Genomic DNA, 54,537 nt, shown 5'->3' on the forward strand with positions numbered 1-54,537 from the left:
CCGCCGACTGGGTCCGCGTCCCGTACGAGACGCTCGAGGCGATCTCTACCCGCATCACCAACGAGGTCGCAGAGATCAACCGCGTTGTGCTGGACGTGACGTCCAAGCCGCCGGGGACCATCGAGTGGGAGTAAGTCTGCGTGTGTAGGCGCACGCCTGACGCGACAACCGCCGTCTTGCAGTCCATGCAAGACGGCGGTTGTCGCGTTCTCTGTGTACGAGGAATGTAGGGGGTCCAACTAATGGGGTTTAGGCGCCGGCACGCCAGTGTCTAGGGCGCATCTGCGCCACGCTCGTCCTTGTCTGGAGTTGGCAAGAAGGCAGTCGCACTCGTGCCTAAGAAGACGAGGACAAAGAGCACCCATAGCCCTGGGGGAAGGTAAGGCAGCAGCGCCCCCGGGTACGCCGAGACTGCGACATGGACGGCGACCGTGTACCAGATGCCCACTAGGAGCGCTGTCAGCATGGCAACACAGTACGGAAAGAGGATTGCCCAGAACTCTGCTCGCTGGATCGCGCCTTGGGTACGGCCCAGAAGACGCAGTGGTGAGAAGAACGCATGCAAATTGGCCCGCTTGCCCATCACAGAGACCGCGAGGACCAGGCAGATCGCCAGCAGAGTGTAGGCCGCGATGGGTACGAAGCCGGCGGTTCCGTCGCCGTGGGGCCCGTACATGATCTGGCTATCCATATCCACATGCCGTACCCAATCCTGCGCGGACTCCACTCGGAGATGATCCGGTGCGCTAGCCGATTCTGCGACCACGGGAAGCCCCCATTCCGGTTTGACCGGAGACTCGCTAGAAATACCGGAGAACGGCACCATGAAGTCTGGGTAGAAGGGGCTGTGAGCTTTCACCGGCGCCGCGGGCGAGAGTAGCTGCCCTATCACGTGGTCATTCGATCCGGCCAGAGAATAGTCATTCGCCTTCTCCATCGGTACGGAGGTCTCCCCCGCGGATTCGAAGTCCGAAGGCTGCCAGTAGACGACCCCACGGCAGTCGTCGCCGATCTCCTCACATACACCGTCTGCTTCCTGCGCTTCCAGTAGGCGAAAATCTTGGCCAACGACGACAGGGACCGTTTGGAAATTCTGGGAGCCTACGTAATTTGCCGCCCATAACGAGGTCTGTGCACCTGTGAAGCCTGCCAGCGGAATGGCTACGAGCGCGGTAGCAAGCCCCACCCTCGAGGTCGTCCCGACGGTTTCGGAGGAGCGGATGCCTAGCGCGGGTGCCGACCATCCGCTCACCTTTTTGATCGCTGCGGCTGCCCAACGAGCTAGCGCCCGGGCGAAGGTGCCGGCAAGTGTGACAGCGAGGAACGGCAAGGTGAAGACGAATATCAACACGACAGGCCCTGGCGGAGTCGTCACCATACACCAGATACCCGCGGCAATATTGACCACTGCGAGCACTAGGCCAACCAGCCCCACCAAGGATTTGGACTTACCTACTGTCGCCGCTCCCCGATCCCCGGTTTTGGCCAGCACCTTGTCGACGTTGAGAATCCCCACGCCGAGGAGGTACAGGGGGACTAAGACCAGCAGTGACGACCAGGCAACGTCAATGGGCGAGCCCCAGTGATCTGGCAGTTGCTTGTTGAGCCCTAGCAGAATCACCTTGAAAAGCGGCGTCGCTAACAACCGTCCCAACACGACCGCGGAAGCGCTTGCCAGAAGCGCCAGGCACGCCCCTTGCAGGAGCAGGCGCCTGGTGAAAAACGCCCTGCCTATGCCGAGAATCCGCAGCGCTTGCAAGGTATTTCGGTGGTCAGCGATAAAATTCTGATGCGCCAACCGGATCCCGGCGAATGCCGGGATGATCGCAATCAGGCTCATATTCGTCACGCCGGCCTTGAAGTCGCTGCTTCCGCCAGTCGAGAATGCGACGTAAAGGATGGTGCCGACGAGCGTGCCTATTACTACCGCAGCCAGTACGATTCCCCCGATGAAGGGGCGCGCCGTCACCGACAGCTCTCTCCGGTAGGCGGCGGTGGGAGTCATGGTCTTCATGAGCTATGCCCCATCTGCAGCAGCGTTTTTGCCTGCCCGTCGAAAAGCTCACGGTGGGAGCAATAGACCACTATCGCTCCCCGCTTCGCCGACTGGAGCAACAAGTCCTCGACCACGGTGACATTCGCTCCATCAAGCGCGCTGACGGGCTCATCCATGAGCACCAAGTCCGGTTGGGAAGCTAGTGCCTGGGCCACCGCAACGCGCTGGCGTTGACCCCCGGATAGCTCCCCCGGCAGGGCCTCTGTGAAAGGCTGCATGCCCAACGTGCCAAGCAGCTCATCCCTGCCCTGGGCGTCGAGGCCCCGTCCGGCGACGTGAACTGCCAGCTCGAGGTTCTCCCGGCAGCTGAGGCTAGGCAGGAGGGTCGGTGCCTGTGGTGCGTACCCGACGTGCGCGGCCCGCCACGAGGTGAGCTTCTTGGCCGCGCCCTTTCCGAACCGTTTACCGTCGATGGTTACCCTGCCTTCACTGGGTGAGCGCAGACCGGCTAGCAGATCCAGAACCGTGGATTTACCGCTTCCCGATGGGCCCCGGACTGCGTAGATGCCAGGCCGTGACAACGACAGCGCGGCATCCCGCAGAATATATGGCCCATATTTCGAGTATCGAAAAGAGATTTTATTCCAAACTATTGCGACCATCACAATTCCTATCTTGTTAGAGCGCATACGCTGCCCCAGTACGGGTGCTGCGATATTCACGTAGCGTTGTCAAAAAGCGTTCGACAATTTCATCGTTTAAACCGTTCGTCGGCTCATCCAGAATGATCCCGCGACGGCCCAATGTCAGGGCATAGATAATTGACAATCTTTTCATAAAGATGTGCTCGCCTACTTTGATACCGGTGCATCCAACGGCCCCGTCGAGGCAATCAACGGCAGACTCGAACACCTACGCGGCATCGCCCTAGGATTCAAAAACCTCAACCACTACATCTTGCGGTGCCTGATCCACTCCGGACAACTACAGGACAAAATCAACGCACTCTAAAACCGGAAGGGCCCCTTAAGGCTCGCGGACGGTGACGTTGCCGATGTTGGTGGTGGCGTTGATACGCAGCGTCTTGCCTGGTGCATCGGGGTTGACGGTATCGGTGGGGCAGTCGGTCGAGCCAAGGTTGGTCGAGCAGCGCACCTCGACCGGCACGTCCTTCGGCAGCACGACGTCCACGTTGCCGATGTTGGTGTGCAGCGTGGCGGTGCGCTCTTGATCGAGGGACGGGAGGTCGCGATAGTCCACGTTCACGTCGCCCATGGTCTCGGAGACGTTGTTGACCTCGGTTTCCGTGGTGGTGGTGATATTGGAACCGCCGAACATGTTGCCCGCGTTACCGTTCTCGACGACGGCGGAGATCACTCCCAGGACGAGCACGCCGACTACGACGGCGATGGCGATCCACCAGCTGCGCTTGGAGCCTTTCGGAGGCGTGTCGTCGTCGGAAGCGTCGGCCTCGCTGTTCGGATCCGGCAGGTGCCACAGCTCCGGTGCAGCACCGAGTGGGTCCCACGCCGGCGGGGTGGCGGGGTGCGGGAATTCCGGCGGGGTGGTCAGGTTCGCCGTGGCGGATTGCGCGTAAGGGTTCTCTGGGGATTCGGCCGCGTCTGCTCGCCACGCGGTGGATCCGCCTGCGTCGGTGTTACCGGGGGTGGTGTAGGGGCCGGACGGGTGGGCGTCGTGAAGCGTGCGCCCCTGCTGCGGCACGAGCAGACCGGCGGGTGGCTCCGGGGCGCGCTGGTAGAGCAGGTACCAGCCCAGCCCGAAGAGCGCGAAGGTGATGGCGGCGCTGTAGATGGTGGTGCCGTCGCTGGCGTAGGACAGGGACGGGAAGAAGACGAACATGCCGATGAGCAGCCAGATCGCCAGAGTGCGTTCTTTTTTGCCCGTCTTCGACTCGCGCGCGATGTTGCCTCGGCCGGTGGCGAGCGCGGACCAGGGGCTGAACGGGACGCCGAAGCGGCCCATGTTGATCCAGCACAGGAAGTAGAGGAATAGGCCGCCGCCGAAGCAGAGGGTGAGGACGACGAAGGCGATGCGGATGATCACGGGGTCGATGTTGTAGCGTGCGCCGAAGCCTTCGGCCACACCGGCGAGGACCGCGTTGCCGCCCTGGTCCTTCGGGATGCGGGGCGGGCGGGTCTCCCACATCTTGGTGAAGGTCTGTGTCGTTTCCATACCTTCATTATCGCCGGTCAGAGGGTGTGCGACCATCCGGAATTCCCCTGAACTTTGCGCGCGGCGGGGTGCGCGGAAAAGTCAGGGTTGTCCCCGATCCGCGCTGCAGGTGCGGGTGGAAGAATTAAGGGCATGGCAAAATCCACCCCGTACGCAGCGCAGCCCCCCGCACTGTATTCGCGCTTCACCCGCAGCCGCCGCAACCTCATGGTGGCAGGCATCGCCTCGGGCCTGGCGCGGTATCTCGGGGTGGACGAGCGCTGGGTGCGCCTGTTTTTCATCGTTGGCGCATTCGTCGGCGGCGCTGGCGCGTTGGCCTACGCGGCGCTGTGGATGACCACGCCGCTGGAGCCGAAGGCCACCGACGCTGAGCCGGCGGTGACGCCGGAGATCGTGGGACATCAGAGCTGGACGCGGGTGGTCAACCTCGTGCTGGTGGCGGTGGCGGTCGCGGGCGCGCTCGCCTCGCTGAAGGTGTCGAGCGGCTTCGGCAGCTCGGTGGTGCTCGTCCTCGGCCTGTTTACCGTGGGCGCGGTGCTGGCGCTGCAGGCCTACGACAGGGAGATGGGGACGACGGCGAACGTGATCGCCTTGTCGATGGGTGCGCTGCTGGTGATGGGCGGGGTGTTTGCAATCGCGATGCTGGGCGAGCGCGCAGGCATCACCGGGGTGGTGGTGTCGGTCCTGGTCACGGTGTGCGGCGTGGCGGTGCTGGTCATCCCGCTGCTGATGCGCCTGACTTCCTCGCTGCTCGCGGAGCGCGAGGCGAAGGCGGTAGCGGATCAGCGCGCGGAGATCGCCGCCCGGCTACACGATTCGGTGCTGCAGACCCTCGCCCTGATTCAAAAGCAGGCCGAGCACCCCGAGGAGGTCGCCCGCCTTGCGCGCGGCCAGGAGCGCGAGCTTCGCGCCTGGCTTTTCGACGCCCCCGAGCACCCCTCGACGACGCCCGCCTCACTCTTCCAGGCGCTCAACCGGGCGGCCGGGGAGGTCGAGGACACCTTCGGCGTGGTGATCCGCCCCGTCACGGTGGGCGAGGACCCCGCGCTCACGGAGGACAACGAGCCGGTGGCGCTGGCCGCGCGTGAGGCCATGGTGAACGCCGCGAAGCACAGCGGCGCCGAAGCGATCGACGTCTACGCGGAGCACTTCGGCGGCGAGCTCAGCGTGTTCGTGCGCGACCGCGGCGCGGGCTTCGACCAGGGCTCGATTCCCGAGGACCGTCACGGGGTGCGCGATTCCATCATCGGCCGCATGGAGCGCACCGGCGGGACTGCCCGGATCACGTCCGCGCCGGGAGAGGGCACAGAAGTAGAGCTGACCCTGTCGCGCAGTTAGCCTTATGGGTATGGTTCGCGTCTTTCTAGTTGATGATCACTCCGTGTTCCGCGCCGGCGTGCGCGCCGAGCTGGCGGAAAAGGTCGAGATTGTCGGCGAGTCCGGCACCGTCGCCGACGCGATCGAGGGCATCCGCGCGAGCAACCCGGACGTCGTGCTGCTCGACGTGCACATGCCGGACGGCGGCGGGTTGGCGGTGTTGCGCGCGGTGCAGAAGACACAGCAGGGGGAGTTGGCCACGAAGTTCCTCTGCCTGAGCGTGTCCGACGCGGCCGAGGACGTCATCGCGCTCATCCGCGCGGGTGCCCGCGGCTACGTGACCAAGAACATCGATGGTGTGGAGCTCGCCGAGGCGATCACCCGAGTTGACGGCGGGGATGCGTACTTCTCGCCGCGCTTGGCCGGCTTCGTCCTCGACGCCTTCGCTTCGGGCGGGGTGGTCGAGGACCCGGCGGGCGAGCCGGTCAAGGTGGAGGACCCGGCCGTGGACGCGCTGACCCGCCGCGAGCTGGAGGTGCTGCGCCTGCTCGCCCGCGGCTACACCTACAAGGAGATTGGCAAGCAGCTGTTCATCTCGGTGAAGACGGTGGAGACGCATGCGTCGAATATCTTGCGCAAGACGCAGACCTCCAACCGCCACCAGCTCACCCGCTGGGCTGCGGACCGGGACTTGGACTAGCTAGGCGTAGGCGAGCCGCCGCGAGCCGTCGACGTGAGGAAATAGTAGCCACGCGAGCGCGAAGAGTCCCACGAACACGAGCAGCGCGCCCCACACCGGCCACTGCAGCAGCGGCGCAAGCATGAGCAGCAGCCACCAGAGCATCAACGGCACGAGCATGCTTATCGACGCCACCGTGGACGCACCTTTCTGCGCCGCAAATTCGCGCATCGCGCGCCGGTAGGGGTGTGCAAGCGTCACACCGAGCGCCACCGCGATGCACGCAATCGCGACGACCGCCCGGACCGCGATTGGCGCCGACGACGCCATGATGGCGACCGACCCGGCCACCCCCGCGGACCCCGCGGCGCGCACGGCGAGCGGGGTGGGGATCGGGGTGACGCGGGAGCGGATGTCGCTGGGGAACATGGGCAGTACTGTAGCAGGAGTAGGTGGGGTGGCGGAGGGTGTGGCGTCGAGAAGCGTGGCTCGCTATATTCGCAAACCCGTGCGACCTCGGCGGTTGCCCATGTTCGGGGCGGGGTGCATACTATGTGGCGTGAACAGAACGTCCATTCGAGCGCTCAGCGGGGTGCAGAACAGCGCAGGTCAGGGTGTGGAAAGTGTCCCTGACGTGGATCGGCATGCCCGGATTGCGCAGCTCCGCGCCCGGATGGCGGAGATGGGCGGGCAGGCAGCGCCGAACGTTGTGGTGGGTGAGGATGTGCTGCCTGTGGGCGGCGGTTTTTCGCAGGTGTTGCCGAATGGCGGGCTGCCGCGCCACGCTGTCACGCAGGTGAGCGAGACGCCCGCGCTGGTAGTCGAGCTGCTCGACCGCGTTGCCGGGGCGGGAGGCAGCGCGGGCGTGATCGGGTGGCCGGAGCTCTCGTACGCGGGCGTGGCGGCCAGTGCGCTCGAGCGGGTGATCGCGGTGCCGGAGCCGGGGATCGAGGACCTCGCGGTGGCGGGCGTGCTCGCGGAGGGGCTCGACCTGGTGGTGCTGCGCACCCGGACTGCGCTCCAGCTGAGCCCGGTGCGCGCCCGGCCACTGCTCGCGCGACTGCGCAAGGGCAACGCCGCGCTGGTGGCGGTGAACGTGTCGGTGCCTTCGCCCACGCTGCGGGTCACCGGGCAGATCGCGCAGTTCCACGGCATCGGCCGAGGCACGGGGCGCATCCGGGGGATCGACGTGCGCGTGCGCGCCGAGGCGAAGGGATGGCCGGGCGCGACGGTAACGCTCACGCTCGGCGCGGGGCCGGCGAGCGCTGCGGGTGCTGCGAGCGCTGCCCCCGGCCGTCGCCTGAAGGCGGTGCCTTAAATGCGGGTGGCGGCGCTGTGGTTCCCCGACTGGCCCGTGCAGGCCGCCACCCTGGACGCGGCCGATACGCTGCAAGAACCGATTGCCATTGCCGCGCAGCACCGGATCAAGGTGTGCTCGCAGGCCGCGCGCCGGGCGGGCGTGCGCCGCGGCATGCGGGTGCGCAACGCCCAGGCGCTCGCGCCGGAGCTCACGGTGGTGGAGGACAACCCGGACCGCGACGGGCGCATGTTCGCCTCGCTCGCCGGCGGGCTCGACGACGTCGCCGCCTCCGTCGAGGTCCTGCGCCCCGGCCTGATCGCGGCGGACCTGCAGGCGGCGGCCCGCTTCCACGGCAGCGAGGACACAGCGCTGGAAATGATGCTGGACGCCGCCCAGCGCAGCGGCATCGAGGCCTTCGTGGGCGCGGCCGACGAGCTGGCCACCGCGGTGATTGCCACGCGCACTTCACAGCTCGTCGCCCCGGGCGCGTCCGCGCAATTCCTCGCGCAGCAGCCGCTGAACATCCTGGTCGCGGAGGTGGCGCTCGGCGCGGACATCCAGACCGTCAACGCGCTCGGCCAGCTGGGCATCACCACGCTGGGCCAGCTCGCGCAGCTGCCCCCGCAGGCGGTGACCACCCGCTTCGGGGCCGGCGGGATGCGCATCCACCGCATCGCGAGCGCCGCACCGGATCGCCGCGTCGCCCCCGAACTCCCGGCCGCGGACCTGGCCGTCGGGCTGACCCCGGAGGACCCGATCGAGCGCGTCGACGCCGCCGCGTTCGCCGCTCGCGCGCTGGCCGCCACGCTGCACGAGCGCCTTGCTGAGCGCGGCGCGAGCTGCCTGCGCCTGAAGGTGATCGCGGAGCTGGCCACCGGCGAGCGCGTCGAGCGCGTCTGGCGCACCCGCGAAGCACTCACCGAGTCCGCCACCGCGGACCGCGTGCGCTGGCAGCTCGACGGTTGGCTCACCGGCGGCGGCGCCGGCGCGATCACCTCCCTCATCCTGGAGCCACTCGAGCTGGCCGCGCCCGAGGCGCGCGAGCTCTTCGGCGGCGGGGCGGCGCAGACGCGCGGCGAGGCGCGCCGCGTGATCGAGCGCGTGCAGTCCCAGCTGGGCATCGACGCAGTGGTCCAGCCGCGCGCCGTCGGCGGCCGCGGCGTGGCCGAGCGCATCGCCTTTTCCCCCTTCGGTGAGCAGCCTCCCGCCACGGCCGCGCGTCCCTGGCCGGGCGCGATCCCTGCGCCGCTGCCTGCCCGCCTCGGCGGCGGCCTCGACCACCCGGCCTCGCGCATCATGCTTATCGACGCCCACGCCAACCCCATCACCGTCACCGCCGAAGCCCTCCTGTCCTCGGACCCCTACGCGCTGGCCTGGGGCGAGCACAAGTACCTGGTCACGGGGTGGGCCGGCCCCTGGCCCGTGGACGAAGGCTGGTGGGGTGCGGCCGGGCAGCGCGTGGCGCGACTCCAGGTCGTCGGTGAGAAGCCGGAGGCGGGCAGCGTCGAGGAAGCGTGGCTGCTGGTGTGGACCCGGCGCAGCTGGCGCGTCGAAGCGGTGTATTGAGGCCGTGTATTAGGGCCGTGTATTAGGGCACCCTAAAGGTTGTAGGGTAGAGGCCATGAGTGAGGAAACGTTGACCAGTACCCCGGCCGCGTCCTGTTCCGACGTCCAGGTCGAGTCGCTTCCCGGCACGGCGAAGCCGGGTTCGACGTACGTGCTCTTCGAGTGGCCGCACGCCTGGACCCACGACGTGCTCGACGGCGGCACGCTCGGGGCAGAGTTCACCGAGAAGCTCAAAGCGCACCTCGCCGAGTACGACGCCTCCCTGCTCCTCATCCGCCACCCCACGCGCGAGGGCCGCCAGATCGACGACCACCACGTCTACCTCGTCTTCGCCGAGGACGAGGCCACCGAGGTCATGCACGTCGACGGCCCCGAAGCACTCCTGGAGCTGGACCTGTCCGGCCCGGGCAAGAATGCCGCAGTGGGCGCGACTGCGCGTACCAAGCCACTGCTGCTTGTATGCACGCACGCCAAGCGCGACCGCTGCTGCGCGGTGAAGGGCCGCAGCATGATCAACAAGCTGGTGCAGAAGTATCCGTTTGGTCAGGGCAACGACGTGGTGTGGGAAACCTCGCACATCAAGGGGCACCGCTTCGCGCCGACAATGCTGCTCATGCCTTGGGCGTACAGCTTCGGCCGGATGACCTTCGAGGCCACCGACGCCATGCTGGAGGCAGCGCTGCGCGGCGAGTACTTCGTCCCCGGCAACCGGGGGCGTGGCACGCTGAGCGCGCCGGCGCAGGCCGCCGAGGTTGCGGTCGCGGCCGAGCTTTCGCGCGCGGGCGAGCAGGTGCGTTACGGCGACCTGGAAGTCACCGACGTTGCGGTGGCGGGTGATGGGGGATACGTGCGCGTCGATAAGCACGGGGCGTCCTACACCGTGGAGCTTGCGCGCAAGGAGATTTCCGGGGTCGTGCCGTCGTGCGGTAAGCCCGCGAAGGACGGCGAGAGCTGGGTGCCTACCGCGGTGACAGCGCGTCCGCCACGCGCCTAATCACGTGGTCGGTGGCCGCGCGGACGTCGGCCGGGGAGTGCGTAAAGCCGTAGGAATGGTCGGCGATGGCGTGCATGGACATGTCGTTCCATGAGTCGCCGAACGTGTAAAGCTCCACGTCGGCGCGGTCGATGTGCAGGCGGTCGAGGAGCTCGAGGATGCCCGCGCCCTTCGTACGGCCCGGCGCCATGATGTCCACGTACTGCTGGTTCTGCGCGACGGTGTAGTTCCCGGCAAGCGACTCGCCCCAGGCGACCACCTCGCGGCGCAACGCCTCATCCGTGGGCACCCAGATCGGCACGACGGCGAACTGATGCTTCGGGATGTCCGCGCGGGTCATGGGGGTGAAGTGCTCGGTGAAGTGGCTCACCCCGCCGGTGTTGTCGGCAAAGACGCCGTCGATGGGGCCGATGGTCGTGCCGTAGACGGCCAGGCCGGCGCGCTCGCCGAAGGTGTCGATCGCAGCAAGGAGCACGTCCGGGTCGATGGTGTAGCCGAAAATGAGCTCGCGGTTGTCGCCCGTGGCGGCGGACGCGCCGTTGGAAAGGACCTGGTAGTCGAAGGCGAGCGTGCTGCCGCGCATGCCGTAGGCGAGGGCGGAGCGGGAGCGGCCCGTGGCGGAAATGGCCAGGTGGCCGGCCTCGCGCCACGCCCTGATCGCGGCAAGGTCGGCGGGGCTGAACCCCTTCGGCTCGTCGGGGTGGTGGAGGGTGCCGTCGAAGTCAAAGGCCGCGATCTTCATACTGACGAGTCTAGGGGTGCAGCACGAGGCCATGAACTTGCACCGACAGCATCGCGTCCGCGCCCATATACTTCCCGTATGGCTATCGCACAATGGGAAACAAATGCTGGCGGCGCACCCCTGCAGATCCAGGCCGAGGTCGCGCCGCGTTTCTTCCGCCCCGAGGACGAGGAGCAGGCGGAATTCGCGCAGGCTCTCGTCGACGCGGTGCGGGAGGCCGCGGACGAATACACCGGCTCCGAGGAGCTGCCGACCGAATACCCGAACGAGGCGGTCGAGTCGCTGGCACACACGCTCAACGGCATCGGGGAGCTGCGCGAGGCGCTCGACGAGGGGATCTCGCCCGCAGAGGCAATGTTGCGCCTGAACCGGATCGACCAGGAACTGGCGCGACTGTCGGAGCTGGACCCGCGCTTTGTCCCGGCTCGGTACTTCGCCCGCCGCGGGTGGATCGCGGCCGGCGACTTCGACCTGGGCGCGGTCGAGCAGGTCTGCGCGGAGCTGCCGGGCCTCCTGCCCGCGCCGGAGCAGACCGACGAGGGGCTGGCATTCCACGCCTCGCTCTGGACCGAGGACCCGGCGCCAGAGCTGGAGGTGTACGCCGAGGTTGCGGACATCATGGCGGCCGTGACGCTGCGCACCGACGGCCCAGCGTTCGGCGTTCTCCGCGCGCTCGCCGCGGTGCCCGAGCGCATGCTCGACGCCCTCCCTGGCCTGCCTCCCGCGTCTTTCTACGCCGAGGCGGCCTATGCCAAGCACGTCAGCGATCTGCGCTTCACCGACGCCTTCCAGGAGGACAACGCCTATCGACGCCTTGTCATCGACGCCCTGGCGCAGTCCCTGAAATTCCTCGCGGCCCACTCGCCCCGCTACGAGTTCCCCCTGCACATGTCGGACGTCGTGGCCAGGATGGCCGAGCGAACCGAGCCACAGGCGCTCGAGCTGGACGCGCTGATGGGGCTCCTCGAGCACATTCAATCCTGGCTGCCGCGCGCCGTGAACGACCTGGTGCCGCCGTGGTGGTTCGGCGAGGACAACGAGGACACCATTGAGGGCCTTGTCGCCAGCCTGACCGCCGACCAGTACGTCCGGATGGTCGCTGTGATGGACGCCAGCGCCGGGCAGCTTACCGACGAGGGCCTGCCCGACCGCGCGGCGTTCCAGGCCATCCCCGTCGACGACCTGACCATGGAGATGCTGGCCGCAGAGAACGTCACGCTCTTCGCCGAGGAGCTCTAGGCTGACCGTCGGGCTGCGGGGCCACGGGGTTGCGCGGCCGACGGGACGTGCGCGGCCCCGACAAGACACATGACGAGAACCCCTTGACGAGATCGCTGGTGAATCCCAGCACCTTCGTCAAGGGGTTCTCGTCAAATAGAACCGGCGCAGCCTACACCTACCGGCGCATGACCTTCTTCGACAGCACGTTGCCCAGCAGCTGCGCGAGCTGGACCACGACCACGATGACGATCACGGCCGCCCAGGTGACCTGCGGCTCGAACTGGCGGTAGCCGTAGACGATGGCGAAGTCACCGATACCGCCGCCGCCGATGTAGCCGGCCATCGCGGACATATCGATCACGGCGATGAAGATGAAGGTGTAGCCCAGGATCAGGGGACCGAGCGCCTCAGGCAGGATCACGGACTGGATGATCTTCCACGGTCCGGCGCCCATGGAGCGGGCCGCCTCGATCACGCCCGGGTCGATAGCCACCAGGTTCTGCTCCACGATGCGGGCCACGGTGAACGTGGCGGAGAAGCACATGACGAACGTGGCGGCGCCGCGGCCGATGGTCGTGCCCACCACACCGAGCGTGATGGGGTAGAGCATGGCGATCATGATGATGAACGGGATCGGCCGGAAGAAGTTCACGGCGATGTTGATGATCCAGTACACCACCGCGTTCTGCAGAATGCCGCCCGGCCGGGTGGTGTAGAGGAAGATACCCAGAAGCAGGCCGAAGAAGCCGCCGACGACCATGGTGATGCCCACCATCCACATGGTGTCGCCGATGGATTCGATGAAGGTGGGGCCGAGGCGGTCCCAGTCGGGTTCGGCGAGGATCATTTCGTTCATCGGGTGATCTCCTCAATGTCGGTGGTGGACTGCAGGGTGTGGAGGAACTCGTTGATGGCGTCGTCGTCGCCGTTGAGACGCACCGTCATCTTGCCGAAGGAGTGCGACTGCAGGGTGGCAATGCCCGCGTGCACGGGCTGGACGCTCACGCCGCGTTCGCGGGCCTTGGAGGCGGCGCCGAAGAAGCCGGAGTCCTCGGAGAGGTCGACGGTGAAGAGGCGGCCGGGCGCGGCGTCGAGAAGCTCTTGTGCCTCGACCTCGTTGGGGGTGTTGCGCAGGCTGGTGGAGACGAAGCGCTTGGCCACCGCGGTTTGCGGGTCGGAGAAGACGTCGTAGACGCTGCCGTACTCGACGACCTTGCCGGCCTCCATGACGGCGACCTTGTCGGCGATGGATCGGATCACGTCCATCTCGTGGGTGATCACCACGATGGTGATGCCGAGCTCTTCGTTCACGCGGCGCAGCACCTCGAGGACCTCGTGCGTGGTCTCGGGGTCGAGCGCGGAGGTCGCCTCGTCGGCGAGCAGCAGCGAGGGGTTGGTGGCCAGGGCGCGCGCGATGCCGACGCGCTGCTTCTGTCCGCCCGAGAGCTGCTCGGGGTAGTTCTTGCCGCGCTCGGCCAGGCCCACAAAGTCGAGCAGTTCGTTCACGCGGCGTTTGCGCTCTTGCTTATCGACGCCCGCGAGCTTCAAGGGGTACTCAATGTTGCCAGCGGCGGTACGAGAATTGAAGAGGTTGAACTGCTGGAAGATCATGCCGACATTGCGGCGAATGTTGCGGAGCTGGCGCTCGGACTTGCCGACGACGTCGGTGCCGTCGAGAAGCAACTGCCCACCCGTGGGGGAATCGAGGCCGTTGATGAGGCGGACCAGCGTGGATTTGCCGGCACCCGAGTAGCCGATGACGCCGAGGATTTCACCCGGCTCGACGGTGAGCGTGACGCCGTCGACGGCGGTGACTTCGCGGTTGCCGGTTTTGAAGACCTTGGAAACGTCCCGGAACTCGATCCGGGTGCCGGCGGTGGACATTACTTGTACTCCTCCACAAGCTCATCGAGGATCTTGTTCAGGTCCTCCTTGGAGCGCTGGACCTGCACGGCGGTGCCGTTAGAGTCCTCGTTGAGCGCCTCGGTGACCTCGGCGGACTGCCAGATCTCCACGAGCTTCTCGTAGGTCGGGTTGTCCACCTCGTCCGCCTTCACGGTGAAGACGTTGATGTACGGCTCGGCCAGCTCGGAGTTCGGGTCGTCCGCGGCGACGGAGGAAGCCGGGTCGATGCTGGCGCGCTGCAGCCAGTTGTTGTTGATGATCGCCGGGCGGCCCTCGTGGTACGCGTTCGGCGTCTGGGAGGCGTCGACGGCGACGACCTTCACCTTGGAGGCGGCCTCGTCGATGTCTGCCGGGGTCGGCGTGAGCTTCGGCGCGCCCTCCTTCAGCTTCAGCAGGTCGGCCTGGACGAGCACGTTGATCGCGCGGCCCTGGTTGGACGGGTCGTTCGGGATCGCGACCTCCTGGCCCTCGATGCCGTCGACGGAATCGTGATCCTTCCAGAACAGGCCCAGCACGTTGATCTCGCCGGAGCCGACGATGCGGAGATCCTCGTCGGAGGTGGCGTTGTACTGCGCCTGGTAGTTGATGGTCTGGAACTTCGACACATCCATCTGGCCCTCGGTGTGCGCCGGGTTGACCTGCGGGTACTCGGAGAAGCGGACGATGTCCAGCTTGATGCCCTGCTCCTTGGCCTGCTCCTCAAACACGGACCACGCCTTGAGGTCGGCGTCGGTGGTGCCGATCTTCACCGTGGTGGTGTCGCCGGAGCTATTCGACGAATCCGACTCGGAGCCGCACGCCACAAGGCTCGTCGCGGCGATGACGGAGGCCGCTGCTGCGGCGAGGAAACGGTTGGTACGCATGACGGTAAAATCCTTTGCTAACTACTTGCTCTGCAGGCGGTCGAGGATGTCGTTGAGCTCGTTGGCCGGGCGGGTGACTTCAACGGCGGTGCCGCGGGAGTCCTCCTGGACCGCCTCGGTCACGGCCGGGTCGTGCCACAGCTCGGCGAGCTTGACGTAGGTCGGGTTTTCCACGTCCTCGGCGCGGGAGGCGAACACGTTGATGTACGGCTCGCCCTGCTCGGAGCCCGGGTCGTCCTGGAAGATGGCCTGATCCGGCTCGATGCCGGCGCGGTCCAGCCAGGAGTTGTTGATAATTGCCGGGCGGCCCTCACCGTACGCGGACGGGGTCTGGGATGCGTCCACCGGGACCACGGAGACCTTGGACGCCTCGGTGTCTACATCGACCGGAGCCGGCGCGTACTCGTCAGCGCCGTCCTTCAACTCCAGCAGGCCTGCCTGGACCAGCACGTTGATGGCGCGGCCCTGGTTGGTGTCGTCGTTGGGGATGGCCACCTCTTCGCCCTCAATGCCGTCGAGGGAGTCGTGATCCTTCCAGAACAGGGCGAGCGGGTAAATCTCGGAGGAGCCAACGACCTTGAGGTCGTTGCCGGAGTCCTTGTTATAGGAGGACAGGTAGAGGATGTGCTGGAACTTGTTCAGGTCCAGCTCGCCCTGCGCGAGCGCCTCGTTGACCGGGGCGTAGTCGGAGAACTGGACGATGTCCAGGTCGATGCCCTCGTCGGCGGCTAGGTCCGAGAAGACGGACCACGCCTTCTGGTCCGCATCCGTGGTGCCGATCTTGACGGTGACGTTGCCGTCGCCGTCGGTGTTCTGGCCGGCCGTGTCGCCGGACTCGCTCGAGCAGGCGACGAGGCTGGTGGCAAGAAGGGTGGAGGTCGCGATCGTGGCGAGAGTGCGCGGGATACGCATGTTGGCTCCTTTGTTGAGTATGGGAATTGTTGACGGATAGAAATCTAGCACCCAATGTACCGCTTAGTCTATTTTCACGGCATATTGCTTACTAAGCTGTCTATATTGTCTTTGGAATTGGCCCATGCGTATCTTTGCGAGCTGTGTTTGCTTCGGCATTTTGCGCGTCCGTTGCAATGCGGCGCAGTGCGTCGCGCAGATGGTCGGCTTCGGGGCTGGAATCCATGAGTAGTTGAGTGTCTAAATCGCGACATACCCAGAGCAAATGCCATGCAAGATCGTCCCAGTCCGGCGCACCGGTGATGAAGCTAGAGCCGTGATCAGTAGCTTCGATCTCTGAGCGGTACGGGGAGGGGATTCGGGCGGCGACCTCTTCCGGTGCCGCTGTGAGTTGGACGCGAGCCGCGCAGCTGAAACGTTGCGCGATATTGGTGCTTAAAGCTGGAGGTGGGGCTGCGCGAGGGCTAAACCTGCCGCAAGTTCCCCGGCCACAGCGTGATCACCGGCGTCGATGGCGTGCTCTGCCCGCCTGGCATGGCCATTCGTCTCGTCGAGCGGCACCGTTTTCTGGTCGTTGCACCGCGTGCAGACGACGTCTGGCTCAACCACTGCGCGCTGCGCGCCGGGTACGTCTGTCGCAAGTGAACCTCTCCGGCGGTAACGACCCCAAATCACCGCGACGTATGCATTAGAAGACGTGGCCAAGCTACGTGCTGCGGGAGTTAGAGGGTCTGTGCCCGTTAGTCTCAGTCCATCTGTAGCACGGTGCGAAGTTCCTCGAACAGCTCCGGGCGCAGCCGGTGTATGACTGTCCTGCCCTGGCGGCTCTTTTCTAGGAGGCCGGCCTCGGTAAGCATTTTGAGGTGGTGGGAAACTGTCGGTTGGCTTAGCCCGGAGCGTTGCGTGAGTTCGCCCACGCTCATCGGCTCGCAGCCCTCTTCGGCGATTCTGGAGAGAAGTTGTAGTCGGCCGGGGTCCGCTAAAACTTTGAACAGGTCCGCGTAACGCGTCGCGTCGTCTTCGGAGAGCAAGCCGGAGCCCAGCGAGCAGCAGTCGAGGCCGGTGTTTTCTGTGGTGGCGACGTAATCGGTCATTCTTCCTACCTCGTCATATTGACAGTGATAAATATGCTGTTTAGTGTTCGTTTTGAATGCTGTCAATAGATAAGGATTCCAGATGGAAGACACAACCTCTCAGCCGGTAGAGCGTATGTCGTTTCTTGACCGCTTCCTGCCGGTGTGGATCATGCTCGCCATGGCGGCGGGCCTCGCCCTCGGCCGAGCGGTGCCGGGGCTTTCGGGCGCACTTGAGAGTCTCGAAGTCGGAAGCATCTCGCTTCCGATCGCGCTCGGCCTCCTGGTCATGATGTACCCGCCTTTGGCCAAGGTGCGCTACGACAAGACCCGCGAGATTGCCACCGACAAACGTCTCATGACCGTGTCCATCATCTTGAACTGGATTGTCGGCCCCGCGTTCATGTTCGCGCTCGCCTGGATCTTCCTGCCAGATGCCCCGGAGCTGCGCACCGGTTTGATCATCGTCGGTCTCGCCCGCTGCATCGCCATGGTGTTGGTGTGGTCCGACCTCGCCTGCGCTGACCGGGAAGCCACCGCAGTGCTGGTAGCTATCAACTCGGTGTTCCAGGTGGTCATGTTCGGCGTACTCGGCTGGTTCTACCTGCAAATCCTGCCTGCCTGGCTGGGGCTGGAAACCACCTCGGTGAAGTTCTCGTTCTGGGCGATCGTGTCCTCCGTGCTGGTCTTTTTGGGTATCCCGCTGTTGGCCGGGCTGCTGTCTCGCATTATCGGCGAGCGCACCAAGGGCCGCGACTGGTACGAAAACACCTTCCTGCCCCGGATCTCCCCACTCGCGCTGATCGGCCTGCTGTACACAATCGTCCTGCTTTTCTCGTTGCAAGGCGACCAGATCCTCTCCCAGCCGTGGACGGTGGCACGGGTGGCGATCCCGCTGCTGTGCTACTTCGTCGGCATGTTCGCTATTGCACTCTTGGTAGCCAAACTGTCCGGCATGGACTACGCCCAGTCGGCCTCGGTGGCGTTCACGGCTGCCGGCAACAACTTCGAGTTGGCCATCGCAGTGGCGATCGGCACGTTCGGCGCCACCTCCGCCCAGGCGCTGGCGGGCACCATCGGGCCGCTTATCGAGATCCCTATCCTCGTCGGCCTCGTCTACCTCATGCGTGGGATCGGCCCGAAACTGTTCCCGGGTGACCCAACCCTGCCCAAATTGTCCTAAGGAGACGTTATGAAGCCCTCAGTCTTGTTTGTGTGCGTCGGCAACGGCGGAAAGTCCCAGATGGCGGCGGCGCTCGCCGAGAAGCACGCGGGTAGCCAGCTCGGCATCCACTCCGCGGGCACCAAACCTGGCACGTCGCTGAACCAGGAATCGGTCGAGGCGATCGCAGAGGCCGGCGCCGACATGTCGCGCGGCACGCCCAAACCCATCGATCCGGAACTGCTGCGCAGCGTTGATCGCGTTGTGGTGCTCGGCGAAGACGCGCAGGTGGACATGCCCGACGACGCACGCGGCACGCTGGAGCGCTGGCGTACCGACGAACCCTCGCTCCGCGGCATCGAAGGCATGCAGCGCATGCGCCTCGTACGCGACGACATTGACGCCCGTGTGCGCTCGCTTATCGACGAACTCCTGTAACGGCCTTTAATACGCCGGAGTCATCGGGATGCGCTGCTTATTGCGGAACCGTGACGCCTGCATGCGTGCCGGCGACGTGCCGCGGTAGTGGGTGGTGGAGGGGGAGGTTGCGTACTTCGGATTGCTGGACGGTTTTCGGGAGCGTTGCTTCTCGATCCTCACACCGCCGCATTGTGGCACGAATTACACGATTGTGCTTTGTGAGTGGTTGCTTTGTGACCCTTCGGCCTGCGCCCGCAGCCCGTCGATAAACACGTCTACGAGCCACCCCCTGCTACGGGCGAACACCTCTTCTGCGATGGTTGGCAGCGGCCGCGACAGTGTGATGATGCCGAAATGGAAGTCTAGGACGTCGAGGTCGCCGGGGCACAGCCCGTACTTTTTCGCCTCCGTGAGGAGGGGACGGTAGAGGGCTTTTACCTTTTCTATCAGTATGTTTCGTTCCTCTTGGCCCATGTGGGGTGCGAACACGGGCAGGAATTCTTGGCCGACGGCAGGGAAGCCGTTGTCCACCATCTCAGTGATGGCGCAGCGCCACGTCGCCTCGGGGGCGCCGGGGAGGCGGGGAACGTGCTTGTCTACGATCGCGCGCATCTTGTCGATGATGTTTTCCAGCACCGCGCGGTAGAGGTCATCCTTGGTAGGGAAGTGGCGGCTCGCGGTGGCAACACCCACCTCTGCTTCCTTCGCAATGGTGCGCAGCGAGACCTTCGGCCCCATCTGGGCAATGAGCGTCGTGGCCGCCTCTACAAGCGCTTTGTGGTTTTCAGCAGCATCTTTTCGCATATCCGGCACTTTACCCTTGACAACCGAAAAATGAAACAATATGATCCACTTCGTAAAAGCGAAACAGTCTGTTCCACTTGGAGGAAACGATGAGCACAACCGTGGTGCAACAGGAAACCGCCACCACCGATGGCAGCCGCATCAACAACACCAACAGCACCGTGAAAAAGACCATCGCCCTGATTTTGGGCCTGCCGATAATCCTCGGCCTCATGCTGTGGGCGTTTCTTGCGCCCACCTTCGCCTCCGGCCCGGACGGGGTGCCGGTGGCAGTGGCGGGGCCGGAGCCGGTCGTTGAGAAGCTGCGTGCTCAGGCGGAGCAGCAGGAGGAGCACCCGGACTTCGTCGTGGTGAGCTCACAGGACGAGGCTGAAGATATGGTGCGAAACCGCGACGCGGTCGGCGCGATCGCAATCGGGCAGGGCAGCGCCACGGTCTACACCGCTTCCGGTAACGGTGCACCGTACGTGCAGATGCTCAATGGCCTTGCCCAGAACATGCAGTCCTCCGGCATGCCGGTGGAGACCGAGGATCTCGCCCCCACGACCGAGGATGACCCGCAGGCCCAGGGCCTCGCGTTGCTCGGCCTGCCGCTCGCGTTCGGTGGCGTGATCTCCGGAATGCTTGCAACCGTGCTGCTTCGTGGCCGCAAGTGGTCGAAGGTCGCAGTCATCACGGGTGTGTCCATCCTCGGCGCGGGTGTTGCGGTTTGGATGCTGCACGGCATCTACGGCTCGCTCAGCGGCAGCGTGGGCATGGAGTGGCTGGCTATCGCTGCCGGCATCGCCGCAACCTCGTCGGTCACCGCCGGTCTTGGCGCACTTCTTGGCGTGCCGGGTGCTGGCCTCGGCGCGGTGCTGACCATCTTTGTGGCTAACCCGCTGGCCGGCCTGGCCACAGGCCCATGGCTGCTGCCGGCCGGCTGGTCCGCACTGGGCCAGCTCATGCCGATTGGTGCGACCGGCTACCTCGTGCGCTCGCTGAGCTTCTTCGACGGCGCGGACGCGCAGGGTTCCTGGATCGTCCTGTGCAGCTGGATCGTCGTTGGCCTGATTCTGCTGGCCTTCGACCGTTCGAAGGAGAAGACCGCGTAGGTTGTCTCCACCCAAACACCCGTCGAGCGTCGGCGGGTGTTTCTCATGTCCTGTTAGATTCGGCGCACATGGCAACGACGACACAGCTCTATGTTTCTTTCCCCGGCAACGCACGCGAGGTGCTGGAGTTCTACCAATCCGTCTTCGGCGGCGATCTTGAGCTGCTCACCTACGGCGAACAGCTGGATCAAGGGGTGAAGTTCCCCTTCGACCCGCCGTGCGAGGCTATCGCCCACGCCACGCTTACCGGTCCGTTTTCCATTTCGGGCGGAGACGACCTCGAGCGCAATGAAACCAGCCTCAACCGGGGCGACTTCGGCTTCACCGCGTACGTGGAGACGCCGGAGGAAGGTGAGGCGCTCTACGCAACGCTTGCCGACGACGGCGGCAACGCCGTGATCAGTAGCTTCGATCTCTGAGCGGTACGAGGAGGGGATTCGGGCGGCGACCTCTTCCGGTGCCGCTGTGAGTTGGACGCGAGCCACGCAGCTGAAACGTTGCGCGATATTGGTGCTTAAAGCTGGAGGTGGGGCTGCGTGAGGGCTAAACGTCCATGTAGTGACGTGGGGCTCTGCTATCCGGTCGAGTCGGAACGTTCGCCAGTCGTTGCGGCCTCTGTCGAAGGCTTGGAGGTACCAGTACTCTCCTTGGGTTAAGAGCTTGGCTGGCTCAACCTCGCGCTCCGTAGGGGTGGCGGACGGTTTGTGGTACGTAAAGCGCACCAGTACGTGATCTCGGAGAGCGTTGGTGAGCTGCTGGAGCAGCTTTAGATTGCTTTTTTGTTGTTGCTGGGTAGCGGAACCCTCGTGATTGAGTGTGGTCGAGGCGCCTGTGAGCGTATGCGTGATGGCTCGCAGGCGTGGCGGCATGACGTGGTCGAGTTTGGTAAGGGCTCGGAATGCGGCCTCGCCGAATTCGTCGGTGCCGGAAAGGGCGTTCATACGCAGACTGGCCACGAGTGCGATGGCTTCGGAATCGTCGAGCAGGAGTGGCGGTAGATGTCGGCCTGCGCCGAGCTGATAGCCGCCGTCAAGACCGCGGCTCGAATGGACTGGATAACCGAGGTCTCTCAAGCGAGTGATGTCTCTGCGAACCGTGCGTTCCGTGACGCCGAGTTTCGCTGCGAGCTCGTGTGCCTGCCAAGTGGCGCGCGCTTGCAAGAGTCCGAGGAGTTGGAGGACTCGCTGTGTTGTATCCGCCATTGCTCTATTGTGCTTCACACTGCGGACAAGAGCTGTCCGGAAGGCATTTTAGGGTATCGGTGTCATCGTTCGACAGAAAGGAAACCTGATGTACTTCCCACGCAAGGACAATGAGCTGGATACTCTGTGCAACTACCTCGATGCGCAACTCGATGCGGTCCGTGCCAGCGCCTACGGGCTTGATGATGCCGCTGCGCGCCGCACACCACTGCGTAGTGATCTGAGTGTCAGTGGCATTCTCAAGCACGTCACGTTTGTGATGGCACAGTCGCTCTCCCGAGCCGGAAACGAAGGTTACAAGGATGCGGCTGTGGACTTTGCCTCGAGCTTTGTGCCGACCGAGGAAGAAGTGCTGGAGGTTTTGTTGGAGCGCTTCGATGTGGTTCGTGCTGACTTTATGCAGATGAGTCGTGGCGGCGACTTGGAGGCGGAGCTGCCTGTCGGCCCCTTCCCCTGGTATGGCATGGATGAGGCGCGTCCGGCGAAGCTGCGTTACCTCTATGTGCACTATGTGGAAGAGTTCGCGCGGCATGCGGGACATGCGGACATCATGCGCGAGGAACTTGATGGCGCGCAGGCGGCTGAGCTTCTTGCCGCAACCGAGGGGTGGGAGCCTAACGAGTACGTCACCCCCTGGGCGAGGTAGCACGGAGGTTCGAAACCTGTTAGCGTTTCGAACATGCGATTCAATGGAGGCGCGCCACTTTCGTGGTCCAAGCTGGAGCGGATCCTCTCCGGCGCGGAGACGGCTGCACCCGTGCCGGTGCAGCACACCGCGCCTGCTCAGAGCCCGCAGCGCGTGTCGAGCACCTCGCGCGTCCCGTTCGCCGAGCTCCACGCCGTGAGCGCCTACAACTTCCTCTCGGGTGCGAGCGAGCCGGAGGAGATGGTCGCGCGAGCCGCGGCACTGGGCGTCGAGACGCTCGCGCTGCTGGACAGGGACGGTTTTTACGGGGCGGTAAAGTTCGCGGAGGCCGCCGCGGCTGCAGGAGTGGGTACCGTCTTCGGTGCGGAGCTGACCCTGGACGGGCGCGTCCTCCCCGTCATCGCACGCGGGCCCGAGGGCTACAAGCGCCTGTCGCACCTCATGGCGGAGGCGCACATGGCAACGCGCGAGAAGGATAAGGTGGCCTACCCGCCGTTGGAGCTGATCGGCGAGGAACTCGGCGGGACCTGCGTGGTGCTGGCGGGCTGGCAGTGGGCAGAGGAAAAGGGTGCCATCGATCGTCTGGTCGATGCGTTCGGGCCCGGAAACGTCGTGCGCGAGTATGAGGCGTCCATGACCCCGCAAGACGCGGAGCACCACGAGCTTTTGGACCGTCACGACACACTGCCCGCCATTGTTACTGCCGCTCCCGGCGCAGCCACGCGGGAACACGCGCGCCTCGCGCAGGCGAAGCGCGCGCTGGCCAGGCGCGACTCGCTCGCCCAGGCCAACGGCCACCTGCATCCGATGGGTGCGAATTGGCTGCGTTCCGGCGAACAGCTCGCCCGCATGCTCCCGGGCTGCGAGGACAAACTGGCTTACACGGTGGAGCTGGCGAAGCAGTGCGCGTTTACGCTCAACCTGGTCGCCCCGGAACTGCCGCGCTTTGATACCCCGGACGGGCGCAGCGAGATGGAGCACCTGCGCGCGCTCACCCTCGCCAGCGCGAAGCTGCGCTACGCCTCCTGGTCGGAGGAGGTCCGCGCCAAGGCGCTGGCGCAGATCTGCTACGAGCTGGACGTGATCCAGGAGCTGAACTTCCCCGGCTACTTCCTCATCGTCCACGACTTCGTGGAGTTCTGCCGCCGCGAGAATATCCTCTGCCAGGGCAGGGGGTCGGCGGCCAACTCGGCGGTGTGCTTCGCCCTTGGCATCACGAATGCGGAGCCGATCTCTGCCGGGCTGCTTTTCGAGCGTTTCTTGTCCCCGGACCGGGAGGGCCCGCCCGACATTGACATCGACATCGAGTCCGGCCGCCGCGAGGAGGTCATCCAGTACGTTTATGCCAAGTACGGGCGCGACAACGCCGCGCAGGTGGCCAATGTGATTACGTACCGCCGCAAGGGCGCGGTGCGGGACGCGGCTCGCGCGCTGGGGTACGCGCAGGGGGCCGCGGATGGGTGGGCCAAGGGCGTTGAGGAGGTGCCTGGTAGCGTCGATAAGCTTGCTGCTCAGTTTGAAGGGCAACCCCGCCACCTGGGCATTCACTCGGGCGGCATGGTGATCTGTGACCGCCCGATCGCCGATGTGGTGCCCGTGGAGTGGGCGCGTATGGAAGGGCGCTCGGTGGTGCAGTGGGACAAGGACGACTGCGCGTCGGCAGGCTTGGTCAAGTTCGACATGCTGGGCCTGGGCATGCTCGAGGCGCTGCACCACATGATCGACCTGGTGCGCGACACCACCGGTCGCGAGGTGCACCTGTGGGAGCTTTCGCTTGACGACGCCCACGTCTACGACATGCTCTGCCGCGCCGATGCCGTCGGCGTGTTCCAGGTGGAGTCGCGCGCGCAGCTGGGCACCCTGCCCAGGCTCAAACCGCGCGTGTTCTTCGACCTGGTCGTGGAGGTCGCGCTCATCCGCCCCGGACCGATCCAGGGCGGCTCCGTCCACCCCTACCTGCGCAGGCGCGATGGCCTCGAGCCGGTGGTGTACGACCACCCGGTGCTGGAGAAGTCGCTGGGCAAGACGCTCGGCATCCCGCTGTTCCAGGAGCAGCTCATGCAGATCGCCGTCGACGCCGCGGGCTTTTCCGGCCGCGAGGCGGACGCGTTGCGGCGCGCCATGGGCTCCAAGCGCTCACCCGCCAAAATGGCCGCGCTGAAAGCCCGCTTCTTCCGCGGCTGCTGGGAGACCAACCAGATCGGGGAGGAGGTGGCGGAGAAGCTGTGGACCAAGATCGTTGCCTTCGCTGCCTACGGGTTCCCGGAGTCGCACTCGCAGTCGTTCGCGTCCCTGGTGTACTTCTCCGCCTGGTTCAAGCGCTACTACCCGGCGCAGTTCTGCGTGGGCCTGCTGCGCGCGCAGCCGATGGGGTTCTACTCGCCGCAGTCGCTCATCCAGGACGCGCGGCGCCACGGCGTGACCGTGCTGCCGGTGAGCGTGAACGAGTCGGGCCGCGAGGCGCGCTGCCTGGACAACGAGACGATCCGGGTAGGGCTGAACCTGGTGCGCGGGCTTGGCGACGCGGCCGCCGACCGCGTCGAGGCTGCCCAGCCGTTTAGCGGGATCCCGGACCTGTCGCGCCGGGCGGAACTGAAGGTGGAGCAGGTCGAGGCGCTCGCGCGCGCCGGGGCGCTCGACTGCTTCGACGTGGACCGCAGGCAGGCACTGTGGCAGGCGGGCGTGGCCGCCACCGAGCGCGAAGGCATGCTGCCCGGGCTCTCCGCCATCGACGCGCCCGCGCTGCCGGGGATGAACGCGTTCGAACTGCTCGCCGCCGATGTCGCCGCCACCGGGGTAACGCCGGATGCGCAACCGATGGAGGTACTGCGCGACCAGCTCCAGGCTGCGGGGATCCTGCGCGCGGTGGACCTGAAGCGCGTGGAGGACGGCACCCGTGTGCGCATCGCCGGGGTGGTGACGCACCGGCAGCGCCCGCACACTGCCCAGGGCCTGACGTTTTTGGGGATGGAGGATGAGACGGGCTTGCTCAACGTGATGGTCTCGCCCGGCCTGTGGGGCAGGCAGCGTGTGCTCGCGCGCACGTCGCGGGCGTTGATTGTGCGCGGCATCGTGCAAAACGCTACCGGCGCGGTCAGCGTGGTGGCGGACAAGTTCGAGCCGCTCGAGTTAGGGGAGTGGCTCTCGCGTGGCTCCCGTGACTTCCGGTAGGTGGATGTTTTTCCGGCCCGAGGCACCGGAGAAAAGTAGTGGTCCTGTTCTGAGCTCTTGCAGGACTGTAAACTTTCACGCATGAACGGGTCAGTAATTCGATTGCGTGTGGACGCGGAACAGAAGCGGCGACTGGATGAGTTAGCTGCGAAAACGGGGCGGCCTGGTTCCTACTATGTCCGACAGGCGCTTGAGGCTCACCTCGATGAGCTGGAATACGTACAAACGCTTGAAGCAGAAGCTGGGGCCGTACGTCGAGGTGAAGTGAAAACTCTTTCACTCGATGAGCTTGAGGCTGAGTGCGGCTTGGGAAATTAACTTCACTCCACGAGCGGCGAAAGCATTTCGAAAACTCGATAAAGCAGCGCAGCGCCGAATTTCTTCAACGTTGCGTGAAATAGCAGAGCTGGAAGACCCACGTTCGCGAGGAAAGCCACTTGTAGCGAACAAAGTAGGGTTATGGCGATGGCGAGTGGGGAATTTTCGGGTCATCGCAGGATATTCACGATCAGCAGGTGATTATTGTTGTCATTGACGTAGGACACCGCAGCAGCATCTACGGCTGAAATTATGACCGCACTCGTCACGCGGACCCGCGCCGTTTCACCGGTAGGGGGCTTTTGGTAGGTTGACCACCATGTCAACCACCCCGTCTCCGCTTGAACCCGCGGTTCCGCAGCTGCCGACATCCGTGGAACAGATGCACCGCGTTTCGCCAAAGCTGATGGTGCCCAAGCTGGTATCCAACACCATTTGGGCCCTGATCGTCCTGGGGTTTCTGGGGTTCGCGTGGTGGAAGTGGGGCTGGGGCTGGGCCATCCCGCTCGGGGTGTGCGCGGTCTATTTTGTCTGGCAGTACTTTCTGATTCCGTTCCAGGTGCGCAACATGGGGTGGTTGGAAACCGATGATGACCTGGTGTTGAGCAAAGGCAAGATGTGGCACACCATGACGGTTGTGCCTTACGGGCGTGTGCAGTTTGTCGACGTCACCTCCGGGCCGGTCTCGCGCGCCCTGGGGCTGAAAAAGCTGGAAGTCAACACGGCGTCGACTACCTCGGATGCGAGTCTGCCTGGACTTCCCGCAGCGGATGCGGATGCGCTGCGCGACCGGCTGGCCGTCAAGGCGTGCGAACGGATGAGTGGCCTGTGACTCAGTCTGCGCAAGACCAGAAACAGCACCAGCCCGAGTACCGCCGCGTCCACCGCCTGACCCCGCTGTTGCGCGTGTGGACGACGCTGCTCGCCCTCCTGGCGATCGCGGTGTTCAACTTCACCATGCCCATCTACAACTGGCTGGATGAAGAAGACGTTGGGCTCACCGAGGCAGGCTGGGCGCTCGGCGCCGTCGTGCTCGCCCTGCTCGTCATCTTCGGGGTGTCGCAGCTGTGGTGGGCGCGCACGGGATTCCGCGTTGACGACGAGGAGATCGAGATGCGCCGCGGCGTGCTCACCACGCAAATTCGCACGGCGCGCTATGACCGCGTGCAGGCCGTGGATATTGTCGAGCCGTTCGCCCCGCGTCTGTTCGGCCTGGCCGGCGTGCGTATCGAGGCCGCCGGTGGTGCGCAGGCCAACATCGAAATCGCCTTCCTCCCACGTGGCGAGGCCGAGGCGTTGCGCCGGGAGATCCTCTCGCGCATGCAGGGCCAGGCCCCGCTTGACGACGCCACATTTACCGTCCCCACCGCATCCCCCGACCTCGTCGCGCCGATCCCCATCAAGCGCTCGCTGGCCGCGGCCGCGCTGCAGTTTTCCACCCTGTTTACCGTTGCGTGGGCGATGATCCCCGTCTTCTCCGGGCTGACAATTGCCGCGGTGCTGCCGGTGCTGGTGAGCTTCATGCCACAGATCTGGCGCACGATCGACCAGTCCTGGCGCTTTAACTCTTCGCTCGACGGCGACGTGATCAACCTGACCTACGGGCTGGCCAACCGTCGCCGCCAGGCCGTCCCCGTGGACCGCATCCACGCGGTGCAGCTCAAGCGCCCCATGCTGTGGCGCCCGTTCGGCTGGTGGCAGGTCACCGTGACGGTGGCGGGGTACGGCTCTGAAATGAACAAGGCCTCGGGCACCTCGAAGCTCCTGCCTGTGGGCACCTACGAGCAGGCCGCCCGCGTGATCGACGCGATCGGCCCACTTACCGCTGCCGAACTCACTGCACCTCGAATCTCCACCGCGACCGTCTCAGCGCGCAGCCCGCGCCAGGCACGCTGGGTCTCCCCGGTGGACTGGCGGCAGCAGAGCGTCGCAGTGGATAGCGGCCGAGGCGTTGCGCGCGTGACCTTCGGGCGGCTGACCCGCCGCTTCCAGGCAGTCAAGATCCCGCACATCCAGGAGCTCACCTACAGGCAGGGCCCGTGGCAGCGCCGGCTTGGCCTGGCGCACGTGCGCTTCGACCTCGTCCCAGGCGCGGTGAAGGTCACCGCCCGCGACCTAGACGACGCGCAGGCGCGCACGCTTGTCGACGCCCTCCGCGCCCGCACCCTGCCCGCCCTGGAGCCCACGGACGTGATAGGTGAGGATGCGGTTGATGGGGTGGCAGAGGGGCGTCGATAAGCGGTGAGCTAGGTGTGGAGGGTGAGGCCCCAGTGCTCGATGGCCCCGGCGATCTCCATCCCACCCAGCATGGTCTTGTTGGTGTCCGAGCCGTTGGAGGTCACGCCGAGCGCCCACGCGCCCTGGTTGTTGACAGCGAAGATCGCGCCGCCCGAATCGCCGCGGTCCGAGATGTTGCGGAAGTAGAACTGCCCGTCGTGGCCGATCTCGGTGAACTCGCCGCAGGAGTAGCCGGTGGTCGCGCCGAGGCGGCAAATCGCCATGCCCTGGCGCTGCGCCTCCTGCGGGGTGATCCAGCCTTGCAGCGGGCGGTCCAACGGCAGCGAGGACGAGTACTGGGATTCGCCAGAAAGCTCGATGAGCCCGATGTCCGCGCCGAATTCGGTGGTCCGCTGGTCCTGCTGCCACAGCGACTCCACCATCGTGCCCGCGCGCGTCCAATTGCCGTTGGAATCCTTGACGTAGAAGTCGTCGCCAACCAGGCCACAGTGGCCCGCGGTGATGATAAAGAGGCGGTCGCCCTTGGATGCGAGGAAGCCCGTTGAGCACTCAGTGTCCGTCGTGGCGTTGTGGATCATGCCGCCTGGAACGACCCCGCCCGGCGCCTGGAGCCATTGCCAGTCCGTGGAGTTGTGGTAGTAAATGCCCAGGTTATCGTCGCGTCCGCGCTGGCCGGACGCGTCGTTGTCCGGGTCGATCGCGCGCCGATCGATGGGTGGCTCGGCCGAGCGCTGCGCGGAGGACGCGGTCGATCTGGACGTGGTCGGCTTGGATGAGGTCGAGGTATCCGCCTCGACGGGCGCATTGAGCATCTCCGAGATCTCGGCGGCGGCGGAATTCTGGGAGGAGGTCGTGGGCTCTGAATCGCCCGGGTCGCCCGAGTCGCCGCAGCCGGCCAACAGCGCCGCGGTGCTGAGCGCGGCCGCGACTGCGGCGAGGCTGCGACGACGCTGTGCCGTCAGAGTGGGAAACATGTGCGCCTCTTTTCAAAGCGTTGTGTGTAAACGGGGGAACAGGGGCAAATCCTAACAGTCGGGGTGTACGCTACATCACTATGAGCGGATCTGAGTCGCACGAACGTGCGACAGTGCTGAGTGCAAACGTCGCCCGCCCGCAGCGCGACCCGGGCGGGGCGGCGCGGCAGAGTGGCATTCATAAGCAGCCTGCCGAGCGGCTCGACGTGATCATTCCGGGGCCGCACTACGGCGACGGCAGCGGCGTGGTCGGCGACACGGTGGGGGACACCGCTCACCACGGCGGGCTGCAGAAGGCGGTCTACGTGTTTAGCCGCGAGCGCCTCGACTGGTGGGGCAACCAGCTGGGGTACCCACTGGACAACGGCATGTTTGGTGAGAACCTTACGACCCTGGGCATCGACTGGACCGCAGTGCTGATCAACCAGCGCTTCCGCATCGGCGAGGTGGAGCTGGAGGTGAGCGTGCCGCGCTCGCCGTGCCGCACGTTCGCGGCGTGGATGGGGGAGCCGCAGTGGGTGAAGGCGTTTACCTTAAGCGGGGACTGTGGCTGCTACTTTCGCGTGAACAAGGAGGGCGCGATCACGCCGGGCGATGCCATCGAGGTGCTGGACGAGCCTTCGCACGGGTTCACCATGGGCGAGGCGTTCCGTGCGAAGATGGGCGACGCGGAGTTGTCGCGGCGCTTGTGGGAGCTACGCATCATGCCACCGATGTATCAGCAGCGGTTGGACGCCCGGTTCGGGTGAGGCTTGGCCTAGACAGGCCTACACCCCACCGGGGAACCCCAGCTGCCGCCACGCCTCAAATACTGCGACGGCCGCCGAATTAGACAGGTTCATTGACCGCCGGCTGGGCAGCATGGGAATCCGCACCTGGTCAGTGACCTTTGGGTGGTGGCTGTGTGCCTCGGACAGCCCGGTGGGTTCGGTGCCAAACAGGAGCGCGTCGCCGTCCCGGTAGGCAACGTCGTGGTAGTACGTGGTGGCCTTGGTGGTGAACGCGAAGATGCGCGCTCCGTCCAGCGCGGCAAAGCAGGCCTCTATATCTGGGTGGATCTGCACGTCCGCGAGGTCGTGGTAGTCCAGGCCCGCGCGCTTGAGGTGCTTGTCGTCGAAGTTGAAGCCGAGGGGCTCGACCAAGTGCAGGACGGCACCAGTATTGGCGCACAGTCGGATCGCGTTGCCGGTGTTGCCGGGGATGACTGGGTTATCAAAGATGACGTGAAGTGCGCACACACCGACAGTCTAGGATGGGGTGCGTGACTGCGATCAAATTGGACGGAAAACTCTACCGCGAGGAGATTTTCGCGGACCTTGAGGCTCGCGTTGCTCGTCTCAAGGAGGAACACGGCGTGACCCCGGGCCTGGCCACCGTGCTGGTGGGGGAGGACCCGGCGAGCCAGAACTACGTGCGTATGAAGCACCGCGACTGCGAGGAACTCGGCATCGCCTCCATTATGAAGGAGCTGCCAGGCGACACTACGCAGGAGCAGCTCGAGCAGGTGATCACGGAGCTGAACGAGGACGATGCCGTCACCGGCTACATCGTCCAGCTCCCGCTGCCCAAGCACCTGGACGAGAATCGCATCCTCGGGCTCATTGATCCGGCCAAGGACGCCGACGGCCTGCACCCGGTGAACCTGGGCAAGCTCGTCCTCAACGAGCCCGCCCCGCTGCCGTGTACCCCGAACGGCTCGATCAAGCTGCTCGAGCGCTTCGGCGTCGACCTGGACGGCGCGATCGTCTGCGTCATCGGGCGCGGGGTGACCGTCGGCCGGCCGATCTCGCTGATGCTCACCTCCCGCGACGTCAACGCCACCGCCGTCCTGTGCCACACCGGCACGAAGGACCTCGCCGCAGAAACGCGCCGCGCCGACGTTATCATCGCCGCCGCAGGCAAGCCGCACATGATTACGGCCGACATGATTAAGGAGGGGGCAGCGCTTCTCGACGTCGGCGTGTCCCGCGTCGACGGCAAGACCGTCGGCGACCTGCACCCGGATGTGTGGGACAAGGCCGGCTGGGTCTCCCCGAACCCGGGCGGCGTCGGCCCGATGACGCGCACCTTCCTGGTGCGCAACATCGTGGAAAGCGCTGAGCGCGCCGCCGGCATCGCGTCCGACGCGTAAAGGTTGGGGCATTCGTGTTCTCACTCGATAACCCCCACGACATCGGCAACCCTCCCTCGCGCCTCCCCGATTGGGCACAGTGGGCGATGGTTGCCCTCTTTGTCGTGGGGTTTGTCGCCTCCGCACTGTTCGCGGCCACGGAGCACTGGCGCCGCGCGACGTTTGTGCTGGGGGCGTCGATGATGTGGCTCGCGGTGATGCGCTACGCCTGCGACTCGCGCATCGTCGGCTTGCTCGCCGTGCGCTCGCGCCGGGCGGACGCCGTCTTCTGTGTGTGCTGCGGGCTGGCCATGGTGCTACTCGCGGGTACCGTCGACTCGCTGGGGTCATGATTTGTGGCGGCCACCGGCGGACCGTGTTCACACAAACTTCATACGGGATTTTCCCGGAAGTAACATTGAATGCCTACCGTCTACCGGGTGTTTGTAAAGAAACGGTCACTTCCCGCGCTTGCGCTTTGCGTTGCCGCAGCGCTCGCGCCCTTTCCGCACGCGGGTGCCGCGGCGGTTGCGGCCCCCGACTACCAGGTAAAACTCCGCCTGAGTGATACCGCCGTCGGCGCGGACGGCGCACCGTCCGCGCAATTCCGCTCCTTCTTCGACGTCCGTGAATCCTCTGGGGCGGAGCAGTCAGTGTACTTCGACACCGCCGACGGACTCCTGGCCAACCACGGGTGGACGGCGCGCCTGCGATACAAGGACGGCGCGCAGGGATACGACGTGACGTATAAATATCGCCTGCCACTCGAGGGCAATTCGGTGTCCTCCGAAAGCGTCGGTGCCGGGCTGGAGGAGGCCCGCAAGCAGAACTTTGACGCGTCGGACACCAACTACGCGGCGCAAGTGAACGCGAGCTACGCGACGTCGACGCTGGACTTCAGCACCAAGAAGAGCGCGGCGTGCGTGACTGCGCAGTGCGAGATTCCGTCTGCCGATAAGGCCGTGGCAATTGTGAAGGACCTGGAACCCGGGAAGTTTGCAAAGGCGACCGGCACTACGCTGGCGGCGTCGGACCTCAAGATGACGCAGACCGTCGAGCAGCGTACGTGGCGCGTCGAGATCGGCGGCGTGAAGACGGATCTGGAGATCGCCACATTCGGCGGCCAGGTGTGGGCCGAGATCTCCGAGGAGGAGACCTCCCGCAAGGACGCGGTGCGCAAACGCGACACACTAGTTGCGGAGCTGGACCGGGCAGGCCTGCTCGTGCACGAGGACGCATTTAAGACCGGCAACGTGATTGAAAGCGGGTGGCAGCAGTGACGACGGCGCAGGTCGAATTGGACAGCGTGCGGCGGGAGTTTCCTGACGGGACGGGGTTGCACGCGACGTCGATAAGCATTGCGAAGGGCGAGTTCGTCTCCATCCTCGGGCCCTCTGGCTGCGGCAAGTCCACGATGCTGCGCTGCATCGCGGGGCTGGAGACGCCGGATGCCGGCACGATCACGTTTGCCGGGCGCGAGGTGTTCGGGCCGAAGACGAACACCCCGGTGAACAAGCGCAACCTGTCGATGGTGTTCCAGGACCTGGCGCTGTGGCCGCACATGACCGTGGCGAAGAACGTGGAGTTCCCGCTGACCACGGGGGCCGCGAAGGTGGACGCGAAGGAGCGCGAGCGCCGCGTGGCGGAGGCCATGGAGATGGTCAATATTGCCTCGAAGGCGGACCAGCGGCCGAACGAGCTGTCCGGCGGGCAGCAGCAGCGCGTGGCGATCGCGCGTGCGCTGGTGTCGCAGCCCGACCTGCTGCTCATGGACGAGCCGCTGTCCGCGCTGGACGCGGCGCTGCGCACCCAGATCCGCAGCGAACTCACCCGGCTGGCGTACGACCTGGACCTCACCGTCATTTACGTCACGCACGACCAGGCCGAGGCGCTGGCCATGTCGGACCGCGTCGCCGTGATGAACGAGGGCGAGGTCCGTCAGTTCGCCGCGCCGGTGGAACTCTACGACCACCCGGCGGACTCGTTCGTCGCCGGGTTCGTCGGCGTGACCAACACGCACGACACGCTACCGGACAACCGACCCGAAAACGTGCAGGTCACGGTGCTGGATGATGGAAAGCGCCCGGAATCGCTTCCGGAGAACTCCGTCATTGGCGAGGTCGTCGAGCGGCAGTACACCGGCGGGCGGTACGAGATCCGCTGCCTGGTGGACGGCGCCCCCGAGCCGTGGCTCGCCTACACCCGCGCGCCGATCGGGCGCGGGGATACCGTCCTGCTGACGGTGACCACACCGTAACCACCCGTCATCACGTCCTCCTCCTGGGCCGACCGGCCTGCGAGCACTGAACAAGAACTTTTAGGAGACAACAATGAAGAAGATTGCTGCCGCCATCGTCGGCCTGACCGCAGCGCTCACCATGACCGCCTGCGGTTCCGTCGAGTCCGCCGACAACGCGGAATCCACCGGCTCCGAAGGCGCCTCCGAGAGCCAGGCCGTATCCGCCGAGAAGTGGGAGGCCCCGGAAGGCCTCTCCGGTGAGCTGGACTACTACTCCGCGAACCCGCAGGGGCTTACCGACGCCCTCGTCGAAGCCTTCGAGGAACGCACCGATGTGAAGGTCAACGTATTCGCCGACACCACCGGCAAGATCACCGCCAAGCTCAAGGCGGAGGAAGCGAACCCGCAGGCCGACGTGGTCTACCTGGCGTCCTGGAAGGCGGCCGCGAAGCAGGCAGAGGCCGGCGCGCTCGAGGCGTACAAGCCCGCCAACATTGAGAACTCCAACCCGAAGTGGAACGCGCAGGACGACACCTTCCACGGCCGCGACGGCTCCGCGCTGACCCTGGTGGCCAACACCGACGTCATCGACGAGGCCCCGACCGACTGGGAGGACCTGGCCGACCCGAAGTACAAGGACATGGTCATCATGCCTGACCCGCGTGAGTCCGGCACCGCCGCCGACCTGCTCGCCGCCATGGTTGCAGAGTGGGGCGAGGACAAGACCTGGGAGCTCTTTGACAAGCTGTTTGACAACGGCATGATCGTCGAGGGCGCCAACGGCCCGGCGCTGGACAAGGTCACCTCCGGCTCCAAGGGCATCGTGCTCGGCGGCGTGGACTACTCCGCGTACTCCAAGAAGGACAAGGGCGAGGCGTTGGAGATCAGCCTGCCGCTGTCCGGCACCACGGTCTCCCCGCGCCCGGTGATGATCATGAAGACCTCCGACAACAAGGAGGCAGCACAGGCCTTCGTCGACTTCATGTTCTCCGAGGAAGCGCAGCAGATCTCCGCGTCCAAGTACATGATCCCGGCGAACCCGGAGGTCGAGCCGAAGGAAAGCCCGAAGCTGGACGAGATCACGCAGATCTCGGACGACTGGGAGGCCATCTCCGCTGAGTCCAAGAACGTTCGCGAGCAGTTCGCCGAGCGTTACCTGTAACACCCACCCGCGGCGCGACTGGCGCCGCCTGCGCGAGGAGCGAGGAAGTACGTGACGACCTTGAACACGGGAACGCCGGGAACGCCGCTGGCCGAGCCGGGAACGCTGTCGGCCGAGCCAGGAAGCAACAACGCGCGGGCGGGGCGGCGCCCGGGGCGTAACACCAGGCGGGGCAACGGCCCCGGCATCTACGTGGTGCTGCTCCTTCTCCTCGTCCTCGTCGCTGCCCCGCTGCTCTCCGTGCTGGTCACCGCGGTGACCGGCTACCGCGATGAGCCGTCCGCGCTAGGCGAGCTGGTCGAGCCCGGCATGCTCAAGGTCCTGGGTAACACGATTGTGCTCTCGCTCATCGTCGTCCTCTTCGCCACGCTCTTCGCCGCCCCACTCGCCCTGTTCCGCGCCTGGACCCCCATGCGCAAGGCGGGCTGGGTGGAGGTGCTCATCATGGTGCCGTTCATGACCCCGCCGTTCGCCGCGGCGATGGCGTGGATGGACTTCACCCGCGTGCGCGGCGTGGCCGACATGCTGCTCGGCGAGACGCTCGGCGGGTTCGCCCACGACGCCATCTACTCCGTCTGGGGCATGGGCTTCATCATGGCGGCGGAGCTCTTCCCGTTCCTCTACCTCATCCTGCGCAACTGCTTCGAGGGCATCCCCGCCTCGCAGCTGGAGATGGCGCAGGTGGCGGGCGCGTCCCGCTGGCAGCAGTTCACCCGCATCATCGCGCCGATGGTGGTCGGCCCGTACTCGTTGGGCGCGCTCATCGTCTTTATCAAGGCGGCCGGCGAGTTCGGCACGCCGGTGACGCTGGGTAACGCAATCGGCTACAAGGTGCTCGTGTCCTCGATCTACGAGGACGTGACCATCGACCCCCTCAGCTTCAGCAGCGCGGCCGCGACCTCGTCCGTGCTGTTCGCCCTCGGCGTCACAGCGTGGGCCATCCAGCAGTGGGCGAGCCGGAAAGACCTCACCGGAGGGGGAAGGGCGTCGCGGCCGGTGCGACTGCGGGCGTCGAAAAGCGCAATGGCCCTCGCTTGGGTGTACAGCATGGTGGTGTTTGCCCTGTCCGTATTCATCCCGTACATCTCCATCGTCCTGGCGGCGATGACGATCCTGCGGTCCAAGGCGCCGACGCCGAACAACCTCACCTTCGACTACTTCGCCATCGTGCTGTCCATGCCGTCTGCGCAGGAGGCGCTCACCCGCTCGATTCTGCTCGGCGCGATCGGCGCGACGACCGCGGTGCTGGTCGCCCTCGCGATCACGCTGCTGACCATGCGGCGCTCCACTATCGTGGCAAAGCTCACCGACTTCCTCGCCGTCGCCCCCGACACCGTGCCCGGCATCGTCCTGGCCATCGGCTTTATCCTCCTGTGGAACTCCCCCAACCTGCCGTGGACACCCTACGGCACCCAGATCATCCTGGTCATGGCGTTTACCGTACTGTTTACGCCGATGGCGGTGCAGAACGTGAAGACGTCCGCGGCATCCATGTCGCCGACGATGTTGGAGGCCGCCGCGATCTGCGGCGCCACCCCGGCGCAAACCTTCACCCGCGTCACCGTGCCGCTGCTGGCGCCGGGCCTGTTCGCCGGCTGGCTGCTCGCCTTTTTCGTGGGCATCCGCGAGCTGGTCATGTCCTCACTGATTCGACCGAGCAACATCAACCTGCTCGCGCCGTGGATCATGAACCAGTACGACCAGGGCCACCGCGCCGAAGCGATGGCGATGACGCTCATCGGCGTCGGCACCTCGACACTCGTGCTCGTGCTCGTGCGCTGGTGGCAGTCCCGCCACGCGCGTTAACCTGGTCCAATGACCGCTCCGATCCTCGTCCTGGCAGACATCCACCTTGGCCGCCCGCAATCCGGCGCGAAGAAAACTGGTCCCGGCATCGAGTGGGCGCTCGAAGCGCTGCAGCGCGGGGCGCAGGCAGGGGCTGCGCACTTTGTGATGCTCGGCGACGTCATCGACCGCTCCCGCTTCACCAGCGCCACCTTCGGCGAGGTCACGCGCTTCTTCGCCCGCGCCCTCGAGCTGTTCGACACCACCGTCTTCATCGCCGGCAACCACGACGTCCACCACGACCTCTCCGCAGTGATCCCGCCAGGTGTCGCTGTGGCGGGCACGCGGCCGCAGACGATCCGCGCGGGCGGGTGGGCGCTGCACACCGCCGCCGTTGAGGTGGACCGCGACCCGCGCCGATTGGTGCCGTCGTTTCCTTCGCGTATCAGCGGCGCGCCCAACCTCGGCCTCCTCCACACCTCCGTCACCGGCGAATACTCCAACAACGCCTGCTTGCCCTGCGACGTTGAGGAGCTCGAGACGCGAGGCTACGACGCTTGGGCGCTCGGCCACGTGCACCAGCGGATCGAGCTGGACGCGGCCGTGCCCGTCGGCTGGGTGGGTATGGGGCGCGGGCTCATCGCCACGCTTGACGACGCCCACGTGACCCTCCGCGACCTCTGAGTTTTTCCTAGATGTCGTAGTCGCCGCGGGCGGCCGCGATGTCGTGCGCGGACGGGGCCTCGCGGGTCAGCGCGATGAAGTTGCGCAGGACGCGGTCCATCTGGCGCGCCTCGACGAGGAACGCGTCGTGGCCGACGGGCGAGGACAGCTTCGACATCGCGAGCAGGTTGCCCAGGTTGCGGGAGAGGTGTTCCTGCTGGTGGTAGGGGTAGAGAATGTCGGTGTCAACGCCCACGATCATTGTGGGCACGGTTGATGAGGCCAGCGCCTTGTTCAGTCCGCCGCGCCCGCGGCCCACGTCGTGGCGGTTGAGGGCCTCGGTGAGGGTGACGTAGGAGGCGGCGTCGAAACGCTCGGTGAGCTTGCGGCCCTGGTGCTCCAGGTACGACTGGACGGCGAAGCGCTCGCCGTCCTCGCGGTAGGCGCCGAGCGGGTTTTCGCCGGGCTGGGCGGAGGTGCCGAAGCGTTCGTCGATCTCCAGCTCGCCCCGGTAGGTCAGGTGGGCCAGGCGGCGGGCGGCTGCCAGGCCCGCGTCCGGGGCGCGACCCGTGCCGTGGTAGTTCCCGCCCTGCCAGTCCGGGTCCTGCGTGATCGAGGTGATCTGCGCCGTCTGGATCCCAATCTGCCAGGCGCTCGCGCGCGCGGAGACGGCAATCACCAGCGCGTAGTCCACCTGCTCCGGGTAAAGCAGCGTCCACTCCAGCGCGCGGGCGCCGCCCATCGAGCCGCCCAGGATCGCGTGCACGCGCGAGATACCCAGGGCCTCGAGGAAGCGGTGCTCGGCCAGCACCATGTCGCGGATGGAGACGGCGGGGAAGCGGGAGCCCCACACTCCGGTGCCGCCCGGGTAGGGCGAGGCCGGACCCGTCGACCCGTAACAGGAGCCGAGGGCGTTGGTGCAGATCACGCACCACTCGTTGGTGTCCAGCGCCTTGCCGGGGCCGATCGCTTCGCACCACCAATCGGAGGCGTCCGGGTCGCCGGTCAAGGCGTGCTCGACAAGCAGGATGTTGTTGGTGCCGTTGGGGTCACCGGCCGGCTCGCCCCATCGTCGGTAAGCAATTTGCGCCTCGTCGATCTGGGCGCCTGCCTCGGTGCGGAGGGTGCCGATGTCGACGGTGGCGAGCTGGCCCTCGGGGGCGAGTGTGAGCATGGGGTCCGCCTAGATCGCCGCGAATCCGCGCTTGAGGTCGTCGATGATGTCGTTGATGTCCTCGATACCTACGGACAGGCGGACCGTGGCCTGGCTGATGCCGGCGCGCTTGAGCCCCTCCGCGTTGGACTGCGAGTGGGTGGTGGAGGCAGGGTGGACCACCAGGGAGCGGACGTCGCCGATGTTGGCCAGGTTGGAGTGGAGCTTGAGGGCGTCGATAAACGCCCAGGCCTTGATGCGATCGTCCGGGTCGCCCGCGACCTCAAACGAGAGCACGGAGCCAGTGTGAGCGAGGCCGAGCTTGTCCTTGACAGCCCTGTACGGGGAATCCGGCAGGCCGGCGTAGTTGACCTTCGCCACCTTGTCGTGGTTGGCCAGGAACTCGGCGACCGCAGCAGCGTTCTCGTTGTGCTTGTTCACGCGCAACTGGAGGGTGTCCAGGCCCTGCAGCGCGACCCAGGCGTTGAACGGGGAAATCGCGGCACCCGTGTCGCGCAGCAGACCGGCGCGGGCCTTCAGTGCGAACGCGGGCGCGCCCAAGTCCGCGTACTTCAGGCCGTGGTAGGCCGGGTCCGGGGTGGTGAAGTAGGGGAAGACGTCCTCGCCGTCGCGCTGGACGGTCCAGTCGAAGGAGCCGCCGTCGATGATCGCGCCGCCGATGGCCGCGCCGTTGCCCGTGTAGAACTTGGTGGTTGAGACCACGACGACGTCCGCGCCCAGCTCGATCGGGCGCACGAGCGCGGCGGTGGCCATGGTGTTGTCCACGATCAGCGGGACCTGGTTGGCGTGCGCAACCTCGGCCACCGCCGGGATGTCCAGGATGTCCGCGATCGGGTTGCCGAAGGTCTCGCCGTAGAAGGCCTTGGTGTTGGGGGTGACGGCGGCTTGCCAGCTGGCCGGGTCATCCGGGTTGTCCACGAAGGTGACATTGATGCCCAGGCGCGGCAGCGTGACCTGGAAAAGCGTCTCGGTGCCGCCGTAGAGGCGCGGGGAGGTAACGATGTGGTCGCCGGCCGAGGCGAGGTTGAGGATCGCGGCGGTCTCCGCGGCCATGCCGGAGGCGAAAGCGACGGCGGCGACGCCGCCCTCCAGGGAAGCGAGGCGATCCTCCAGCGCCTGCTGGGTGGGGTTTGTCAGGCGTGTGTAAATCGGGCCCGCGTCCGAGAGGTTAAAGCGGTTCTCCGCGTGCTGCGCGTCGTCGAAGACGTAGCTGGTGGTCATGTAAATCGGCTGGTTGCGCGCGCCGGTATCGGAGTCGACGGGCTGGCCTGCGTGGATGGAGCGGGTGGCGAAGGCCCACTCGTTGGCGTTGGAGTTGTCGTAGTTGCTCATGGCCCCTGACCGTAACGCGCGGTCGGTCCGTTGTGTACCAAGCTGTCTATTTTGCGTGTTAAACGGCTGAATAAAATTGGGGTGGTTTGCCCAGCTCGTGAGAGTGTGATGTGCGTTGTGGTGAGCGGGGATGTGATCTGGGTTACATTAGGTGGTGTGCTGGACACCGCTTAAGAATTCGAAGCTGTAAGGAGACACCACGTGCCAACCCAACCCGCAGACCACGTCCGTGAAGACATCCGACTGCTCGGGCGGGTGCTTGGCCGGGTGATCGCCGAACAGGAGGGCCAGGAAGTCTTCGACCTGGTTGAATCCACCCGCCGCACCGCCTTCGACATCGCGCACGGCGACGCCACCCCGGATGACCTGCTCGCCGTGCTCCGCGAGCTGGACATCACGAACGTGAACCTGGTCGCCCGCGCGTTTAGCCACTTCGCGCTGCTGACCAACCTCGTCGAGGACCTGGACGACGAGAAGGTCCCCGCCCCGGTGTCGCTGCGCAACACGTTCGCGCACCTGCACGACAGTGGGGTGGGCGCAGATCGGGTCGCCGAACTGGTCGCCGGCGCGCAGGTCTCGCCGGTGCTCACCGCGCACCCCACCGAGACGCGCCGGCGCACCGTCTTCGACACCCAGACACGCATCAAACGCCTGCTCAGCGAGCTTCACGCCGGTGCGGACCCCGAGGCGATCGAGCGCGAGATGGAGCTGCGCATGACCCTGCTGTGGCAGACCGCCCTCATCCGCATCGCGCGCCCGCGCCTCGAAGACGAGATTGACGTCGGCCTGCGCTACTACAAGCTCTCGCTGCTCGAGCAGATCCCGGAGCTCAACCGCGCCATCCAGCAGTTGCTTGCCGACGCCACCGGGACCGTCCCTGCACTCACCCCGGTCCTTCGCCCGGGCTCCTGGATCGGCGGCGACCACGACGGCAACCCGTACGTCAACGCCGAAACGCTGACCTACGCCACCCGCCAGGCCGCCGACACAGCGTTGGCACACTACCTGGACGAACTGGCCGCCCTGGAGCGCGAACTTTCCCTGTCGGACCGCTATTCCACCTGCTCGGCAGAGCTTTCCCAGCTCGCCGACGCCGCCGACAACACCGCCGAGTCCCGCGTGGACGAGCCCTACCGCCGCGCCGTGTACGGGATCCGGCACCGCGTTGCGGCGACGCGCGCGGCGTTGGCGGGGGAGCAGGTGGGCGTCGACAAGCATGATCCATACGCTGACCCCGCGGAACTGCTCGCCGACCTGGACTGCATCGACGACTCGCTGCGTGCGCACGGCGGCGCGATTATCGCCGATGACCGGCTCGCGCGCCTGCGCTCGGCCGTGACCACCTTCGGCTTCCACCTGTACACGCTGGATCTGCGGCAGAATTCCGAGTCCTTCGAGGCGGTCGTGGCGGAGGTGCTCGCGACAGCCGGTGTCTGCGAAAACTACGCGGAGCTCGTGGAGGAGGACCGAGTGGAGGTGCTCGTCGAGGAGCTGTGCACACCGCGGCCATTGCTGCGCGCCGAGGCGCAGCTTAGCGACGCCACGCGCAAGGAAATGGGTATCCTCACCGCAGCAGCACGCGCCGTCCGCTACCTGGGCCACGGCGCGGTCACGCAATGCATCATCGCCATGACGGGGGCGGTCTCCGACATCCTCGAACCCATGGTGCTGCTCAAAGAGGTCGGGCTCGACGCGGTCAACGTTGTGCCGCTGTTTGAAACGATCGACGACCTCGCGCACGGCGCGCGCATCCTCGAAGACCTCTGGTCGCTGCCCTTCTATCGCGACTACCTGCGCGAACGCGGCGACGTGCAGGAGGTCATGCTCGGCTACTCCGACTCCAACAAGGACGGCGGCTACCTGCAGGCCAACTGGGCGCTTTACGACGCCGAACTCGCCCTCGTCGAACTCTGCAACCGCCACGGCATCCGTCTCCGGCTCGCGCACGGCCGCGGCGGGGCAGTCGGACGCGGCGGCGGGCCCACCTACGACGCCATCCTCGCCCAACCCAAGGGCGCCGTCGACGGCTCCATCCGCATCACCGAGCAGGGAGAGATCATCTCCGCCAAGTACGGCTCGCCCGAGACCGCGCGCCGCCACCTCGAGGCCTTCGTCGCCGGCGCCCTCGAGGCCTCCCTGCTGGACACGGAGCCGATCGCCGACCCGACCCGCGCCTACGACATCATGCGCGCGCTGTCATCGTATTCCGGCGAGAAGTATTACGAGCTCGTCCGTGACCCCGGCTTCATCGACTACTTCACCCAGTCCACCCCGCTCCACGAGATCGGCGAGCTCAACCTCGGTTCCCGCCCGGCGTCGCGCAAACAAACCACTGCGATCTCCGATCTTCGCGCCATCCCCTGGGTCCTGTCCTGGGCGCAGTCGCGTACCAACGTGCCCGGCTGGTTCGGCGTCGGTACCGCGGTGGAGCGCTGGGCGGGCGAGAGCGAAGCACGCTGGGACGAGCTGCGCGAACTCTACCGTGACTGGCCCTTCTTCCGATCTGTAATGGCAAACATGGCGCAGGTGATGGCGAAAGCGGAGATGTCGCTGGCTCGCCTCTACGCCGACCTGGTCGAAGACGCTGATGTCGCTGAGCGGATTTTCGGGCTCATCTCCGACGAATTTGAGCGCACTCGCCAGGTGTACTTCCGCATCACCGGGCACACGGACCTTGTTGCCGAGAATCAGCGGCAGGCCCGCTCGCTCAAGCGCCGCTATCCCTACCTACTGCCGCTCAACGCCGTCCAGCTCGAGCTGCTTCGCCGCTACCGCGCCGGCGACGAAACCTTCCTCGTCTCCAAGACCATCCAGGTCACCATGAACGGTCTCGCCACCGCGCTGCGCAACGCGGGGTAGATTTCTGCGGAGTGAGGGAACCTGGACCTGGTTTTCATCGTCAAACTAGGTATGGGGATTGACAGAGAAAACCAGGTCGAACTGCGGCGGTGGGAAGCACGGAAGGGGGAGCTGCGGCGGGGGATCGTCGATAAGCGCGCGCTGTCGCGGGAGGCACTCGTGTATCTCGCTGAGCACTATTTGGCGCTGAGCTCAGTGATCTACTACCCGCGTAGCGCGTGGGAGGAGTTGCGATACCATGAGCGGCAATGGCTGCGCGTCGAAGCCGCTGGCAGGACAAGTAACAGCGCGATCCTAGTTGGACGTTCGGCTGCGCGGATGCACGGTATGTGGGTCATTAGCACGTCAGCGGAACACATTGAGCTCGCCTTGCCATCCGGGGGTGTCTCTACCAACAGAGATCGTAGTCAGGGCCTGGTGTTTCGTCGATCGAAACTGCTCCCGATGGACATTGGCGACGTTGACGGGCACCGACTGACAACCGGTTTCCGCACTTTCGCTGACATCGCCCGCTACCACGGATTCGTCGAGGGACTCGTGGCGGCCGACTACCTACTCCGGAGAGGGTTCGATCTGGAGATGCTGCATACACATGCTGCCTTGCTCGGAAGAGCCAAGGGAATCGGTACGGTAAGAAAATGTTTGGACCACGCGGTAGCCAACTCCGATTCACCGTACGAATCCCTCGCGCGTGGGCTGCTCATCCAAGCAGGAATTGGTCCGGTGACAACGCAGTATGAGGTGGCTGGGCGGTATGCCGATCTGTGCATCGATGGCTGGCTGCTCATCGAGATCGATGGTGAGGTGAAATACCAAGGCCCAGACGCAGAACAGGTGAGGCAGAAGGAATTTCGCCGGCAAAAGCGGATAGCGAACCAGGGGTATGTGTTCCTGCGGTACTCGCCGGGCTTCCTGCGCAGAAATCCGGAGACGTTTGTGCAAGAAGTGCGCGACACTCTGGTGGGGCAGCAGAAAGCGGTGCGGCGGAGGCTACGTTGATGCGGCTGACACGAAAGCTAAAACGTAGCGGGAGAAGCGTAGCCCCTAAAACGTAGCCTTTCGAGTAAACGGAAAAACTTTGGCCAACTCAAACATGATTTACTCGAAAGGCTACGTTCTAGAGGCTACGCATTAGGGGCTACGCTTCTGAGGCTACGTAGTGCGACATCGACAGGCCAGGTCAAGAGCCGTAAACCAAAGCCCCGGCCGCCACGAAAACGCAGCAACCGGGGCCGGAATGGCCGAGCGCCTACTTCTTCAGCGCGTCGATGATCTTGTTGAAGGTTTCGGACGGGCGCATGACCGCGGTGGTCTTCTCCTCGTCCGGCCAGTAGTAGCCACCCAGGTCAGCGGCGGAACCCTGTGCGGCGAGCAGCTCGGAGTCGATCTGCTCGGCGTTGTCGCGCAGGTCCTTTGCAATCGGCTCGAACGCGGAGGCCAGCTCGGCGTCGTCGGTCTGGGCGGCGAGTGCCTCGGCCCAGAACAGGGACAGCCAGAAGTGGGAACCGCGGTCGTCGATCTCGTTGACCTTGCGGGAGGGGGACTTGCCTTCGTCGAGAAGCTGCTCGGTGGCCTTGTCCAGCGCGGCGGCCAGGACGCCGGCGCGCTCGTTGCCGTTGGTGTTCTTCTCGTGGCGGAAGGACTCAGCCAGTGCGAGGTACTCGCCGAGGGAGTCCCAGCGCAGGTGGTTTTCTTCCTGGACCTGCTGGACGTGCTTCGGGGCGGAGCCGCCGGCACCGGTCTCGAACAGGCCGCCGCCTGCCATCAGCGGGACCACGGAGAGCATCTTCGCGGAGGTGCCCAGCTCGAGGATGGGGAAGAGGTCCGTGTTGTAGTCACGCAGCACGTTGCCGGTGACGGAGATGGTGTCCTCGCCGCGACGGATGCGCTCGATGGAGGTCTTGGTGGCCTCGACCGGGGATTGGATGGAGATGTCCAGGCCCTCGGTGTCGTGGTCGGCCAGGTACTTGTTCACCAGCTCAATGAGGTTGCGGTCGTGTGCGCGCTCCTCGTCGAGCCAGAAGATGGTCTTCATGCCGGAGAGGCGTGCGCGGTTGACGGCCAGCTTGACCCAGTCCTGGATCGGGGCGTCCTTGGTCTGGGTGGCGCGCCAGATGTCACCGGCCTGGACGTCGTGCTCGATCAGCACGTCGCCTGCGGAGTTGACCACCTGTACGGTGCCGTCTGCCGGGATCTTGAAGGTCTTGTCGTGGGAGCCGTACTCCTCGGCCTTCTGCGCCATGAGGCCGACGTTCGGGACGGTACCCATGGTGGTCGGGTCGTAGGCGCCGTTGGCGCGGCAGTCGTCGATCACGGCCTGGTAGACGCCGGCGTAGGAGGAGTCCGGGATGACGGCCAGGGTGTCCTGCTCCTGGTCGTCGGCGTTCCACATGTGGCCGGAGGTGCGGATCATGGCCGGCATGGAGGCGTCGATGATCACGTCCGACGGCACGTGCAGGTTGGTGATGCCCTTGTGGGAGTTGACCATGGCCAGCGACGGGCCGTCGACAAGCTGCTGCTCGAACGCCTTGCGGATCTCCTCGCCGTTCTCCAGCTCGGACAGGCCGTCGAGAATTGCACCGAGGCCGTTCTCGCCGTTCAGGCCGGCCTCGAGCAGCTCTTCGCCGTACTTGTCAAAGACGGGCTTGAAGTATGCGCGCACGACGTGGCCGAAGATGATCGGGTCGGAGACCTTCATCATGGTGGCCTTCAGGTGCGCGGAGAAGAGCACGCCCTCTTCCTTGGCGCGCTTGACGGCCTCGAGCAGGAATGCGTCGAGGGCGGCGGCGGACATGTAGGTCGCGTCGATGACCTCGCCGGCCTGGACCTTCAGGCCCTCCTTGAGCACGGTGCCGTCGGTCATCTTGATGGTGAGGGTGTCCTCGGACGGGATAATGACGGACTTCTCGTTGTGGCGGAAGTCGCCGGCATCCATGGTGGCGACGTTGGTCTTGGAGTCCTTCGACCACTCGCCCATGGAGTGCGGGTGCTTCTTGGTGTAGTTCTTCACAGCCTCCGGCGCACGGCGATCGGAGTTGCCTTCGCGCAGCACCGGGTTCACGGCGGAGCCCTTGACGGCGTCGTACTTCTCCTGCGCCTCCTCGTACTCCGGCAGGTCAAAACCGGCGGCCTGCAGCTCGGCGATAGCCTTCTTCAGCTGCACCAGAGATGCGGAGATGTTCGGCAGCTTAATAATGTTCGCCTCGGGCGTCTTGGCCAGCTGGCCGAGCTGCGCCAATGCGTCGTCAAGCTTCTGCTCATCGGTGAGGCGCTCCGGGAACTGCGAGATAATGCGGCCGGCGAGCGAGATGTCGGCGGTATCCACATCGATCCCTGCCTGGGAGGCGAACGCCTCCACGATCGGCTTGAGCGAGTAGGTCGCCAGCAGGGGCGCCTCGTCGGTGCGGGTCCAGATGATCTTAGCCATTGTGCTCCTCATATTTCTGGTTGGCAGTGTTCAACCTCTCAGCGTACAGCGTTTACATACCGCTTGTCCTGTAAAAGGTAGTCTCGGGGGCATGAGTCTCACTATCGCTTCTGTGAATGTCAACGGGATTCGGGCCGCGACGAAGGTTCGCAACGAGGACAACCTGGGCATGCTCGAGTGGCTGCAGCACACCAGCGCCGACGTGGTACTGATGCAGGAAGTCCGCGCGACGGAGGAGCAGGCGCACGCGGCGCTTGCCCCCGCCCTCGATGAGGGTTGGCAGCTGGTAGTTGCGCCCGCTGAGGCGAAGGGGAGGGCCGGGGTCGGCATTTTGTCGAAGCATTCGCTTATCGACGTCCACACTGGCATCCCCGGATTCGAAACCGCCGGCAGGTTCCTGGCGGGGACCCTGCCGTGCGGGACGCGCGTCGCCTCCCTCTATCTGCCGTCGGGCGCGGCCGAGACCGCGAAGCAGGACGAAAAATACGAATTCCTCGATCAGTTCGAGCCCCTGCTCGCCCAGTGGGCCGCGCAGTACCCGCAGATGGTGATCGGCGGCGACTGGAACATCTGCCACCGCCGCGAGGACCTGAAGAACTGGAAGACGAACCGCAAAAAGTCCGGCTTCCTGCCGCCGGAGCGCGCGTTTATGGACTCGGTGTTCGGCGCATTCCCCGACGATGAGGCGCAGGATATAGAGGACAAGGCGAACTCGGGCTGGGCCGGCGCGGTGGAATACGGTGCCGGGGATGCTGGGGATCCAGCGCCGCGCACGGCTGCGGCGGAGCCGGCGTGGTTCGACGTGGCCCGTCGCCTGTCGCCCGAGGGCGCGCCGTACACGTGGTGGACCTACCGCGGACAGGCGTTTAACAACGACGCAGGGTGGCGCATCGACTACCAGGCGGCGACCGCAGACATGCTTGCCCGCGCACAGCGCAGTTGGGTGGAGAAGGCGGGCGCGGTGGAGCTGCGCTGGTCGGACCACTCTCCGCTTCTGGTCGAGTACGCCGACGGGGGTGGAGCATGATCGCTTCCTATGTTTCCAACTTCAGCACCGCGAACCTGGTCTCCATCCTCTACGTCATCGGCATCGTGGCCGAGGCGATGACGGCGGCGGTGGCGGCGGGCCGGATGCGCATGGACCTGTTCGGCGTGATCACGCTCGGCGCGCTGACCGCGCTGGGCGGCGGCACGGTGCGCGACGTGCTGCTCGGCACGTACCCGCTGACGTGGGTGGAGCAGCCGCTGTACCTGGTCACCGTGATCGTCGCGGCTGCGGTGACGGTGCGGGTGAGCTGGTTGCTCGTGCGGCTGCGGCGCAGCTTCCTCGTCGCCGATGCGATCGGCCTGGCGGCGTTCGCCGTGCTGGGTATCCAAACTGCTGTGGAGAACGGGCACGGCTTCATCATCGCGTGCGTTGCGGCGGTGACCACGGGCGTGTCGGGCGGTGTGCTTCGCGACGTCCTCTCCGACCGCGTCCCGCTCGTCTTCCACAAGGAGATGTACGCCTCGGCTGCCGTCATCGGTGTTGTGGTGTGGTGGGTCCTGTCCTGGCTGGGCATCCACGAGTGGGCGGTCATCCTAGTGACCCTGGTCGCGGTGCTCGGGGTGCGCCTGTTCTCGCTCAAGCGGGGCTGGAGCCTGCCGGTCTACGAATACGACGAGGAGGCGGCGGCCGCCTACGACCCGCGCTACGCGCTGACCACCTTCATGTATCACCGCGCTCGCCACATTCCGGGCGCGCGCACTGCGTACCGGGGCTTGAAGAAGATGAAGCTGCCGCCCAGGAGCGAGCGGAAGCGCTCCGACGGCGAGTGATCCTGACATCGCGCACCCCCGCCCCCAGATTCGGGGACGCGGGGGATTTTTGGGGCAACACCTGAACACTGTTCAAGCAATGCGGTAGCCTTTTGGCAGTCATTACATTGAGAACGGAGTTTAACCAATGTCACACGCACCTATTCTTGATATTGCACGCGAAAAGGCCCTGGAGAAGGGCGAGGGTCTGAACCAGGAGGAGATCCTGCAGGTCCTCCAGGTTCCTGACGAGGACCTCCAGGAGCTGCTGGAGATCGCGCACGAGACCCGCATTAAGCACTGCGGCGTTGACGTGTCGCTGGAAGGCATCATCTCCCTGAAAACCGGCGGCTGCCCGGAGGACTGCCACTTCTGCTCCCAGTCCGGCCTGTTCGAGTCCCCGGTCCGCGCCGTGACCCTGGACATCAACGAGCTCGTCGAGGCTGCCAAGCAGTCCGAGAAGATGGGCGCGGCCGAGTTCTGTATCGTCGCCGCCGTGAAGGGGCCGACCCAGCAGCTGCTCGACCAGGTTGCCGCCGCAGTCAAGGCCATCCAGGACGAGGTGGACATCTCCATCTCCGCATCCCTGGGCATCCTCACCCAGGACCAGGCGCGCCAGCTCAAGGAGATGGGCGTGTCGCGCTACAACCACAATTTTGAGACCGCGAAGTCTTACTTCCCCAACGTGGTGACCACCCACACCTGGGAGGAGCGCAAGAACACGCTCGAGTACGTGCTGGCCGAGGGCATGGAAACCTGCTGCGGCGGCATCATCGGCCTGGGTGAGTCCCTGGAGCAGCGCGCCGAGTTTGCCACCCAGCTCGCGGAGATCCAGCCGCACGAGGTCCCGATGAACTTCCTCGATCCGCGCCCGGGCACCCCGTTTGAGGACCGCCCGCTGGTTCCACAGGGCGAGGCGCTGCGCGCCGTCGCGGCGTTCCGCCTGGCCATGCCGACCGCCCAGCTGCGTTTTGCTGGTGGCACCGAGCTCGCGCTCGGCGACGACGGCACCGAAGCCGGCCTCCTCGGCGGCGCCAACGCCATCATCGGCGGCAACTACCTGACCACCCTGGGCCGCCCGATCGAGCAGGACCGCGAGGCCGTTGACCGCGTGCTTGACCTGGGCATCACCCCGGTCGGCCAGAAGATGAAGTCCGGCCACGGCGCGGTCTACGACACTATCAAGGCCCTCTAATGCGCGTGCCGGAGAGCACCGAGCTTGCCGACGCCATCCTGTCCGGCGAGCTTCAGCTGCCCGTGAACCCGAACCGCCCCTATGACGCGCCGCGCATTTGCCCGGTGTGCGAGCGTCGCATGGTGGTCAAGATCAGCCCGTTCGGCTGGGAGGCGTGCTGTTCCCGCCACGGCATCCTGCGCTCGGAGTGGCTAGAGCGGTAGCGGAGGTGCGAGTGGTTGCTAGGGCACGAAGCGCTTTGTGCTACGAAACGCTATCGCGCTGACGGCGAGTGTGACCAGGCATGCGGCACTCATGCCACTGACTTCGGCGGTGTACCACTCACCTATATGGGATTCAATAGTCCAGCACAGTGTCACCGCGATGAGGAAGGTGGAGAAAGCGGTGATGAGGCCGCGCCCGGTGCCGTAGGAGGCGTAGACCAAACCGAGCGCAACCCCCACGATGGCAGCCACGAAGAAGAACGCGATGTGGAGCAGCATCGTCAGGGTCATAGATGTGGTGTCTTGCCCGGCGTTCGCCATGATGTAGGCATCGCCGTTCGTGTCCGTCCAGGGTACGTCTGCGCCGTTGGTGAATAGGAACAGGTCATAGGGCTGGTAGTACGGGTTCTTGAACTGGTTGTAGATCGAGGATGCCGCGGTGGACACTCCAAGTATCACCGCCGCAATGACGGCGGTGATTGTTGCAGAGTTCATCCACGCGGAAAAGCTCGCGCCGAGCTGGTTTAACGCGCTCCACTGCGTGCCAGCGTGGAAAAATAGGGCGGTCAGGGCGAAGCCTCCGAAGATGGTCCAGAAGGAACCGTCTCCACTGTAGAAACGGCCCAGAGGGGCCAGGATTAGTAATACGGCCAACGCCACCAGGTAGGACAGCGGCTTGAAGGGGCTGAGGAAGAGTTTCATCGTGCGGGCCTTTCTGTCGCAAGGAGGTCGATGAGTTCGGCATCGTCCGGGTACTCGATGGGTAGGTGGACATCGTTCTCACTGATGGGTTCGGTGAAAGTGGCGCGTGTCGTCGGCCCGAGGCTCGCTGACTCCGCAACAGGGAAGCGGGCGATAAGTTCTTTGATCTCGGCGGTGGGGCCGGTGACCGTCGGAAAACGCAGGCGGGCGTCGTCGAGTGGGACAGGGCGCGAGACCTCGTGATCGAATGTCTGCATGACATGGGTGGCCAAACCGGCGAAGTCCTCGGCGCGATGCGACGCCATCACCACGCTGCGCTGCGGGTTCTCCGCGATGTAGTCAATCAGCCGCTGGCGGACCTGTTTACGGGTGGTGGTGTCGATGCCGTCAAACGGCTCGTCGAGGAGTAGCAGGTCCTTGCCGATGGCTAGGGCCACCTCGATGGTGAGGAGGCGGCGCTGCCCAACGGAGAGGTCCCTGATACGGGTGTTGGGGAAGTCGAGCTCTGCATGTGGGTGGATGGCCGCGACCGCGCGCAGGTGGTCGTCTACGGTCGTGCCCGCAAACTTCGCGTCCGCACCAGCCGGGACAAACGCGGCGTGCGGGCCCATGAGTGTGTGTAGGAAATGGGTTTTGCCGGCGGCGTTTGGGCCGACCAGCGCGTAGAAGCCGGGGTTCATTGGGGGCGCTCCTTTTTAATCATTGCGGCCAGCTCCTCGGTGGTGATGCCGAGCTGGTTGGCCTCATGGACAAGCGGTTGGACAAAGTTGCGGGCAAATGCCTCGCGACGCGTACCTAATACCTGGTCACGCGCACTCTCTAGAACAAACATGCCGAGCCCGCGACGCTTTTCCAGCAGGCCCTCGTCGAATAGTTCGGTGAGCGCCTTGGCGGAGGTTGTTGGGTTGACGGAGTGATAGGCGGACAACTCGTTGGTGGACGGCACCCGGTCGCCGGGAGCGAGGGCGCCAGCGCCGATGAGGTCACGTAACTCATCGGCAATCTGTTGGTATATGGGTTTACCACTCATGTGGGTAACCATAGAACCAGCAAGGCTGGCGTGTCAACCCCCAAATTTTCCAACGCGCCGGTAGGGCCGGTTAGGTCGCGAAAGCTGCTTGTCAGCGCTGATTTCTAGCAGTGCTGCATCCCTGTACTACTGGTCGGGTCGAGCAAGTGGTAGGCGAAATCTGAAATACCTACCGCAACTACCGCCACACCTGGGGGGCATGGAGGGAGCCGGTGGCGAGGGTGTCGCCGGTATGGGTGAGGCGGTCGACGTGGCGCGAGAGATCGTGGGCGACGGTGGTGGCGTCGTAATTGCTGCGTGCGGCCCATTGACCTGCGACATCAGGGGCGCATTCGGGGGAGAACTGCACCGAAACGATGGGGTCGAGCCACATTGCCTGGATAGGGCAGTGAGCACTCGAACCGAGTAGTTGCGCGCCGGGCGGGAGTGACACTACTGCGTCGTGGTGGGATTCGACGACAACCGGCTCGAGGATGAGGGGGCGAGGAGAAGGTCTGTGCGACCGGCTTCGGTCAGCGACAGCCGTACGGTGCCCTTTTTTGTTCTGGCTGGCCAGGCCAACGGAGACGTCGCCGCCGAAGCAGTCGGCGATGATCTGGTGGCCGAGGCGCTGGAGCGGGCGGATCGGGTCGAGCTGGAGGACAGTGATACGCACGTTGAGGAATCAAACGAGACGATGTGACGCATTTCATCAGTGACGCGGATCTGCCGTTGCCCTCGCGTTCTCTTGAGGGCCAGCTTCTCGAATGAAGTCTAGCCGCGGTGCGGATGTTCTCCCTTGGCATCCTGAACTGTCTCAGGGCGGTTACTTACAGTCATCGCTGCTCTTTTCGTGGGCTTCATCGTAGCGATAAAGAACCCCCGGTTCCCTCGATTACGTATCGGGTTAATATGTGGTGTATGAAACGCGTCCTTTCCGGAATCCAGCCCACCGCCGACTCCTATCACCTGGGGAACTACCTCGGTGCGCTGAAGCAGTGGATTGACCTGCAGGACGACTACGAGGCGTTCTACTTCATCCCGGACCTGCACGCGATCACGGTGGAGCAAGACCCGGAGGAGCTGCGCCAGCGCACGATCGCCGGCTGCGCGCAGCTGATCGCGCTGGGCATCGACCCGGAGAAGTCGACGCTGTTCGTGCAGTCGCACGTGCCGGAGCACGCGGAGCTGACCTGGGTGCTGCAGTGCCTGACCGGTTTCGGCGAGGCCAGCCGCATGACCCAGTTCAAGGACAAGAGCCAGAAGCAGGGGCAGGACCGCACCTCGGTGGGCCTGTTTACTTATCCCGTCTTGATGGCCGCGGACATCCTGCTGTACTCCCCGCAGCTCGTGCCGGTGGGCGAGGACCAGCGCCAGCACCTGGAGTTGACGCGCAACCTGGCGGAGCGCTTCAACGCCAAGCGCGGCGAGACGTTCGTGGTGCCGGAGGGCTTCATCCCGGAGGGCGCGGCGAAGATCTATGACCTGCAGGATCCGACCTCCAAGATGAGCAAGTCGGGCCAGAACCCGAAGGGCCTGATTAACCTGCTGGACGCGCCGAAGACGTCGGCAAAGCGCATCCGCTCGGCCATGACCGACGCGGACGGCGTCATCGCCTACGACAAGGAGAACAAGCCGGGCGTGTCCAACCTGCTGGTTATCCAGTCGGCGCTGACGGGCAAATCCATCGATGACCTGGTCGCCGGCTACGAGGGTCAGGGCTACGGCGCGCTCAAGGTGGACACGGCGGACGCGCTCGAGGCGTTCACCACCCCGCTGCGCGCCCGCTACGACGAGCTCATGTCGGACCAGGCGGAGCTCGAGGCCATCCTCGCCCGCGGTGCGGAGCGCGCCCGCGAGGTCGCCGCGCCGCTGCTCGCCGATGTCTACGAGAAGACCGGTTTTCTCAAGCGCGCCTAGCACCACACGGGGCATCAAGTATCGACGCCCCAACGCTTCCTCTACGATTGTGGTGCTGACAACAGTCCACTGAGTGAGGAAGGATTGCCGCATGGCAACATCGACGTCGCCGTCCAAGGCGTACACCGACGAGCACGGCATTGAGCGTGCCACGAAGCAGCAGCAGGACGGCGCCATGGGCGGGGTGCAGAAGAAGGCGCCCGCCGTTGGCCACCTGTTGCGCATGAACGACCGCTTCGGCGCCCAGGGCGGCAACCACTACGCCGCGGGCATCACGTACTTTTCCGTGCTCTCGCTCTTCCCGCTTTTGATGCTGGTTTTCGCCGGCCTCGGTTTCTTCCTCAACGCCCGCCCGGACCTCATGCAGGACATCCAGAACCAGGTCAGCGAGAGCCTGGAGGGCGACATGGGCAGCATGGTCAATGACCTCATCCAGTCCGCGATTGATCAGCGCGGCGCGGTCGCCGGCATCGGCCTGCTCACCACCCTGTGGTCCGGACTGGGCTGGATGAACAACCTGCGCGTCGGCGTCTCCGCGATGTGGAACCTGGACGCCAACGAGGGCGGCGGCTTCGTGTCCAAGAAGCTGTGGGACCTCGTTGGCCTGATCGGCCTCATTGTGCTGTTCGTCGTCGCGTTCGCCGTCACCGCGCTCGGTGTGTCGGGCTGGACGGACCAACTGCTCGAGTACATCGGCCTGGACCAGGTCCCGGGCGCGCGCGTGCTGGTGTGGGTCGTCGGGCTGCTCGTGGGCATCCTGGCGAACTTCCTCGTCATGCTGTGGGTCGTGATGTTCCTGCCGCGCACGAAGGTGCCGGTGAAGTCCGGCATGCAGGGCGCGCTGCTCGGCGCGATCGTCTTCGAGGTGATCAAGCAGTTCGCCGGCCTCATCATCGGCTCGATGACCGGCAACCCGGCGGGCGCCATCTTCGGCCCGCTGATCTCCCTGATGGTTGTGCTCTATCTGATCTGGCGCGTCGTCCTGTACATGTCCGCGTGGACCGCGACAACCCAGGAGAGCCTGAAGCGTGCGCCCGCGGAGGTGCCGGAGCCCGCCGTGATCAACGTGCGCTCCGGCGCCGCCCGCCAGAATTCCAACACCGGCAAGGCGCTCGGTGTCGGCGCGGCTATCGGCGCCGTCGGTGTCGGGGTGGTGTCCCTCTTGACCCGAGGCTAAGCGCCAGCGCCACCAGCGCCAGCACGGCCACGCCGGCGACGATCCCGATGGACTTCCACGGGGTGGTCGCCGGCGCTTTTTGCGCATCAGTGCTTGTCGACGCCCCCTCGTCCGGACCCGGAGCGAGGGGAGTGGTGGAGGGCGAGGTGGAGGGGGCGGTGGCGTCGTCAAGCGATGCGACGCCCTGGCCCGCGGCGACGGGGTAGGCGGCGGCGAGGAGCTCCTGGGCCTGGCCCCACGCCCGGTGCTCGCCGACGGTGGTGTCCAGGAGCACCGCAACGAGGCGGCGACCGTCGTGGTGCACGCCGCCGACGAAGGTGTGGTTGGCGTCGTCGGTGTAGCCGGTTTTGCCGCCGATGCCTTCGGGGTCGTTGAGGTAGAGCTGGTTGTCGTTCCAGAGCTGGAAGCCGGGCAGGTCGTCGAAGCCGGGGAACTCGTAGGAATCCGTGTCCACGATGCCGGCAAAGGTCTGGTTCTGGAACGCGGCGCGGTAGGCCAGCGACAGGTCCCAGGCGGAGGTGGACATGCCGGGGGCGTCGAGGCCGGAGTAGGACGCGACGTAGGTATCGCGCATGCCGAGGTCCTGGGCGAGCGCGTTGACCTTGCGCAGCGCCGCGTCGTCGCCGCCGATCGCCTGGGCGAGGGCGTGGGCGGTATCGTTGCCCGACGCCATGAGCAGGCCGTGCAGGAGGTCGTTGACGGTGTAGGTGCCGCCCGCCCCGATGCCGGCGCGCGAGCCCTCCTGGTTCGCAGACGCTTCCGAGACCGGGACCTGTTGGTCTAGCGGGAGCTCGTTGATCACCACGAGCGCGAGCAGGACCTTGATAATCGAGGCCGGCCGGTACCGCCCGTGCGGGTCCTTCATCGCGACGACCTCGCCGGAGTCGGCGTCGAACACGGCCCAGGCGGAGGCGTACACGTCGCGCGGCACCGCATAGCCGGGCGGGACGATCACGCCGCAGGGGCCGTCGTAGACCTGCGGCGGCGGCGTCG

56 protein-coding genes and 3 pseudogenes (2 of these 59 running past the window's edge) are annotated in these 54,537 nt (G+C 65.5%); 36 read left to right on the forward strand and 23 right to left on the reverse strand.

The features are described from left to right. Positions 1-134, forward strand: the 3' portion of a protein-coding gene (gene guaA, locus OVO38_RS01390) for a glutamine-hydrolyzing GMP synthase (protein ID WP_267207567.1). It extends 1,432 nt beyond the left edge of the window; the window shows 134 of its 1,566 coding nt (coding positions 1,433-1,566); the start codon falls outside the window, past its left edge; its stop codon occupies positions 132-134. 137 nt (positions 135-271) lie between these two features. On the opposite strand, the gene OVO38_RS01395 is transcribed toward guaA, so the two are convergent. Then, a complete protein-coding gene (locus OVO38_RS01395) occupies positions 272-2,014 on the reverse strand; it encodes a hypothetical protein (protein WP_095535325.1) in 1,743 nt (580 codons plus the stop codon). After that, positions 2,011-2,718 carry an ABC transporter ATP-binding protein gene (locus OVO38_RS01400; RefSeq protein WP_133064717.1) on the reverse strand — a complete coding sequence of 236 codons (708 nt, stop codon included), beginning with the start codon at positions 2,716-2,718 and terminating at the stop codon, positions 2,011-2,013. Before OVO38_RS01400 ends, OVO38_RS01395 begins: the two co-directional genes overlap by 4 nt. A gap of 118 nt (positions 2,719-2,836) precedes the next feature. Between OVO38_RS01400 and OVO38_RS01405 the strand changes: the two are divergent. Beyond that, a pseudogene (locus OVO38_RS01405) lies at positions 2,837-3,007 on the forward strand (transposase); the annotation flags it as partial. A 15-nt stretch (positions 3,008-3,022) separates the two neighbouring features. On the opposite strand, the gene OVO38_RS01410 reads toward OVO38_RS01405, so the two are convergent. Next, positions 3,023-4,189, reverse strand: a complete 1,167-nt coding sequence (locus tag OVO38_RS01410) for a PspC domain-containing protein (RefSeq protein WP_267207568.1) — start codon at positions 4,187-4,189, stop codon at positions 3,023-3,025. Positions 4,190-4,321: 132 nt separating this feature from the next. On the opposite strand from OVO38_RS01410, the gene OVO38_RS01415 reads away from it, so the two are divergent. Together OVO38_RS01415 and OVO38_RS01420 are read left to right on the forward strand one after the other, a co-directional pair. Then, positions 4,322-5,527: an ATP-binding protein gene (locus OVO38_RS01415; protein ID WP_267207569.1), complete on the forward strand. Its 1,206-nt coding sequence runs from the start codon at positions 4,322-4,324 to the stop codon at positions 5,525-5,527. A 10-nt stretch (positions 5,528-5,537) separates the two neighbouring features. Then, complete coding sequence (locus tag OVO38_RS01420; RefSeq protein ID WP_267207570.1) at positions 5,538-6,206, forward strand: response regulator; 669 nt, start codon at positions 5,538-5,540, stop codon at positions 6,204-6,206. Here the strand turns inward: OVO38_RS01420 and OVO38_RS01425 are convergent, their stop codons facing one another. After that, positions 6,207-6,614, reverse strand: coding sequence for a hypothetical protein (locus OVO38_RS01425; RefSeq protein ID WP_122084718.1), 408 nt, complete (start codon positions 6,612-6,614; stop codon positions 6,207-6,209). It lies immediately after the preceding gene. A gap of 130 nt (positions 6,615-6,744) precedes the next feature. Here OVO38_RS01425 and OVO38_RS01430 point away from each other — a divergent pair, with 130 nt between their 5' ends. The 3 genes from OVO38_RS01430 to OVO38_RS01440 are packed head-to-tail and all read left to right on the forward strand — an operon-like array spanning position 6,745 to position 10,045. Continuing rightward, positions 6,745-7,503: a hypothetical protein gene (locus tag OVO38_RS01430; protein ID WP_267207571.1), complete on the forward strand. Its 759-nt coding sequence runs from the start codon at positions 6,745-6,747 to the stop codon at positions 7,501-7,503. Then, positions 7,504-9,051 (forward strand): Y-family DNA polymerase, encoded by a 1,548-nt coding sequence (locus OVO38_RS01435; protein WP_267207572.1) that lies wholly within the window; start codon positions 7,504-7,506, stop codon positions 9,049-9,051. Positions 9,052-9,106: 55 nt separating this feature from the next. Continuing rightward, positions 9,107-10,045 carry a sucrase ferredoxin gene (locus OVO38_RS01440; protein ID WP_267207573.1) on the forward strand — a complete coding sequence of 313 codons (939 nt, stop codon included), beginning with the start codon at positions 9,107-9,109 and terminating at the stop codon, positions 10,043-10,045. On the opposite strand, the gene OVO38_RS01445 is transcribed toward OVO38_RS01440, so the two are convergent. After that, positions 10,011-10,787, reverse strand: coding sequence for an HAD family hydrolase (locus tag OVO38_RS01445; protein ID WP_267207574.1), 777 nt, complete (start codon positions 10,785-10,787; stop codon positions 10,011-10,013). The two genes, OVO38_RS01440 and OVO38_RS01445, sit on opposite strands and share 35 nt — an antisense overlap. Positions 10,788-10,865: 78 nt before the next feature. On the opposite strand from OVO38_RS01445, the gene OVO38_RS01450 reads away from it, so the two are divergent. After that, the gene (locus OVO38_RS01450; RefSeq protein ID WP_267207575.1) at positions 10,866-12,026 is read left to right on the forward strand and encodes a hypothetical protein; all 1,161 of its coding nucleotides are present in this window, start codon (positions 10,866-10,868) and stop codon (positions 12,024-12,026) included. A 157-nt stretch (positions 12,027-12,183) separates the two neighbouring features. Here OVO38_RS01450 and OVO38_RS01455 read toward each other — a convergent pair whose 3' ends face one another. Genes OVO38_RS01455 through OVO38_RS01470 form a run of 4 tightly spaced genes read right to left on the reverse strand, consistent with a single transcriptional unit; the run spans position 12,184 to position 15,688 of the window. Beyond that, entirely contained in the window at positions 12,184-12,864 is a 681-nt protein-coding gene (locus OVO38_RS01455) for a methionine ABC transporter permease (RefSeq protein ID WP_095277750.1), read from the reverse strand. After that, on the reverse strand, positions 12,861-13,892 hold the full coding sequence (locus OVO38_RS01460) for a methionine ABC transporter ATP-binding protein (protein ID WP_267207576.1): 1,032 nt from the start codon (positions 13,890-13,892) through the stop codon (positions 12,861-12,863). The genes OVO38_RS01455 and OVO38_RS01460 overlap by 4 nt, the downstream gene beginning before the upstream one ends. Beyond that, positions 13,892-14,776 carry a MetQ/NlpA family ABC transporter substrate-binding protein gene (locus tag OVO38_RS01465; RefSeq protein WP_095277744.1) on the reverse strand — a complete coding sequence of 295 codons (885 nt, stop codon included), beginning with the start codon at positions 14,774-14,776 and terminating at the stop codon, positions 13,892-13,894. The genes OVO38_RS01460 and OVO38_RS01465 overlap by 1 nt, the downstream gene beginning before the upstream one ends. Positions 14,777-14,797: 21 nt before the next feature. Next, positions 14,798-15,688: a MetQ/NlpA family ABC transporter substrate-binding protein gene (locus tag OVO38_RS01470; RefSeq protein WP_095547601.1), complete on the reverse strand. Its 891-nt coding sequence runs from the start codon at positions 15,686-15,688 to the stop codon at positions 14,798-14,800. Positions 15,689-16,183: 495 nt separating this feature from the next. Here OVO38_RS01470 and OVO38_RS01475 point away from each other — a divergent pair, with 495 nt between their 5' ends. Beyond that, entirely contained in the window at positions 16,184-16,333 is a 150-nt protein-coding gene (locus OVO38_RS01475) for a hypothetical protein (protein ID WP_267207577.1), read from the forward strand. A gap of 101 nt (positions 16,334-16,434) precedes the next feature. Here the strand turns inward: OVO38_RS01475 and OVO38_RS01480 are convergent, their stop codons facing one another. Continuing rightward, on the reverse strand, positions 16,435-16,782 hold the full coding sequence (locus OVO38_RS01480; protein ID WP_267207578.1) for an ArsR/SmtB family transcription factor: 348 nt from the start codon (positions 16,780-16,782) through the stop codon (positions 16,435-16,437). Positions 16,783-16,864: 82 nt separating this feature from the next. On the opposite strand from OVO38_RS01480, the gene arsB reads away from it, so the two are divergent. After that, on the forward strand, positions 16,865-17,944 hold the full coding sequence (gene arsB, locus OVO38_RS01485) for an ACR3 family arsenite efflux transporter (protein ID WP_038589861.1): 1,080 nt from the start codon (positions 16,865-16,867) through the stop codon (positions 17,942-17,944). A 9-nt stretch (positions 17,945-17,953) separates the two neighbouring features. Continuing rightward, positions 17,954-18,361: a low molecular weight phosphatase family protein gene (locus OVO38_RS01490; protein WP_038589864.1), complete on the forward strand. Its 408-nt coding sequence runs from the start codon at positions 17,954-17,956 to the stop codon at positions 18,359-18,361. Between the two features lie 183 nt (positions 18,362-18,544). On the opposite strand, the gene OVO38_RS01495 is transcribed toward OVO38_RS01490, so the two are convergent. Beyond that, positions 18,545-19,147 (reverse strand): TetR/AcrR family transcriptional regulator, encoded by a 603-nt coding sequence (locus tag OVO38_RS01495; protein ID WP_095536510.1) that lies wholly within the window; start codon positions 19,145-19,147, stop codon positions 18,545-18,547. 89 nt (positions 19,148-19,236) lie between these two features. Here OVO38_RS01495 and OVO38_RS01500 point away from each other — a divergent pair, with 89 nt between their 5' ends. Further along, the gene (locus OVO38_RS01500; protein WP_231699057.1) at positions 19,237-20,241 is read left to right on the forward strand and encodes an ABC transporter permease; all 1,005 of its coding nucleotides are present in this window, start codon (positions 19,237-19,239) and stop codon (positions 20,239-20,241) included. Positions 20,242-20,309: 68 nt separating this feature from the next. Beyond that, positions 20,310-20,660, forward strand: coding sequence for a VOC family protein (locus OVO38_RS01505; protein WP_233126926.1), 351 nt, complete (start codon positions 20,310-20,312; stop codon positions 20,658-20,660). A 12-nt stretch (positions 20,661-20,672) separates the two neighbouring features. Here OVO38_RS01505 and OVO38_RS12425 read toward each other — a convergent pair. Beyond that, positions 20,673-21,110 (reverse strand): annotated as a pseudogene (locus tag OVO38_RS12425) (WYL domain-containing protein); the annotation flags it as partial. On the opposite strand from OVO38_RS12425, the gene OVO38_RS01510 reads away from it, so the two are divergent. After that, the gene (locus tag OVO38_RS01510; RefSeq protein WP_233126927.1) at positions 21,081-21,239 is read left to right on the forward strand and encodes a hypothetical protein; all 159 of its coding nucleotides are present in this window, start codon (positions 21,081-21,083) and stop codon (positions 21,237-21,239) included. The pseudogene OVO38_RS12425 and the gene OVO38_RS01510 sit on opposite strands and share 30 nt — an antisense overlap. 30 nt (positions 21,240-21,269) lie before the next feature. On the opposite strand, the pseudogene OVO38_RS12430 reads toward OVO38_RS01510, so the two are convergent. Then, a pseudogene (locus OVO38_RS12430) lies at positions 21,270-21,443 on the reverse strand (HTH domain-containing protein); the annotation flags it as partial. Between the two features lie 88 nt (positions 21,444-21,531). On the opposite strand from OVO38_RS12430, the gene OVO38_RS01515 reads away from it, so the two are divergent. The 6 genes from OVO38_RS01515 (at position 21,532) to OVO38_RS01540 (ending at position 27,816) form a co-directional block, all read left to right on the forward strand. After that, on the forward strand, positions 21,532-22,089 hold the full coding sequence (locus tag OVO38_RS01515; RefSeq protein WP_095277736.1) for a DUF664 domain-containing protein: 558 nt from the start codon (positions 21,532-21,534) through the stop codon (positions 22,087-22,089). Between the two features lie 33 nt (positions 22,090-22,122). After that, positions 22,123-25,260 (forward strand): error-prone DNA polymerase, encoded by a 3,138-nt coding sequence (locus OVO38_RS01520; RefSeq protein ID WP_267207579.1) that lies wholly within the window; start codon positions 22,123-22,125, stop codon positions 25,258-25,260. 81 nt (positions 25,261-25,341) lie between these two features. Continuing rightward, a complete protein-coding gene (locus OVO38_RS01525) occupies positions 25,342-25,578 on the forward strand; it encodes a ribbon-helix-helix protein, CopG family (RefSeq protein ID WP_154879662.1) in 237 nt (78 codons plus the stop codon). Further along, positions 25,544-25,795 carry a type II toxin-antitoxin system RelE family toxin gene (locus tag OVO38_RS01530; protein WP_267207580.1) on the forward strand — a complete coding sequence of 84 codons (252 nt, stop codon included), beginning with the start codon at positions 25,544-25,546 and terminating at the stop codon, positions 25,793-25,795. Before OVO38_RS01525 ends, OVO38_RS01530 begins: the two co-directional genes overlap by 35 nt. 102 nt (positions 25,796-25,897) lie before the next feature. Further along, positions 25,898-26,410 (forward strand): PH domain-containing protein, encoded by a 513-nt coding sequence (locus OVO38_RS01535; protein ID WP_267207581.1) that lies wholly within the window; start codon positions 25,898-25,900, stop codon positions 26,408-26,410. Next, the gene (locus tag OVO38_RS01540) at positions 26,407-27,816 is read left to right on the forward strand and encodes a PH domain-containing protein (RefSeq protein WP_267207582.1); all 1,410 of its coding nucleotides are present in this window, start codon (positions 26,407-26,409) and stop codon (positions 27,814-27,816) included. Before OVO38_RS01535 ends, OVO38_RS01540 begins: the two co-directional genes overlap by 4 nt. An 8-nt stretch (positions 27,817-27,824) precedes the next feature. Here OVO38_RS01540 and OVO38_RS01545 read toward each other — a convergent pair whose 3' ends face one another. After that, positions 27,825-28,790 (reverse strand): hypothetical protein, encoded by a 966-nt coding sequence (locus OVO38_RS01545; protein WP_095277728.1) that lies wholly within the window; start codon positions 28,788-28,790, stop codon positions 27,825-27,827. A gap of 80 nt (positions 28,791-28,870) precedes the next feature. Between OVO38_RS01545 and OVO38_RS01550 the strand changes: the two genes are divergently transcribed. Beyond that, complete coding sequence (locus OVO38_RS01550) at positions 28,871-29,539, forward strand: MOSC domain-containing protein (protein WP_095277725.1); 669 nt, start codon at positions 28,871-28,873, stop codon at positions 29,537-29,539. A gap of 18 nt (positions 29,540-29,557) precedes the next feature. On the opposite strand, the gene OVO38_RS01555 is transcribed toward OVO38_RS01550, so the two are convergent. Beyond that, positions 29,558-30,028 (reverse strand): tRNA (cytidine(34)-2'-O)-methyltransferase, encoded by a 471-nt coding sequence (locus OVO38_RS01555; protein ID WP_095277722.1) that lies wholly within the window; start codon positions 30,026-30,028, stop codon positions 29,558-29,560. A gap of 23 nt (positions 30,029-30,051) precedes the next feature. Here OVO38_RS01555 and OVO38_RS01560 point away from each other — a divergent pair, with 23 nt between their 5' ends. The 7 genes from OVO38_RS01560 to OVO38_RS01590 all read left to right on the forward strand — a co-directional run bounded on the left by OVO38_RS01560 (position 30,052) and on the right by OVO38_RS01590 (position 36,770). Then, positions 30,052-30,921 (forward strand): bifunctional methylenetetrahydrofolate dehydrogenase/methenyltetrahydrofolate cyclohydrolase, encoded by an 870-nt coding sequence (locus tag OVO38_RS01560; protein WP_186439346.1) that lies wholly within the window; start codon positions 30,052-30,054, stop codon positions 30,919-30,921. 14 nt (positions 30,922-30,935) lie between these two features. Beyond that, complete coding sequence (locus tag OVO38_RS01565; protein ID WP_267207583.1) at positions 30,936-31,253, forward strand: DUF3017 domain-containing protein; 318 nt, start codon at positions 30,936-30,938, stop codon at positions 31,251-31,253. A gap of 69 nt (positions 31,254-31,322) precedes the next feature. After that, complete coding sequence (locus tag OVO38_RS01570) at positions 31,323-32,180, forward strand: hypothetical protein (protein ID WP_133064808.1); 858 nt, start codon at positions 31,323-31,325, stop codon at positions 32,178-32,180. Beyond that, positions 32,168-33,157, forward strand: a complete 990-nt coding sequence (locus OVO38_RS01575; protein WP_233125501.1) for an ABC transporter ATP-binding protein — start codon at positions 32,168-32,170, stop codon at positions 33,155-33,157. Before OVO38_RS01570 ends, OVO38_RS01575 begins: the two co-directional genes overlap by 13 nt. A 73-nt stretch (positions 33,158-33,230) precedes the next feature. Beyond that, positions 33,231-34,301 carry an ABC transporter substrate-binding protein gene (locus tag OVO38_RS01580; RefSeq protein WP_095277710.1) on the forward strand — a complete coding sequence of 357 codons (1,071 nt, stop codon included), beginning with the start codon at positions 33,231-33,233 and terminating at the stop codon, positions 34,299-34,301. 51 nt (positions 34,302-34,352) lie between these two features. Next, positions 34,353-36,107, forward strand: a complete 1,755-nt coding sequence (locus OVO38_RS01585; protein ID WP_233126928.1) for an ABC transporter permease — start codon at positions 34,353-34,355, stop codon at positions 36,105-36,107. 9 nt (positions 36,108-36,116) lie between these two features. Further along, the gene (locus OVO38_RS01590) at positions 36,117-36,770 is read left to right on the forward strand and encodes a metallophosphoesterase family protein (protein ID WP_095546128.1); all 654 of its coding nucleotides are present in this window, start codon (positions 36,117-36,119) and stop codon (positions 36,768-36,770) included. A gap of 7 nt (positions 36,771-36,777) precedes the next feature. Here OVO38_RS01590 and metX read toward each other — a convergent pair whose 3' ends face one another. Both metX and OVO38_RS01600 read right to left on the reverse strand, forming a co-directional pair. Beyond that, positions 36,778-37,923 (reverse strand): homoserine O-acetyltransferase MetX, encoded by a 1,146-nt coding sequence (gene metX / locus OVO38_RS01595; RefSeq protein WP_095277705.1) that lies wholly within the window; start codon positions 37,921-37,923, stop codon positions 36,778-36,780. Between the two features lie 9 nt (positions 37,924-37,932). Next, positions 37,933-39,255, reverse strand: coding sequence for an O-acetylhomoserine/O-acetylserine sulfhydrylase (locus tag OVO38_RS01600; protein ID WP_095546126.1), 1,323 nt, complete (start codon positions 39,253-39,255; stop codon positions 37,933-37,935). A 201-nt stretch (positions 39,256-39,456) separates the two neighbouring features. On the opposite strand from OVO38_RS01600, the gene ppc reads away from it, so the two are divergent. Both ppc and OVO38_RS01610 read left to right on the forward strand, forming a co-directional pair. After that, positions 39,457-42,114: a phosphoenolpyruvate carboxylase gene (gene ppc, locus OVO38_RS01605; protein WP_267207584.1), complete on the forward strand. Its 2,658-nt coding sequence runs from the start codon at positions 39,457-39,459 to the stop codon at positions 42,112-42,114. Between the two features lie 51 nt (positions 42,115-42,165). Next, on the forward strand, positions 42,166-43,113 hold the full coding sequence (locus OVO38_RS01610; RefSeq protein ID WP_095277699.1) for a hypothetical protein: 948 nt from the start codon (positions 42,166-42,168) through the stop codon (positions 43,111-43,113). Positions 43,114-43,363: 250 nt separating this feature from the next. Here the strand turns inward: OVO38_RS01610 and OVO38_RS01615 are convergent, their stop codons facing one another. Beyond that, positions 43,364-45,541 carry an NADP-dependent isocitrate dehydrogenase gene (locus OVO38_RS01615; protein WP_267207585.1) on the reverse strand — a complete coding sequence of 726 codons (2,178 nt, stop codon included), beginning with the start codon at positions 45,539-45,541 and terminating at the stop codon, positions 43,364-43,366. 91 nt (positions 45,542-45,632) lie between these two features. On the opposite strand from OVO38_RS01615, the gene OVO38_RS01620 reads away from it, so the two are divergent. The 4 genes from OVO38_RS01620 (at position 45,633) to OVO38_RS01635 (ending at position 48,736) form a co-directional block, all read left to right on the forward strand. Further along, positions 45,633-46,568 (forward strand): exodeoxyribonuclease III, encoded by a 936-nt coding sequence (locus OVO38_RS01620; RefSeq protein ID WP_267207586.1) that lies wholly within the window; start codon positions 45,633-45,635, stop codon positions 46,566-46,568. After that, positions 46,565-47,359: a trimeric intracellular cation channel family protein gene (locus tag OVO38_RS01625; RefSeq protein WP_267207587.1), complete on the forward strand. Its 795-nt coding sequence runs from the start codon at positions 46,565-46,567 to the stop codon at positions 47,357-47,359. The genes OVO38_RS01620 and OVO38_RS01625 overlap by 4 nt, the downstream gene beginning before the upstream one ends. A 127-nt stretch (positions 47,360-47,486) precedes the next feature. Then, positions 47,487-48,533, forward strand: coding sequence for a biotin synthase BioB (gene bioB, locus OVO38_RS01630; protein WP_095277691.1), 1,047 nt, complete (start codon positions 47,487-47,489; stop codon positions 48,531-48,533). Further along, the gene (locus tag OVO38_RS01635) at positions 48,533-48,736 is read left to right on the forward strand and encodes a hypothetical protein (protein WP_267207588.1); all 204 of its coding nucleotides are present in this window, start codon (positions 48,533-48,535) and stop codon (positions 48,734-48,736) included. Before bioB ends, OVO38_RS01635 begins: the two co-directional genes overlap by 1 nt. Before the next feature lie 18 nt (positions 48,737-48,754). Here OVO38_RS01635 and OVO38_RS01640 read toward each other — a convergent pair whose 3' ends face one another. The 4 genes from OVO38_RS01640 to OVO38_RS01655 all read right to left on the reverse strand — a co-directional run bounded on the left by OVO38_RS01640 (position 48,755) and on the right by OVO38_RS01655 (position 51,123). Then, positions 48,755-49,438 (reverse strand): hypothetical protein, encoded by a 684-nt coding sequence (locus OVO38_RS01640; protein WP_267207589.1) that lies wholly within the window; start codon positions 49,436-49,438, stop codon positions 48,755-48,757. Beyond that, entirely contained in the window at positions 49,435-50,118 is a 684-nt protein-coding gene (locus OVO38_RS01645; protein WP_095537185.1) for a hypothetical protein, read from the reverse strand. Before OVO38_RS01645 ends, OVO38_RS01640 begins: the two co-directional genes overlap by 4 nt. Then, positions 50,115-50,468 carry a GntR family transcriptional regulator gene (locus OVO38_RS01650; RefSeq protein ID WP_095537184.1) on the reverse strand — a complete coding sequence of 118 codons (354 nt, stop codon included), beginning with the start codon at positions 50,466-50,468 and terminating at the stop codon, positions 50,115-50,117. Before OVO38_RS01650 ends, OVO38_RS01645 begins: the two co-directional genes overlap by 4 nt. Positions 50,469-50,646: 178 nt before the next feature. Next, the gene (locus OVO38_RS01655) at positions 50,647-51,123 is read right to left on the reverse strand and encodes a glutamine amidotransferase-related protein (RefSeq protein WP_109561603.1); all 477 of its coding nucleotides are present in this window, start codon (positions 51,121-51,123) and stop codon (positions 50,647-50,649) included. Between the two features lie 236 nt (positions 51,124-51,359). Here OVO38_RS01655 and trpS point away from each other — a divergent pair, with 236 nt between their 5' ends. Together trpS and OVO38_RS01665 are read left to right on the forward strand one after the other, a co-directional pair. Beyond that, complete coding sequence (gene trpS / locus OVO38_RS01660; protein ID WP_267207590.1) at positions 51,360-52,367, forward strand: tryptophan--tRNA ligase; 1,008 nt, start codon at positions 51,360-51,362, stop codon at positions 52,365-52,367. A 91-nt stretch (positions 52,368-52,458) separates the two neighbouring features. Beyond that, positions 52,459-53,544, forward strand: coding sequence for a YhjD/YihY/BrkB family envelope integrity protein (locus OVO38_RS01665; RefSeq protein WP_095553419.1), 1,086 nt, complete (start codon positions 52,459-52,461; stop codon positions 53,542-53,544). On the opposite strand, the gene OVO38_RS01670 is transcribed toward OVO38_RS01665, so the two are convergent. After that, positions 53,495-54,537: the 3' portion of a D-alanyl-D-alanine carboxypeptidase family protein gene (locus OVO38_RS01670; RefSeq protein WP_267207591.1), read on the reverse strand. Its footprint extends 253 nt past the window's final position; the window shows 1,043 of its 1,296 coding nt (coding positions 254-1,296); its start codon lies off the right edge, out of view; it ends in the stop codon at positions 53,495-53,497. The two genes, OVO38_RS01665 and OVO38_RS01670, sit on opposite strands and share 50 nt — an antisense overlap.

The organism is Corynebacterium sp. Marseille-P8863, assembly GCF_946902955.1.
Taxonomy (GTDB): Bacteria; Actinomycetota; Actinomycetes; order Mycobacteriales; family Mycobacteriaceae; genus Corynebacterium; species Corynebacterium gottingense.

Bases quoted from the DNA above. Each gene is read 5' to 3' on its own strand.
- OVO38_RS01395 (WP_095535325.1), bottom strand. From the start codon at position 2,014: ATGAAGACCATGACTCCCACCGCCGCCTACCGGAGAGAGCTGTCGGTG.
- OVO38_RS01410 (WP_267207568.1), bottom strand. From the start codon at position 4,189: ATGGAAACGACACAGACCTTCACCAAGATGTGGGAGACCCGCCCGCCC.
- OVO38_RS01415 (WP_267207569.1), top strand. From the start codon at position 4,322: ATGGCAAAATCCACCCCGTACGCAGCGCAGCCCCCCGCACTGTATTCG.
- OVO38_RS01420 (WP_267207570.1), top strand. From the start codon at position 5,538: ATGGTTCGCGTCTTTCTAGTTGATGATCACTCCGTGTTCCGCGCCGGC.
- OVO38_RS01425 (WP_122084718.1), bottom strand. From the start codon at position 6,614: ATGTTCCCCAGCGACATCCGCTCCCGCGTCACCCCGATCCCCACCCCG.
- OVO38_RS01435 (WP_267207572.1), top strand. From the start codon at position 7,504: ATGCGGGTGGCGGCGCTGTGGTTCCCCGACTGGCCCGTGCAGGCCGCC.
- OVO38_RS01440 (WP_267207573.1), top strand. From the start codon at position 9,107: ATGAGTGAGGAAACGTTGACCAGTACCCCGGCCGCGTCCTGTTCCGAC.
- OVO38_RS01445 (WP_267207574.1), bottom strand. From the start codon at position 10,787: ATGAAGATCGCGGCCTTTGACTTCGACGGCACCCTCCACCACCCCGAC.
- OVO38_RS01450 (WP_267207575.1), top strand. From the start codon at position 10,866: ATGGCTATCGCACAATGGGAAACAAATGCTGGCGGCGCACCCCTGCAG.
- OVO38_RS01455 (WP_095277750.1), bottom strand. From the start codon at position 12,864: ATGAACGAAATGATCCTCGCCGAACCCGACTGGGACCGCCTCGGCCCC.
- OVO38_RS01460 (WP_267207576.1), bottom strand. From the start codon at position 13,892: ATGTCCACCGCCGGCACCCGGATCGAGTTCCGGGACGTTTCCAAGGTC.
- OVO38_RS01465 (WP_095277744.1), bottom strand. From the start codon at position 14,776: ATGCGTACCAACCGTTTCCTCGCCGCAGCAGCGGCCTCCGTCATCGCC.
- OVO38_RS01470 (WP_095547601.1), bottom strand. From the start codon at position 15,688: ATGCGTATCCCGCGCACTCTCGCCACGATCGCGACCTCCACCCTTCTT.
- OVO38_RS01480 (WP_267207578.1), bottom strand. From the start codon at position 16,782: ATGACCGATTACGTCGCCACCACAGAAAACACCGGCCTCGACTGCTGC.
- arsB (WP_038589861.1), top strand. From the start codon at position 16,865: ATGGAAGACACAACCTCTCAGCCGGTAGAGCGTATGTCGTTTCTTGAC.
- OVO38_RS01490 (WP_038589864.1), top strand. From the start codon at position 17,954: ATGAAGCCCTCAGTCTTGTTTGTGTGCGTCGGCAACGGCGGAAAGTCC.
- OVO38_RS01495 (WP_095536510.1), bottom strand. From the start codon at position 19,147: ATGCGAAAAGATGCTGCTGAAAACCACAAAGCGCTTGTAGAGGCGGCC.
- OVO38_RS01500 (WP_231699057.1), top strand. From the start codon at position 19,237: ATGAGCACAACCGTGGTGCAACAGGAAACCGCCACCACCGATGGCAGC.
- OVO38_RS01505 (WP_233126926.1), top strand. From the start codon at position 20,310: ATGGCAACGACGACACAGCTCTATGTTTCTTTCCCCGGCAACGCACGC.
- OVO38_RS01510 (WP_233126927.1), top strand. From the start codon at position 21,081: ATGCGTGATGGCTCGCAGGCGTGGCGGCATGACGTGGTCGAGTTTGGT.
- OVO38_RS01515 (WP_095277736.1), top strand. From the start codon at position 21,532: ATGTACTTCCCACGCAAGGACAATGAGCTGGATACTCTGTGCAACTAC.
- OVO38_RS01520 (WP_267207579.1), top strand. From the start codon at position 22,123: ATGCGATTCAATGGAGGCGCGCCACTTTCGTGGTCCAAGCTGGAGCGG.
- OVO38_RS01525 (WP_154879662.1), top strand. From the start codon at position 25,342: ATGAACGGGTCAGTAATTCGATTGCGTGTGGACGCGGAACAGAAGCGG.
- OVO38_RS01530 (WP_267207580.1), top strand. From the start codon at position 25,544: ATGAGCTTGAGGCTGAGTGCGGCTTGGGAAATTAACTTCACTCCACGA.
- OVO38_RS01535 (WP_267207581.1), top strand. From the start codon at position 25,898: ATGTCAACCACCCCGTCTCCGCTTGAACCCGCGGTTCCGCAGCTGCCG.
- OVO38_RS01545 (WP_095277728.1), bottom strand. From the start codon at position 28,790: ATGTTTCCCACTCTGACGGCACAGCGTCGTCGCAGCCTCGCCGCAGTC.
- OVO38_RS01550 (WP_095277725.1), top strand. From the start codon at position 28,871: ATGAGCGGATCTGAGTCGCACGAACGTGCGACAGTGCTGAGTGCAAAC.
- OVO38_RS01570 (WP_133064808.1), top strand. From the start codon at position 31,323: ATGCCTACCGTCTACCGGGTGTTTGTAAAGAAACGGTCACTTCCCGCG.
- OVO38_RS01580 (WP_095277710.1), top strand. From the start codon at position 33,231: ATGAAGAAGATTGCTGCCGCCATCGTCGGCCTGACCGCAGCGCTCACC.
- OVO38_RS01590 (WP_095546128.1), top strand. From the start codon at position 36,117: ATGACCGCTCCGATCCTCGTCCTGGCAGACATCCACCTTGGCCGCCCG.
- metX (WP_095277705.1), bottom strand. From the start codon at position 37,923: ATGCTCACACTCGCCCCCGAGGGCCAGCTCGCCACCGTCGACATCGGC.
- OVO38_RS01600 (WP_095546126.1), bottom strand. From the start codon at position 39,255: ATGAGCAACTACGACAACTCCAACGCCAACGAGTGGGCCTTCGCCACC.
- OVO38_RS01610 (WP_095277699.1), top strand. From the start codon at position 42,166: ATGGGGATTGACAGAGAAAACCAGGTCGAACTGCGGCGGTGGGAAGCA.
- OVO38_RS01615 (WP_267207585.1), bottom strand. From the start codon at position 45,541: ATGGCTAAGATCATCTGGACCCGCACCGACGAGGCGCCCCTGCTGGCG.
- OVO38_RS01620 (WP_267207586.1), top strand. From the start codon at position 45,633: ATGAGTCTCACTATCGCTTCTGTGAATGTCAACGGGATTCGGGCCGCG.
- OVO38_RS01625 (WP_267207587.1), top strand. From the start codon at position 46,565: ATGATCGCTTCCTATGTTTCCAACTTCAGCACCGCGAACCTGGTCTCC.
- bioB (WP_095277691.1), top strand. From the start codon at position 47,487: ATGTCACACGCACCTATTCTTGATATTGCACGCGAAAAGGCCCTGGAG.
- OVO38_RS01635 (WP_267207588.1), top strand. From the start codon at position 48,533: ATGCGCGTGCCGGAGAGCACCGAGCTTGCCGACGCCATCCTGTCCGGC.
- OVO38_RS01640 (WP_267207589.1), bottom strand. From the start codon at position 49,438: ATGAAACTCTTCCTCAGCCCCTTCAAGCCGCTGTCCTACCTGGTGGCG.
- OVO38_RS01645 (WP_095537185.1), bottom strand. From the start codon at position 50,118: ATGAACCCCGGCTTCTACGCGCTGGTCGGCCCAAACGCCGCCGGCAAA.
- OVO38_RS01650 (WP_095537184.1), bottom strand. From the start codon at position 50,468: ATGAGTGGTAAACCCATATACCAACAGATTGCCGATGAGTTACGTGAC.
- trpS (WP_267207590.1), top strand. From the start codon at position 51,360: ATGTGGTGTATGAAACGCGTCCTTTCCGGAATCCAGCCCACCGCCGAC.
- OVO38_RS01665 (WP_095553419.1), top strand. From the start codon at position 52,459: ATGGCAACATCGACGTCGCCGTCCAAGGCGTACACCGACGAGCACGGC.